The following is a 55445-nucleotide window of genomic DNA, read 5'->3' as shown; positions in this document are numbered from 1 at the left end:
ACAAGCAGTAAATGTGACAATACTCATTAAGAGTTCTAAAAGTTCATTTACAATGCCACTTCACCTATTGCATATATCAACATTGTTTTAAAACATAGCCTAGTTTTAAAATATTTCTTTTATGTAATTTAAAATATTAAATTAAGAAATCATGGGTAATAACTTAATTTTAAGAAAATTATCAGTTATTCTAATAAATTTAAAAAATAAATTTGAAGCATTAATTTAATTAATACTAGATTTTAATATTTTTGTAGCTTCATTTTCGCTTATATTTTTAATGACTCTTATTTCATCTATTAGGAATTTGCGTGCTGTGTTTAATATTTGTTTTTCTGTTGAGTTGAGAGCTTTCATCTTATTGATAAGAGTTAAATTATAAAATACATCTACGCTATCTTCCAATAAACCAGATTTTATTTTATTTAAATTTATCTCATATCTTTGTTTAGAAGGAAGATCTATTTCTTCCGGATTAGATGTGTCTTGAATATGATTTAGTATATCTTCTAGTGTATTAATATCATTAATCATACGTAATTTAGAATTAGGTATTCTATCAATAGGTATCATTATTTCTAAACTATTTTTTAACATTTGTATTATACAATATTTTTTTTTCTTACCACAGAAAAGTTTTTCTTCAATTCTTTGAACTATTCCTATTCCTTGCATGGGATAAACAACTTTATCACCAACGTTAAACAAAAAAACACCTCCTTTAATTTATGTGCTTATTTACATTATAACACATTTTATAAAATTTAATCCATTTTTGAAAATATATCGTTTGTATTGAATTACAAAGTAAATATAAAGATAATTACTTAATTTTATATTTTGTAATATATTAATATTTATTCTATATATATTAGTTAATAAAGATAAATCTGTCATTAAAAACAATTGATTAATAAATAAAAGATAGCCCCTTGATTATTTTTGAAAGTTAGTGTAAAATTAAGGTAAATAATTACAAAAATTTACATTTAAGTCATTAAGATTAAAGCCTGAAATATTATAAAGAAAAGGTGGCTATTGGAATGAGAGTTAAATATAAAAAAAACTTTAGATTAGGTGAAAATATAAAAGTAAAAATATCTACAAATGGAAATATAACTATTATAACTAAATATAAGGATAACAATATATCATTAAATAAAAATAGACTAATAGTTTATGGACAAAATGGAGATATAAAAAGACAGAAGCAATTATGGATATTTAAAAAGAAAAAATTAAACTTAAAATCTTTTATTAAGGGAATACAAGAACGAAAAAATAAGTTAAAAAATAAGAGAATAATAGTTAATGAAATAATTAATGAGGATGAGAATTTAATTAAGGGCATAAGAAAATATAAGACTTCAAGATTATTTTTTTGGTGTTTTCTAATTTTGACGTTTATTTTAAGAAGAAATTCAATAGTTCTAATTTCATGTATTATAATATCAATTTATTGCAGTATACAAGCCTTTAATAATATAAAATATAAAAAGGCATACTTGATAGTAAATAATATAAGTAAAGATATATCATTTATGAATTTATATAATGAAGAAAAAGTAAATGAACTATTAGGAGAATTTAGTAAGCGCTATGGTAGTGAAGTTGAAGTATGCATTCAACTAAAAAATGCAGTTAATTGTTTTAAAGAATGTGGTATAAAATTAGCTAATGACTTGAGTAATTTAGAGATAGAGGATGTATCATATTACTTAAAGAATATTAATTTAAGAAAAGAGGAACTCAAAAAAAATAAATACAATAAAAATAACAATAATAATTTAAAAAATAAATTTAATACAAGTAGTAGCAACAATAGAACAATAAATTATGTATCATCATTTGATAATAATTTTAGTAATAAATTAGCGGTTTTGTATAGAAAAGAAGTAGAAAATAGTTTAGATATAAAATCAATTAATAGAGCAATAGAATTTTTTGAAGATGATGAAAATACAAATGAAAAAGGTAGAGAAAAAGCAGTAGTATCTAAGGATGATAATAAATTAACTGTATATTTCTATAAAAAATCTTCTGTATTTTAAAATACTTGTTCAAAATTACTAATAAAAATTATATCAGCATAGCTATTTTATTCCTTATTTTTTAAAACAAACAATTTAATATAGATAAATAATAATAGCTATGCTATTATTATATAGGAAAAAAATATATAAATTTATAAGAATATTTTATATTAAATATAAATTAAACATAATCGATATGGAGGAAATTATATTATGCAAGATATAATGATAATAGGGATAGCCGGAGGAACAGGATCAGGAAAAACTACTTTATCATTGAATATTAAAGAAGAATTTGGTGATGATGTAGTTATACTTTCTCATGATTATTATTATAGATCAAATGATAATATATCATTAGAGGAACGTAAGAAATTAAATTACGATCATCCTAATTCTTTTGAAACTGATCTTCTGATAAAACATCTTAAGATGTTAAGAAATGGAGAAACTATTAATCATCCAGTATATTCATTTGTTGAACATACTAGAACAAGTGAAACAATTATGATCAAGCCTGCAAAAGTAATAATAGTTGAGGGAATATTAATTTTTGAAAATCAAGAATTATGTGACTTGATGGATATTAAAGTATTTGTAGATACAGATGCTGATGTTAGAATCATTAGAAGACTATTAAGAGATGTACAAGAAAGAGGAAGAGATCTTGATTCTGTTATTAATCAATATCTTACTACTGTAAAACCTATGCATGAAGAATTTGTGGACCCTAGTAAAAAAAGAGCTGATATTATAATTCCAGAAGGTGGATGTAATACAGTTGCGCTTAGTATGTTATTAGAAAGAATACGTAGCTTTATTTAAAAAATATTAATAGATAATTTACAATACATAGAATAAAGATCAGATGTTAAAGTTTTATTATTTAACATCTGATCTTTAATTATTCATAACAAAGCCTAATAATTTATATTTTATTTTATAAAAAGTATTATTAAAGATTGAATTATTCCAATAAAACCACCTAAAATAAAGCCTAGTATTTCAATGTGTTTAAGTTCTTTTTTAGCAACAGATATTATTATGCTTTCCAACTTATTCAAATCAAGAAGATTGATTTTTTCTTCAACAATTTTTTCAATATCTATTTTTTCTTTAGCTTTTGCCATAATTGTATTATGTATATCGTTGATAATAGGATTTAATTCAGTATTAATAATTTCATCAATATAGCTTTTAATCATTACATTAAATGGAGCAGGAATGAAATTGATTTTTTCTGATATTACATTTACTATTTTATTTTTTATATATTCATTAAAGTTTTCTTTATCTTCTTCTTTTATTATTTCATTAAATAAATCATCTACTGATAATAATTCATTTGCAATAACTTGCCCAATATTTTTAGCAATTTCTTTTTGTCTTTTTGGTATAAGACCTACAATTTCTATATTAAATATAGGTATTTTTATAGGTTTTATTGGTCTAAATAATAACTTTATAGCTAAAATATTAGTAATCCAACCTATAAGTCCACCAATTAAAGTTAAAAATAATATTGTTATTAAAATGTGTATCATAGTTAAATAACTCCCCCCTATTATTTAATAGTAAAAATACTTAAATAGTATATCATATTAATGTAAAAACTAAAAGTACATAAAAACATGTGTTTTAATTTTAAATATCAGTAATTATGTTTAGAAAAAATATACTCTTTAAAAGTATATTTTAAAGAGTATAGAACAATTTGAAAGTTTATATATTTCCAGAAAGGCAAATATGAAAAAAACGACTGATTTACAGTCGCTTTTTCTTCTTTAGGAAATTATAAAAATATTAAAGTACTCTTTCGGCAATATTAGTAGAGTGATCACCAATCCTTTCAAGATTACTAATCAAATCTAAAAATATTGTACTAGAGTTAGCTGAACATTTTTTTTGATTTAATCTTTTTATATTGCTTTCTCTAAGTGTTTTTTCACAAGTATCTATTTTCAATTCAATTTCTTTTACATGCTTAGCGTTAGTATAATCACTGTTTTCATAACACTTTAAAGCTAAAGTTAAAGCATTAAGAGTCTGCTCATACATACTCATAAGTTCTTCAATAGCATCTTGTGGAATTCTAATATGATCATCAATTTTTTCAGTAGCCAATTCTACTATATTTTTTGCATGATCACCAATTCTTTCTATGTCATTAATTATATGAAAGCTTGTACTTAAAATTTTACTATCAGTATCTGGTAATTCATAATTTGATAATAGAACTAAATAATCTGTTATCTCTTTTTCTAAAGTATTTATTATTTTCTCATTACTATATACTTGTTTTATGTATTCTTCATTTTCAATCAAAAAAGCCTTCATGGCTAATTCTATATTTTTTTGTGCAATTTTACCCATTCTAATTGTTTCATTAACAACTTGTCCAGTTGCTACAATAGGAGTATCTAATAAATTTTTATCCAAATAAATTGATCCATCTGTTTCTAAAGAATCTTTACCAGGTAAGATTTTATTTGCTAATAAAACAAGATATTTTGACAAAGGCAGTAAAACTATTGTACTTGTAATATTAAAAATAGTATGAGCATTTGCAACTTGTCTAGAAACATCTGTAGGGTTAATATATTTTATAAATGAAATTAGTGGATTTATAAATGGAGTAAATATTAATACACCTATAATATTAAAAAAGAGATGTATTAAGCCAGCCTTCCTAGCAGTTTTGTTTCCACCAGCAGAGGCTAAAAGTGCTGTAACACAAGTTCCAATATTGCATCCAAATATAATAGGCAATGCAATATTCATATCAATAGCTCCAGTTGTAGCAAGGGCTATTAAGATACCAGTTGTGGCAGAAGAACTTTGAACTATTGCAGTCATTAAAAGTCCACATAAAACTCCTAAGAGTTTATTATTGCCAACGAGAACTAAAATTTGCGAAAAAATTGATGATTCAGCTAACGGTTTCATAGCATTAGACATAAAATTCATTCCAAGGAATAGTATACCAAATCCTAATATTATGGAAGATATATCTCTATGCTTTTTCTTACTTGTAACTAAGAGTGATATTGAACCGATACCTACAAATAAAGGTGCAATATTATCTAATTTACAAGAAATTAATTGTGCTGTTATAGTTGTTCCGACATTTGCGCCCATGATAATGCCAGTAGCTTGCATAAGATTTATAAGACCAGCATTTACGAAGCTAACAACCATTACTGTTGTAGCACTAGAACTTTGAATTATAGCAGTTACAAGAGCTCCAATAAAAACTCCCATGTATTTATTATTTGTTACTTTTTCTAAAATACCTTTTAATCTTTCACCTGCAACGTTTTCAAGCCCGTCTCCCATGAGCTTCATACCAAAGAGAAATAGCCCCAAGCCCCCAATTAATTCAATAAGCATATTTATACCATTCACACATATCTCTCCTTCGAAATAAAAAAAGTAATTAAGTTTTTATATTTACATATTATAACTTTTAATAAAGGAAAAGTAAAACTAAAAATTGTAAAGTATTTCTCAATCTATAAACTTTAGGTTTTTAATTAAACCATCATGAGCAACATTGGAATTTTCAAAAACCTCTTTTGCATTATATATATAACTTTCAGGATTAGATAATGCAGGACTAAAATGAGTTAAAATTAATTCTTTACATTCTCCATTTTGAGCTAAGGTTGCACTTTCTCTAAATGTCATATGTTTATTTTTTATAGCTTTTTCTATATCTTCATCGCTACCATAAGTACCTTCACAAATAAACAAGTCACTATATTTGATAAAATCAGGAATAGCATTAGTTGGTCTTGTATCAGTTACATATGATATTTTAATGCCTTTACGCTGATTATCAAGAACTAAATCAGGGGTATATATCCTATTATTATAATTTATAGTTTCTTGACTTTGTAGTTTGTTCCATAAAGTTTTAGGTACATTATTTTTAATAGCTTTATCTACAGAAAATCTAGGGAATCTTTTGATATAAAAATTATAACTTAGGCATTTAGCAGAATGTTCAACTTCTAATGAAGATAATATAAGATTACACTTATCATCATTTTCACATAAAGAAGTACCATTTGTATTTATTAAAAATTTTAACTCATTATTTTCTAATTCAATAATTTCTAGTTCGTAAGGAAGATATGGGTTTATAACATTTAAACCATTAACAATTTCTTTAATTCCTTTTGGTCCAACTATTGTAATTTTTTCACTTCTACCACAATTACCTATTGTAGAAAGTAATCCAGGTAATCCTATTGTATGATCGCCGTGAGAGTGAGTTATACAAATTAAATCTAAAGATTTAAACCCCCAACCTATTTTTCTCATGGCAACTTGTGTACCTTCACCACAATCAATTAAAATTTTTCTACCATTTATGTTTATCAAAGTAGAAGATAAAAATTTATCAACCATAGGCATTCCACCTATTGTTCCTAAAGTGCATAGATCAATCATAAAAAACCTCTCCTATCTTTATATAGTAAAAAATTGTCTATATATTATAATAACAAAAAAAATATAAATAATTCTAGTTTTATTTTGTACTATTATTAAAATTTTAATATAATATTCTAGAAAGAATATTAATTTGGAGGGATGACTTTGAATAAAGAATATGATTATATTTTTATGGACTTAGATGGAACAATAACTGACCCTATGATTGGAATAACAAAATCAATACAATATTCATTAAAACATTTTGGAATTAATGTTGAAGATATAAATACACTAACTAAATTTATAGGTCCACCATTAAAAGATACTTTTAATTTGTATTATGGATTTAATGAAGAAAAAACAGTAGAGGCTATAGAGAAGTTTAGAGAAAGATTTGCAAGTGTGGGTCTTTTTGAAAATGATGTATATGAAGGAATGGAGAAAGTTCTAAAATCATTAAAAGACAGAGGAAAAACTCTTATGGTTGCAACATCAAAACCTAAGTTTTTTGCAGAAAAAATACTTGACCATTTTGGTTTATCAAAATACTTTACTTTTATTGGTGGTAGTAATATGGATGAAACTCGTTCTAAAAAGAGTGAAGTCATAGAATACGTTTTATCAGAAAATAATATCACTGATTTATCGAATGTTGTTATGATAGGGGATAGAGAACACGATATTATTGGAGCAAAAGAATTTAACATTGATAGTATTGGGGTACTATATGGATATGGAAATTATGATGAATTAAAAGAAGCAGGTGCAACTTATATAGTTAAAGATTTAGATGAATTACTAAAGATAATTGTATAGATCAATTTAAGTTATTAATTTATATCTTGAATTTTGTATTATATTTTGTATATAGTTCATAATTATAATTAAGTTAATGAGAATTTTGTTGAAAGCTATATGTAAAAAATCTATAATGATTACATAGTAGTATTATTTAAATAACTACTACAAAAGAGAGGGAAAAATGAAAATTAATTGGAATGAAAAATATAACACAATATCAATATATTCTTTTATAGTTGTAAGTGCAATTATTATATTTTACTTATCTATATCTGAATTTGGATCATTATTAGGAAAAATAAGTGGAATAATAGTTATATTACAACCATTTATAATAGGATTTTCAATGGCGTATATATTAAATTTTATATTAAAATTTTATGAAAGAAAAATAAGTGAATATAATAAATTAAAATCTCTTAGTTTTAAAGGAAAGAGAGGATTAAGTTTATTTATTACATATATAACAGCTATGTTATTGATTGCTCTTTTTATACACTTTGTATTGCCACAATTGATACAAAGTATAATAGGATTAGTGAATGATGTTCCTAAATTTATTAATGAATCAACAAAATTTATTAATGAATTAATGCTAGATTTAAATATTTCAGAAGAATATCTTCCTTTAATAAATAATAATTTTAATGAATTTATTAATTACATAATAAAGATTGCAACTAATTTATTGCCTGTTTTAGGAAGCTTTGTTACTAAAATAGCATCTAGTATTTGGAATATTGTTCTAGGCGTAATAATATCAATATATTTACTAATTGATAAAGAAAAATTCTGTGCAATGAGTAAAAAAGTAACATATGCTGTTTTTTACAGAAAGGCTGCAGAAAAAATTATAGAAATAACTCACAGAAGTAATGATACATTTGGAAAGTTTTTAATGGGAAAAATATTAGATTCTTTTATTATAGGAGTATTAACTTTTATAATATTAACTATATGTAGTATGCCATATGCTATATTAATATCAGTAATAGTGGGTATAACTAATATTATTCCATTCTTTGGACCATTTATTGGTGCTATTCCATCAGTTATAATAATTTTATTTGTATCTCCAGTAAAAGCATTATGGTTCTTAGTAATAATATTAATAATTCAACAAATTGATGGAAATATTATTGGACCTAAAATATTGGGAGATTCAATAGGAATATCTGCTTTTTGGATATTATTCTCAATATTATTTGCAGGAAAATTCTTGGGATTAATAGGAATGATTATAGGTGTACCTTTATTTGCAGTAGTATATTCTATTATAAAAGAAATAGTAGAAGCAAATTTAAAGAAAAAAGGTTTAAAAATAAATACAAAAGATTATATGTGACTTTAAAAATATAAAACTTTAAGTCATATAGAGTTTAAAGATATGAAATATATTTTTAAACTCTATATGACTTTTTATTTTGTATAAAAGTAAAAAATTTACATGAACATATTGTATTGAACAGTGAATAATGATAATATAATTTTGTTCAATAAATGAACAAGGGGGGAGTATTATGGGAAAAATAAATACTGCGGTTATTTTAGTTGCAGGAATGGGAAAAAGATTATATGAAATAACAAATGATGAAATACCCAAAGGCTTTATATGCATAAATGAAAAAACATTAATTGAAAGATCAATATCTAAATTAAGGCAAGCAGGAATAAAGAAAATATATTTAGTTACAGGACATTTAGGAAATTTTTATGATAAGTTATGTGAAAAAGAGGTAGATTTATATGTCAAAAGAAATGATAAATATATAACTACTGGTAGTATGGCTTCATTGGCTACATTAAAAAATTTAATTGTTGATGATTTTTTATTATTAGAGGGTGATCTTATTTATGAAATTAAAGCATTAAAAGATGCAATTGAATATGCTTCTGATGATTGTGTAATTATTAGCAATTTAACTAATAGTGGCGATGAATGCTACATTGAGATTAAAAATAATAACTTATATAAAATTTCTAAAATTAAAGAAGAAATAAAAAATATATATGGAGAATTAGTTGGGATATCTAAAATATCATTAAATTTATATAGGGAAATGATAAAGCAATTTAATAAATCCAAAATGCAGAAATGTGACTATGAATATATATTATTTGATGTTGCAAAGATGAGAAAGATTGGGTATTTAAAAATTGAAAATTTAATATGGTCAGAAATTGATAATAAAGAACATTTAAAAAGAGTTAAGGAATATATAATTCCTAGATTGTATGTTAATGGTGAAGAATAGAAGGGATGAGTTTATGAAAACAGTTTATATAGCAATGAGTGGAGATATAATACATCATGGTCATTTAAATATAATTAATGAAGGAAGAAATTTAGGAAAAGTAATAATAGGACTTCATACTGATGATGTTATTGCAGGATATTGGAGAAAACCAATAATGAGTTATGAAGAAAGAAAAATGGTGATTGAAAATATAAAAGGTGTTTCAAAGGTAATTCCTCAAGACACATTAGATCAAGTAGCAAATATTAAGATATTAAAACCCGATTATATTTTGCATGGTGACGATTGGAAAAGTGGATTTCAAAATAAATTTAGAAAAAGAGTTATAGATGTCATTAAGGAATGGGATGGAAAGTTAGTAGAAATAAAGTACACTAAGGGAATATCAATTACTAAATTAGAAGAAAAGTTAAGTGGAATAGGGACAACCCCTCAAATGAGAATGAAAAAACTTAAAGAGTTAATGTATTCAAAAAAGATAGTTAGAATACTTGAAGCACATAATGGACTTACTGGTTTAATAGTTGAGAAAACAAAAGTAGAAAAGGAAGGAAAGATAAAAGAATTTGATGGTATGTGGGTAAGTTCACTTTGTGATTCAACATCAAAGGGAAAACCTGACATAGAAGTTGTTGATTTGACATCAAGACTAAATACAATTAATGATATTTTAGAAGTAACTACAAAACCTATAATACTTGATGGAGATACTGGTGGAAAAGTAGAGCATTTTGTTTATACAGTTAAAACATTAGAAAGATTAGGAGTATCAGCCATTATAATAGAAGATAAAATTGGACTTAAAAAAAATTCTTTGTTTGGAACGGATGTAGAGCAAAAGCAAGATACTGTAGAAAATTTTTGCAGCAAAATTAGAGCAGGAAGAAATGCAAGAGTAACAAATGATTTTATGATTATAGCTAGAATTGAAAGTTTAATTACTAAAGCTGGACTTGGTGATGCTTTATTTAGAGCAAAAGCTTATATAGAATCTGGTGCTGATGGAATAATGATTCATAGTAAAGAAAGTGATGGAAAAGAAATAATAGAATTTTGTAAACAGTATAGTGATTTTGAAAATAAGGTTCCACTTATAGTAGTTCCAACTTCATATAATTTTATTACAGAAGAAGAATTGTCACATTTAGGAGTTAATGTTGTTATATATGCAAATCATTTAATAAGAAGTGCTTATCCAGCTATGATGAGTACAGCAAAAAGTATTTTAGAAAATGAACGTTCTAAAGAAGCTTCAGAAAATTGTATGGCAATAAAAGAAATATTAACTTTAATACCTGGAGGGAAATAAGGATGTTAGATGTGTCAGAATTTTATAAAGAGTTAATAGATAATGATATAAAATTTTTTACAGGGGTGCCAGATTCATTATTAAAATCTTTTTGTGCATATGTTAATGATAATACAATCAGTAAAAACAATATTATAGCAGCTAATGAAGGGAATGCAGTTGGATTAGTTTCAGGCTACCATTTAGCAACAGGAAAAATAGGACTTGTTTACATGCAAAATTCAGGACTTGGTAATACAATTAATCCAATTACATCTTTAAGTGATAAATTAGTTTATAGTATTCCTATGTTATTAGTAATAGGATGGAGAGGGGAACCTGGTAAGAAGGATGAACCACAACATAAAAAACAAGGATTAATAACTACTAAATTATTAGAAACTTTAAATATAAAATATAAAATTTTAAGTGATGATACAAGTAAAGATGAAATGAAGAGTTTTTTAAGAGATGTTAATGATTATATGAAAAAAGAAAAAGAACCTTATGCACTAGTGATAAAAAAAGGAACTTTTAATGAATATAAACTTAAAAATAATAAATTGTATGACTTTGAAATGACTAGGGAAGAAGCATTGGAAGTTATTCTATCACATATTAATGAAAAGTCCATAATAGTATCTACAACGGGAATGTTATCAAGAGAACTTTTTGAATTAAGAGAAAAAAGAAAGGAAAAACATGATAGAGATTTTTTAACAGTTGGCTCCATGGGACATGCTTCTCAAATAGCATTAGGAATAGCATTAAATAAGAAAAATTTAAATGTTTATTGCTTAGACGGAGATGGAGCTTTATTAATGCATCTAGGTGGAATAACAACAATAGGTCATGAAAATGTAGAAAATTTCAAACATATAGTAATGAACAATGGTGCACATGATTCTGTAGGCGGTCAAGAAACAGTAGCGCTAGATATAGATATATTAGCTTTAGCAAAGGGTGCAAGATATAGTGAAGCATATAGTTGTAGTAAAAAAGAAGATTTAATAATATGCTTAGAAAAATTAAAAAATAGTAAGGGTCCTACATTATTAGAAATTAAGGTAAAAAAGGGTGCGAGAAAAAATCTTGGTAGACCAACCCAAATACCAATTGAAAATAAAGAAGGTTTTATGAAGAATTTAGAGGTGAATTAGTAAGATGACAATTAAAAGAAATATATTGCTTAATCCAGGTCCAGCTACAACAACTGATACTGTTAAATTAGCGCAAGTTGTACCAGATATATGTCCACGGGAAAAAGAATTCGGAAGTGTTATGGAATATATATCAAATGAATTAACTAACATAGTTGGATCTAATTCTGAATATTCTACAATATTATTTGGAGGATCAGGTACAGCAGCAGTTGAATCTATAATAAGTTCTGTTATGAGTGATGAAGACATTATTTTAATAATTAACAATGGTGCTTATGGAAAAAGAATGTGTGAAATTGCACAAGTATATAATTTAAATTATATAGGATTTTGTAGTTCGCCTATAAATACTATAGACTTTATTAGGCTAGAAGAGGTAATTAAATATAGCAAAAAGAAAATAACTCATTTAGCAGTAGTGCATCATGAAACTACTACTGGATTATTAAATGATATAAAAGAAATAGGATCAATTTGTAAAAAATATAACATAGAAATGATAGTTGATGCAATGAGTTCATTTGCAGGAATCCCTATTAATATGAAAGAAATGAATATAAAGTATTTAGCATCTAGTTCTAATAAATGTATACAAGGGATGGCCGGAATAAGTTTTGTAATTGCTAATTTAAAATCATTGGATAGTATTAAAAATAAAAAAATACGAAACTTATATCTAAATTTATATAAGCAATATGAGAACTTTAAAGATAATTTTCAAATGAGATTTACACCACCTGTACAAGTACTTTATGCATTGAAGCAAGCTATAATAGAAATAAAAGAAGAAAGCATCGAAAAGAGAAATTTACGATATAAAGAGTGTTGTAAAATACTTTGGAATTGCCTAGATAAACTAAATTTAAAACGTTTAATAGATGATGAAAATTCCTCTATGCTATTAACATCAATTATTGAACCTGGGATAGAGAAATACGATTTTAAAGAACTTCATGATTATTTATATGAAAGGGGTTTTACAATTTATCCAGGAAAAATAGCATCAAAAAATACATTTAGAGTAGCTAATATTGGTGAGGTATATCCAGAAGACATGAATAAGTTTGCTAAGATATTAGAGGAATATATGATGTAAAAAAAATATATAATTTAAAAATATAGGATATATTTAATGTATTCTATATTTTTTTTTAACAGATAAGGTATAATATTGCATATAATATTATATTTTGGAGGAAAATGTGGAGATTTATATATATAAAACACTTAATGAATGGTATAAAGATAAACCAATAGAAGTTCTAGAAGGAGAAGTAACTAATTTATATAATGAACTTATAGCGGTTGATACAATAATAGAAAATAAAAATTATAGGCAACTATTTTCTACTAAAAATAATTTTGCAATACTTTATAAGTTGGGCTATGGATTTTTAGCATGTGCTGTAGAAATAAATTTTTATTTTGATGTTGATTCGTGGAAAAGGTCAAAGCCTGATATTAGTTTTAATGGACAAGTATGTGAAGATGAGTGCGGAACAAATAATTTCGTATTTATAAATGAAGATGGACATAAGCATTATATATCTCTTGATGGGATATATTCAGTAACTTATGAAAGGTAAAAATATGAATTTAAAAGAAGTTGATTTAAGAAATATCTATAGAATTTGGAGAAGTAATTTAGGAGAATTTAGGTGTTTTTTTAGAAGTACGCCATTTGTTTCTCTACAAACTTATGAAGATTTTGTTTTGGACGATTATAAAAGTAAGACTAAAAAAGAAGTAGTAAGAAAAATACTAGATGAATATAACGAAGAATGCTTTATTATTATTGATTTACCTTTGGATGAAATTTTAGATTTATCTTTAGAATTAAATAATAATTATTTTATAAAGCCTATATTAAATATTAATTTGTTATTTCATCCATTTGGAATTGTAGGAAGTAGAAACAATATAAGTAAGCTTATAAATACTGGCATAAAATTAAACGAGGTAAAAAGTAAAAAATATATTATGCTTATTCCATATGATAGATATAATGAAGAGTTAGATGTGAAAAAAATATATGATAAGTTAAATAATCAATATGCAGTTGGTGAGGAAGATCTTCCAAACTCTAACATTTTAAAAAGATTAGGATATAATAGGATAGTAGTTTTTACAAAAGATAATGTAAAAGAGGATTTAATGAATTACATAGACTATTTTAAGAATGAAATCAATGTAAAGATAGTAAGGATGGAAAAATAATGGACAGTTTTAAGGAAATATTTAAGAAAAATAAAAAACGAGCTTTATCAATAGCAATAGCTTCTACATTTATGGTTACAGCCCCTAATATACTATTAGGATGTAATAATGTAAATCAAAAAGATGAAGATGATGAAGAGGAAAATGGAACAACTACATCAACTCATAATTCACATGTTTGGCATTCTTTTCGTAGTGGAGAATCATCTAACAGTAAAAAAAGTAGTGTGACTAAGTCATCTACATCTAAATCTTCAGGATATTCTGGTGTAAAAGGTGGAAGTTCTTCAAGCTAAAAAATAGGGTGGTAAAAAATATGAAAAATCAATTAAAATATACTGAGGATATTTTATTTAATAATTATATGGTTAGTTCTTTAGGAGAGGAATATATTCATTCACAAATACCATTTTTTATTGATAAGAATATATGTGAAGATATGATTTTTTACAGTGAGAAAATTAATCATATGGCATTAGATATATTAGAAAATATAAATGGAAAGCATAAAAAACTTTTAGAGTATTTTGATGATTTTCCTTTAAGGGATAAGATATTTAATTTAAAGTGTCCTATATCTCCCATGTATTGGAGTAGATATGACACATTTATAGATATTAATAACCATGTTTATTTTGCAGAATTTAATTATGATAAGCCTTGTGGACAAAAAGAGATTCATTTAGCGGAGAGATGTAATTTTAATGGAAATTTAAATGAAGGGTTTATTAAAAAGTTAGTTAATACATTACTTAAAATAAGTGATGTATATTGTGATGGAAATGAAAAAGTTAATATAGGATTTTTAATTGATCCTTGTCATTATGAAGAATTGCATCATAGTTATTATTTTAAGGAGATTTTAAAGAATACAAATATAAATATAGTACAAGTTGGAAATAATAATTTGAGTGTTAAAGACGGATATGTATATGGATACTCTAAAATAAAATTACAAATTATTTTAAGATTGTTTCCAACAGAATTTTTTTGTGAAATCAATAATATAGAAGATATATTAGATTCATTTAATGAAGGTAAAGTTTTGATAATAAATGATCCTAGAATAATTGCAATTCAGGCAAAAGGATTTTTTGCTTACTTATGGGATTTAATTAAAAATAATTCTAATCTTATTTGTGAAGATGACAAAAATATAATAAGAAAAAGTATACCATATACAGAAATACTGAAATCTAAAAATTTAATAAACACTATAGATAATAAAGATAGTTATGTAGTAAAGTCTTCTCTTGGAAGGTATAGTCAAGAAGTTTATATCGGCAAGTCTTATGAAGATAATGCATGGACAGAAGAAATAAATAATATTTTAAAAAAAGATAAGATTCATATAGTCCAAAAGTTAATTAATATAAGACAAGAATATACGTATGCTCCAGATTTTAAAAATACGAATATACCCATATTAGCATATGGAAATTTTGGTGTTTATATAATGGATAAAAAGGTTGAAGGATTTCTTGTTAGATGGAGTAAAGAATTCTTAACAGATGATAATTATACATGGATGTCACCTTTGGGAACAAACGATTATCCACTAAAAATAGAAAAAAATAGTTTTACTAGTGAAAAAAGTAGAGCTAAAATATATGAAGAACTAAATGAGGAACTTTCATTTAAGTATAATTTTACTGGAGCATATTCTAATATTAATGAGTATGTTTCTTTAGATATAATGACATTGAAAAATGAGTTATATGATGAAATAAAAATAACAAGTAGTAATTTTTGTGAAATATTAAAAAAAATATATCCATATATTCAAAAAAATATTAAACTTTTTGGACCGATTTTGGGTATACCTGAAGAGCTGTATAAAATGGTATCTCAATCTTATACATCTACTCTTTGTGCATTAGGTAGAATTGATTTTGCATTAGATAACTATGGGAATTTAAAGATATTAGAATTTAATTCAGAAACACCAGCAGGAATTGTAGAATCTATAGGCATAAATTCAATAATGCAAAGAAGATTTAATTTGAAATATATTAATCCAAATGAGAATTTAAGGAGTGATGTAAAAAATACATTAATTTATATTATAGAGGAAATAAAACAACTAAAAGAAGTTAAAAATATTGCAGTTGTAACTTCGTGGTATTATGAAGATATATATACAACAAATATAATATGTGAAATTTTAAAAGAATTAGATAACTATAATATTATATTTGGAAACATATATGATTTAGATGTTAAAAATCATAAGATATATCTTTATGGAGCAGAAATTCATGCTATATATAGATATTATCCATTAGATTGGTTTTATTATGATGAAGAAATGAAAAAATTAATAGAACCTTTAAGTGATGAAGTTTATTTAATTAATTCAGGTCATACTCTTATAGTTCAATCAAAAGCATTTTTTGCAGTTTTACATGAAATTATTAATAAAGGAATTATATCAAAAGAGGAAGAAGATTTTATAGTGAAATATATTCCATATACGTCTTTAGAAAAAGATAAAAAGCTTTCATGTGATTATTTAATTAAACCATATTTGTCACGAGAAGGGGATGGAATAAACTTAGATTATGAGTGTACATATAATCAAAATGATGATGTGATATTTCAAGATAGAGTGAATATAAAACCAGTTAAGATAGATTTACATTCTGTTATTACTAAGGAAAATAAATACCAATTTCCTATTTTAGGAGCTTATATAACAAATGATAAGTTTTCAGGAATATATACAAGAATGGGAGATATTATAACAGACAAAAATGCTAGATACATTTCAACGTATATAAAATAAATGATTAATTAACAATAAAGCTAGATTATATAAAATTTTGCTAAAGCAAAGCTGAATTTTAAGATAATCTAACTTTATTTTGTTTAAGTTAGTCTAATTTTAATGAAACATTAAATCTGCAAGGATTATAATATCCATCAGTGATTTTCCAATCTTTAAAATTATCTTTCTTGTATAGTAAGTGCTGTTCTCTATGGGAAGTTATAGGCAAGTCTCCTATAAATATAGCTTTTTTAGCAATTCTTTTCATTTCATCAATTGCTTTTTGTGCATAGTCTTGATTTGGAAAGTAATGAAATGCACCAAAGCAAAAAACTTTATCAAATGTATTATTTTTAAATATTAGGTTACTTGCTTCCCCATGTAATACAGAATTATTAAGTAATTCAATATGTTTTTTTACAAGAGAAGTTGAATAATCAACTCCAACATATGATTTACAATTAATATATTGTGCTAGACCACCAGCACCACATGCAACTTCTAAAACAGTGTCAGTTTCTTTAATATCTAATTCTTTAATAATATTTTTTGCTATTTTTGCTACATTTGCAGTAGTACTTTCATAGCCATCTAATACTTCTAATTTCCTTGTAGTATCTCTTCCTTTTCTTTCCCAAACTTCTTTCCAATAACTCATATCTTCCATTTGATTTCATCCTCTCATTTATAAATAATTATTAAATCCTCATTACGTTCAATTTATGAACAATATAAGATTACCATTGTTCATTGTTCACTTCAACAAGTTCATTATAAATTTTTACAAAATATATAAAAATGAATGTAATTATTTGAAAAATAGTAAATTATAATAATTTTGTTACCATTGGGTTTAAAGAAATTTCTACTTTAAATCAAAGAATTACTTTATGAATATAAAAATATGTTAAAATAATGTTAGAACATACTAGTAATAAATAATGTTAATGCTATATTTAAAAGGAATTATATATTAGAGATTTAAAACTCAGAGTATAATTTAGATGTCTTATTATATTAAAATTAATTAGGAGAATATTATGAAAATAGATATATTTGAAATAAGTGAAATAATAGCAATTGTTATGGATTTAGTTGATAAATTAGAAGCTTATGAGCTATATGGATTTGAAGACACAAGTGAATTACATATTCCAAAACCAATAAATGATAAATTAGAAAATTTAGTTTCTAATAATTATGATGATTTTTTATGTAAGTGTTCTGAAATTGCAGAAGAGATACTTTTTATAAAAACAGGAGAGTTAAATGAATTGAATCATTGTCATCAAGAAATAAGTTTTTTAGCAGAGGATAAACTTAAAGAGTATATAAAAAGGAATTAGATTTTCTAACTTGATTTATTATATTTTTAATTAGTCCTAGTACTATATTCTACTATAGAAAAAGTACATATAATTAAATAAGCTTTTTAAAATTTAAGGCACAAGTAAGTATTTTATAATAAAAATTTACTTATGCCTTAATTTAAATGATATTTAATAAAAGTATTAACTTAAATTAAAAAATATTTATTGATAAATATTCTTAGGCTTTAAAACATTAGGATCATATCCTTTATCTTTTAATGCTTTTATTATTGAATCTTTATGTTCAGGACCAAAAGTTTCCATGGTTATTTCAAGTTCAACAGCACTATTTCTATTAATACTAACAAATTGATTATGATCAAGTCTTATTATATTTCCTTGAGCTTCAGCAATTACTTTAGATACATTTGTTAATTCACCAGGTTTATCAGGAAGCAAAACAGATAAAGTACATATACGTTCTCTTTCTATTAAACCATGTTGCACTAATGAGGCAAAAGTTATTACATCCATGTTTCCACCACTTATAATTGATACAATCTTTTTACCTTTTATATTTAAGTGTTTTAAGGCAGCAACAGTTAATAAACCAGAATTTTCTGCTAGCATTTTATGATTTTCTAACATGTCTAAGAATGCAACTATTAATTCCGAATCTTTAATTGTAATAATTTGATCAATATTTTCTTGTATATATGGGAAAATATTAGATCCTGGAGTTTTTACAGCAGTACCATCTGCGATAGTATCAACTTTTGGAAGGGTTACAACATGTCCAGCTTTTAGTGAAGTTTCCATGCAATTAGCCCCATAAGGTTCAACCCCTATAACCTTAATATTAGGATTAAGAAGTTTAGCTAATGTAGAAACACCAGTTGCGAGTCCGCCACCGCCGATTGGAACTAAAATTATATCAACAGTAGGTAATTCTTTAAATATTTCCATAGCGATAGACCCTTGACCAGTTGCAACATCTAAATCGTCAAAAGGATGAATAAATGTATAGCTTTTTTCTTTTGCAAGTTCTAAAGCATAATTACAAGCTTCATCATAAACATCACCATATAATATTACTTCAGCACCATATGCTTTTGTACGATTTACTTTTATAAGTGGGGTAGTAGTAGGCATAACAATTATAGATTTTACATTATATAATTGAGCAGCATATGCAACCCCCTGAGCGTGATTACCAGCAGATGCTGTTATTAAGCCTTTATTTCTTTCTTCATCGGTAAGAGTGCTAATTTTATAATAAGCACCTCTAATTTTATATGCCCCAGTTTTTTGTAAATTTTCAGGTTTCAAGTATACTTTATTTCCAGTACGATCAGAATAATAATCACTATAAACTAGTTTTGTTTGTAATATTACTTTTTGTACTGTCTCATATGCTTGTTCAAATTTCTCTAATGTCATCATATTTCATATAACCCCCTTTTTAATGTATTTTTAATAAAATATGGCATTTGATATTTTTATAATAACACTTGAAAAATTAATGTCAAGTAAGAAAAAAATGCTATTATTTTTAATATAATAATAAAAAAAACGAGATATATTTAAATTTGGATAATTTAAAATATATATAAATAAAACTATTATAATTTAAATGATTACTTATATAATAAAAAAATACTTTGTGATATAATACTCTCAGCAGTTGGTTTATACTAAAATATATATTATTTATCAGCTTAAAATGGGCATAATAAAATGTATAAATAATTTTTACATGAGGGTATAAAAATGGATTTAAATAAATTACTTCAAGTATCTACATTTGCAGGAAAAATAATGCTAGAAAGTGGAGCAGAAACTTATAGAGTTGAAGAAACTGTTTGTAAGATTTGCACTTCTTTTGGGGCAGAGCAAGCAGATAGCTTTGTTATACCGACAGGAATTATGGTATCTATTTCACATGAAAATGAAGTTGCCTCATTACTTAAAAGAGTTACATCTCGAGGGGTAGATTTAAATAAGATAGATAAAATCAATGATCTTGCAAGAAAAACACAAATTGAATCTTTAAGCATTGATGATTTTAATAAACAACTTATAGAAATATCCAAAGGAGATAGGTATTCTAATCTTTATACTTTTTTTTGGTCAGCTATTTCTGCAGGCTCATTTGCTGTGCTTTTTGGAGGAAATAGTAAAGATTTCATAGTAGCCACTTTAGTTGGATTAATAATAAAAATAGTAATTAATACTTGTCAAAAGTTAAATATTAATGAATTTTTTATAAATTCATTATGTGGTGCAATATGTGCATTTTTAGCGATAATATTTATTAAACTTAATATAGGATCTAATTTAGATAAAATAATTATTGGTGCTATAATGTTACTTGTACCAGGTTTAACTATCACTAATGCTATTAGAGATACAATTGCAGGAGATTTAGTATCTGGTATGACAAAAGCTCTTGAAGCATTTTTAGTAGCTGTTTCAATAGCTGTTGGTACAGGAGGTATTTTAAGTATCTTTATAAATGCATTGGGAGGAATGTAAATGATTAAAGAAACCTTAGTTTCATTTGTAGCTTCATTTGGCTTTGGGATTATGTTTAATATAAAAGGTAAGAAATTAGTTTTTGCCGCAATTGGTGGCGGTTTAAGTTGGTTTGTTTATTCTTTATTTTTAAAATTAAATGTAAGTAATGTTTTATCATTGTTTATCTCATCAGTTGTTTTTAGTATTTATTCTGAAATTTGTGCGAGAATATTAAAAACACCAGTTACAACAATAGTTATTTGTGCGTTAATCCCATTGGTTCCAGGTGCAGGAATGTATTATACAATGTACGAAACAATAACTGGCAACATTATGGGGTCACTAGAAGTTGGGATGAGTACTTTAGCTAGTGCAGGAATGTTAGCACTAGGTGTGATTTTTGTGTCAACTATAACTCGCCAAATTACTAATTTTAGAAGAATAAAAAAAATGCGTTTAGAAAATAAGCGTACTTGAGAATAAAATGAAGCAATAATTAATGATATTATTATGTATAATACTATTACTTATTGCTGTTTTTTTGTCTCTTTAATTTCTATATTACATTTAGCGCATTTTAGTTTATAAATTTTATTTGTAAAAGTGTTTCATAAGCGTTTTAAACAAATTTTCAAGTAACTATCATCATGGCATTGATTATCAATTGATAAATATTTTCTAAAATTATTTGTTTAAATAGTTAACATTTACTTAAACTTTAGCGTACTATATATTAATTCGAATAAATAAGACATTTATTTTATTTTCAATTGAAAATAAGTGGAGGATATTTAAATGAAAGAATTAAATAGTAATGAACGTTTAAAGATTGGATACAGGGTAAGTATAGTGACTATAATAGGAAATGTTTTATTATCTATTATAAAGATAGGAATTGGAATTATTGCGTCTAGTAAGGCAATGATTGCTGATGGTGTTCATTCTTTGTCTGATGTATTTAGTACTATAGGCGTTATAATAGGTTTAAAATTGTCAAGTAAAAAAGCTGACAAAGAACATCCTTATGGTCATGAAAAATTTGAAAGCTTAACTTCTGTTTTTTTAGGAATTATGCTTTTGTTAGTTTCATTAGGAATTGGATTTTCAGGAATAAAAAATTTAGTATATGGTAATTATTCAATTCCGGGAAGTTTAGCTATATTTGCTGCAGTAATATCTATTATATCAAAAGAAGCAATGTACTGGTATACATTAAAATATGCAAAAAAGATAAATAGTACATCATTAAAAGCAGATGCTTGGCACCATAGAAGTGATTCATTTTCTTCAATTGGAGCTTTGATAGGAATAATTGGTGCTAGAATGGGATTTCCTATGTTAGACCCTGCAATAGCACTAGTAATAAGTATTATAATAATAAAAGTAAGTTATGATATTTTAAAACAAAGTATAAATCAGTTAATGGATACATCTGTTGGTGATGATGCAATAAAAAAAATGAATGCAGCAATACATTCAATTGATGGAGTTAAAAATATAGATAATTTAAAAACTAGACTTCATGCTAGTAAAATTTATGTAGATGTTGAAATTTCTGTAGAATCAGATATTTCAGTTGAGGAAGGACATAAGATTGCTATGAATGTTCATAACATAATTGAAGAAAATAAAGATGTAAAACACTGTATGGTTCATGTTAATCCATTTATAGAAAAGGAAATTTTATAAAAATATTTAGGTTTTAATATTGTGTTGATATATGCATAAGTAAAGTGGACTGAGTAATTAAACTTAGGAATNNNATATAAAATTGAGACAAGCAGTAAATGTGACTATACTCATTGAGAATTCTCAAAGTCCAATTACAATGCCACTTTACCTATTGCATATATCAACAAATATTTGAAACATAGTTGATAAAAAATAAAGTCCATGATTCTAACATAACATTTAGAAAACATGAACTTTTTATTTTAATTTCTTATTATTATGTAAGCCATATAACTTATGTATAATCCTACTAATAAAAATCCTTCAACTCTTGTTAATTTTTTTTCTTTTGCTTTGTTAAAGAAAACTAATCCTACCAGTAATAAGTTAATAATTATTAAGTAAATAAAATCTGTTATTAAAACTTGTGAAACATGAATAGGGCTTATTAATGATGATAAACCTAGTATAAGCAATATATTAAATATATTTGAACCTAATACATTACCCAGTGCTATATCATTTTCACCTTTTAATGCTGCTACAATAGATGTTACAAGTTCAGGAAGTGATGTACCAGCAGCTACTATAGTTAATCCAACTAACTTTTCACTCATTCCAAGCGAATACGCTATATTGGTAGCTGAATCTACAACTAGATTTCCTCCGATAACTATACCAGCAACACCTATTATCATAAATATTACTTTATGTAAAATATTAACATTAACATTGGAATCTACTAAAGAGTTTTTCAATTCATTAGCATTTTCTTTTAGATCTTCATTAGGCATTTTTTTTGATTTCTTTATTAAAACTACAACATAAAATATGCATATTAAAATTAAGATAAATCCATCTAATCTAGATATTATATTAGTGTCAGACATAAACAAACTATCAAATGTAAATAAAAATAGTAATATAGTCACTAAAGTGTTTACTAAAAAGTCATTTTTTACTGTTGCTTTCTTAATTATAAGGGGTAAAACTATAGCAGTAGTCCCTAGTACCATAAGCGTATTAAAAATGTTAGATCCAATAACATTTCCAATTGCAATTTCATTACTGCCATTAAGACTTGAAATTAAGCTTACGGCAAGCTCTGGAGCACTTGTCCCTATAGATACAATAGTAAGTCCTACTATAACTGCTGGTATTCCTAATTTTTTAGCTATTATTGAAGCGCCATCTACAAAAATATCGGCGCCTTTTATTAATAAAACAAAGCCAAGTAACAATATAATATAATTCATTCTTTTGTTCCTCTCTCTTTATATAAATAGTTATATTGTAATACATGTATCATTGATATATCAACATTTAATTTTTTATAGTTTTTAAATACATAAAAAAGTTGTTCAAATATCACTGTTTTTAGTTATATAAAAAGTTATATTTATATAATAAATATAATTTCCTTTGACATAGAGGGTTTGTATCACTTAAACTATTTAAAGATGTTAATTTGGATAACTAAAATAAAACGCAAGTTACAGCGTTAAGTATAAATTGAATACTTAATAAATAAGGAAGGAGAAAGTTACTGAAAAGCAGGTAACATTATAAAAGAACAAATGAAAATAAAGGTCATGTTTTAATTTAACTCTACATAATTTTACATACCAATACATATTTAAAACATAGGCAAAAGCTTTTATAAGTTTTCAGTAATTAAAGATAAATGAGCGTACTTATTGTAAAAGAAATGAATCATGGCTTTGGAGATAGAGCTATATTTGAAGATGTATCATTTAGATTATTAAAAGGAGAACACGTTGGACTTATTGGTGCTAATGGTGAAGGTAAATCAACTTTCATGAATATAGTAACAGGAAAACTTCAACCAGATGAAGGTAAAGTAAGTTGGTCAAATAATGTTAGAGTTGGATATATGGATCAACATGCAGCATTAACTAAAGGTCAAAGTATAAGAGATGCATTAAGAGATGCATTTAAATATCTTTTTGATTTAGAAACAGAAATGAACTCATTATATGAAAAAATGGGTGATTGTACTGAAGATGAATTAAATAAAATGCTTGAAAGAACTGCTGTAATTCAAGATATGCTTGATCATAATGGATTCTATGTTATTGATCCAAAAGTAGAGGAAGTTGCAAAAGGTCTAGGTCTTTTAGATTTAGGTCTTGATAGAGATGTAGATGATTTATCAGGAGGACAAAGAACTAAGATACTTTTAGGTAAATTGTTATTAGAAACACCAGATATATTACTTTTAGATGAGCCTACTAACTATCTTGATGAGGAACATATAGAATGGCTTAAAAGATATCTGTTAAATTATGAAAATGCTTTTATATTAATTTCACATGATATTCCATTCTTAAATTCTGTAGTTAATTTAATTTATCATGTAGAGGATAGAAAATTAACTAGATATGTTGGAGATTATGATGAATTCCAAAGACTTTATGAAGAAAATAAGAGAAAGTTAGAAGCAGCATATGAAAAACAACAAAAGGAAATAGCTAGATTAGAAGATTTCGTTGCTAGAAATAAAGCTAATGTTGCTACAGCCAACATGGCTAAATCTAGACAAAAGAAATTAGATAAAATGGATGTAATTGAATTATCAAAAGAAAAACCAAAGCCAGAATTTAACTTTAAAGCTGCTAGAGCTTCAGGTAAAGTTATTTTTGAAACTAAAGATTTAGTTATAGGGTATGATTCACCTCTTACAAAACCATTAAACTTATATATGGAAAGAGGACAAAAAATTGCACTAGTTGGAGCTAATGGACTTGGTAAATCAACACTTTTAAAAAGTTTACTTGGACTTGTAAAACCATTAAGTGGAGAAGCTAACTTAGGTGATTACCAATATATAGGGTACTTTGAACAAGAAGATAGAACTGATAATAGAAATACATGTATAGACGAAGTTTGGCAAGAATTCCCTGGATTTACTCAATATCAAATAAGAGCAGCACTTGCTAAATGTGGACTTACAACAAAACAATTAGAATCTCAAATAAGAGTTTTATCAGGTGGAGAAGCTGCAAAGGTTAGATTATGCAAAATATTAAATAATGAAACAAATATATTAATTTTAGACGAACCTACAAATCACTTAGATGTGGAAGCTAAAGAAGAATTAAAAAGAGCATTAAAAGAATATAAAGGCTCAATATTATTAGTATCCCATGAACCAGAATTCTATAGAGATGTTATTACTGAAGTTTGGAATTGTGAAGATTGGACTACTAAAATAGTATAATAATTTGACAATTTAAAGAATTAATACCTATAGTTGACAAAGCCTTATTAGCTATATATAATACAAGATGATATAATGTAAATGTGAATTATTAAGAAGCTTTTTATGATGACTAATATAAGCTTAACTTGTTATGTAAATTAATTCGTTATAAGCCACATAGATTGATGCTATGTGGTTTTTTTATTCTTTAGGAATTTATATTACTAAAGAATTTGTGGATAACTTTAAGGCGGCTGTATTTTAAAAGTATGATGAGTACCCCTAAAGAATAAAAAATAATCATATGCCGCACCATTATTCCTGCACTGTGTTTGGAAAGGGTGTATGGCTAAAAAAATCGACGGCTCTAAAGTCGCCTTGGCGATTTTGTTCTATATAAAAGTGGAAGAGGGATGTTTATGAGAAAAAATACAGATATTATTATTATTGGTTTTGCAATATTTTCAATGTTTTTTGGAGCAGGAAATTTAATATTTCCACCATATATAGGAATGGCCTCGGGGAATGGATGGATGATAAGTTTCTTAGGATTTATCATTTCAGATGTTGGTATGATATTATTATCAATTAATGCAATTGCAAAGGCGGGTTCTTATCAAGCAATTTTAGGGAGAGCAGGCAAGAAATTTGGGTTTTGGTTAGAATTTATTATAATGCTTTGTCTAGGTCCAATTCTTATTATTCCGAGAACTGGTGCAACAACTTTAGAAATAAGTATTAATCCAGTATTTAATTCTGTTAATCCTATTATATTTTCAATTTTATTTTTTGGCTTGACACTTATTTTAACAGTAAAGCCAACTAAGGTTGTAGATGTTATAGGAAAATTTTTAACGCCTATGCTTTTAATTGCTTTAGCCATATTAATAATAAAAGGAGTAGTTTCACCTTTAGGTAAACTAAGTAATACTATTGACTTAGAAGTGTTATTTTCAAATGGACTTGCTCAAGGATATCAAACTATGGATGCGCTTGGGGCAGGAGGAATTGCTGCATTTATTATGGCAACATTTTTAGCAAAAGGATATAAAGACAAAAATGAAATTGCAAAGCTTACTGCAAAAGCCTCTGTAGTTGCAGGGAGTGGACTTATAATAGTGTATGGTGGTTTAACATACTTAGGAGCTACTGTATCTAATGTGTATGATGCGAATATATCTCAAACTACATTATTAATTAGTATAACAAAACAATTATTAGGAGACAAAGGTGCAATTATATTAAGTTTAGTTGTTGCTTTTGCTTGTCTTACTACGTCAATAGGCTTAACATCTGTCACTGCTAAGTATTTTGAAGATGTTACTAATAAAAAAATTAAATATGAAAATATAGTGGTATTTATTTGCATGTTTAGTGCTATTATTTCTAATTTAGGTGTTAATAGAATAATATCTATAGCTGCGCCTATATTAACTGTACTTTATCCAGTAACTCTTGTATTAGTTTTAATGGCATCTTTTAAAAATAGATTTATTAAGAATTCTACTTATAAGGGTGCAGCATATGCAACTTTAGTTATAAGTATTATTACTGTTATTGATGGTTTAGGGGTTAAAATAAGTTTTATACATAGCCTTCCTTTTGCTAGTTTAGGATTCAATTGGATTATACCTGCAATAATAGGAGGTATTATTAGTAATATAATTAGTAGTTTCAATGAAAAAATCTTTAATAAAGTAGGATATGAGAAATTGAACATCAACAAAGATTAAAATAAGTATTTCACTTGCACTCTTCTTAGGGAGAGCAAGTGTTTTTTAGTCTTATATTATTTAAAACTAATTAAGAACATTTAATCCTAAATCTAATAGATTAGCAAATAATGATAATGTATTATTTGTTGGAATAACATTATTCTTAATGTCTAATAATTTCCCAAGACCATATTTAGTATATATACTAACAGTTGGGAAGTTATTTTCATCACCTAAATCACAAATTATATCAGTTTCATTCAAAATCACTGTATTACTATTATCACTAGGATTTACAAAGTTATAAAGCCTAGTTTTATAGTCATGTCTAAGAACTTTCACTCTATCATTTATTTCTATTTTATTATTTTTATTATTTATATCATATTTTGAAATAGATGAAGTTATATTATTAATTACAAAATAATTAACATTTCTTTTGTAATTAACTTTATCTTTAAATTCCAATAATCTTTCTAAATTTAATTTAAGATCTACTAATATCTCTTCCTTTTTTAAATTATTAAAGCCTTCTTTTATGTAAGTTAAATTTTCATTATCACTTAATTCTTTATTTAATATATCCATACAATTTACATAAACATCTTCAAAATAATTAAATGGTAGGGCATATTTAATATTGTTTAAAATAACATAAACTTTAAATTTAGCAGAAGAAGCATCACTTCTAAATGAGTAATTAACATCAACTAATAACATTTCATGTAAATCTTCTGTATAAAATGTTATTTTTTCAATGCCTTTATTATATTCTGAAGTGTAATTATTATTTTTAGATAAAGATTGAGTAGTTTGATTTATTATATAAGTGCCTTTAAAGCCAAGTCCATTAGCTGAAGCTACTCGTAGTGAGGTTTTTACTGATAACTTTTTTAAATTAATATAAGGTCTGTTTTCACATAAGTTATTTTCTGATATTATTCGCATAGTTTTCTCCTTGAATTAGTACTAATAAATTATTCTTTGTATTATGAATTATAGCATATTTTAAGTGTAAAGTTGTGCTTATAATTTAGAGACTTATTCTTAATGTGCAAAGATTGAATATTTAAAATCGTACTAGTTTTTTGTTTATTAAAATATTTTAAGGAGAATAATATAAATAAGTAATATTTAGTATGCTATAATTATCAATATAATATGTAAGATTGTCAGGAGGAAGCTATGCTAGAGATATATCATGGAAGTAATGCTGAAATAGAATTACCAAAGTTACTTTTAGATACTAAGTTTAATAAAGACTTTGGAGAGGGTTTTTATTGCACAAATATAAAGAAACAAGCTATAAGATGGGCAATTAGAAAAGGCAGAGGAAGCGGTTTTGTTAGCAAATATGAATATAATTATTTAAAAACAATTGATTTAAATACCCTTAGGTTTAATGTTATGACAGAAGAATGGTTAGATTTTATAATAGCTTGTAGAGTTGGGAAAAAACACTCATATGATATAGTTGAAGGTCCAATGGCTGATGATGAGATATATAACTATATAAATGATTATATGGATGGTATCATATCAAGAACTGCTTTTTGGGAACTAGCAAAGTTTAAACATCCAACACATCAGTTATGCTTTTGTACTAAAAAATCATTAGAATGTTTAGACTATGAAGGAAGTGAATTACATGAAAAATAAGAACTTTGATAATAATTTATTTTTTACGTGTTCTATAATAGAGTATGTTTCAAGAATTACAAAAAATAAAAGAAGTTATGTTGTAAATATGCTTGGTGAAAAAGGAATAGGCTTTATTTATGAGTTTGCAGATGTGCTACATTCTGAAAATATAGATGCTGTTGCAGACGAACTTATAAATGATTATAAAATAAAAAATGGAAACTTTGATAATGTTAAAGAATGTGAAGACAAAGAATATAGGATTCCTTCTTTTTGGGATATAGGAAAAGTATATATGAGGTTAATTATAAAACTTGGTGGAATGAGTGCAACTAGGGTTATAGATGTATATAATTCGTATATAGCAGAGTGTATAAATGATTATACAATAGGGTTCTATTTTTCTAATCCACAGTGTATATATGAAAGTTACAAGAGTGGTACAATGTTAGATTAATAAAAAAACAAACTCTTATAATAACTATAAGAGTTTATTTTTTATGGTTGCGGGAGCAGGACTTGAACCTACGACCTTCGGGTTATGAGCCCGACGAGCTACCAGCTGCTCCATCCCGCGATATTATATTTTGTAAGTCGCCTTAGCTAACTTATGTACTTAGTATACCTTTATTAATATGTGATGTCAAAGCAGAATAATGTCATATTTTGACTTGAAAGTTAATGAGGTCTCTTAAGGTGGTAGATTACATCAAATACTATGATATGCTCCAGATATAAAAATATGATTTTTAATTTTATATTAAATATAATTATATAGTAGTATTTAAATAATAAGTATTGTTTGGGGGAAGAATTATGAGTAATGAACATAGTAGCATAAATAAAATGTGGAAAGAATATTTGAACTTAATTGGAGAAGATGAGATTACTACAAAATTAGAATATAATTCATGGAGTTTTGGAGATAACGAATCTTTAGCAAATGAATTAGTAGATTTAGTTTTAAAAGAAGAAAAAACAGCCACTACATCACTTTATTATTTGTATGAAGTGGAAAATGAACAGTTACCTAGAGTAGGACAATTGGGAATTGTTACAGATTTTTATGGTAATGCAAAATGTATAATAGAAACTAAATATGTTAATGTATTACCATTTTGTAATGTTAAAGCTGAATTTGCTTTTAAAGAAGGTGAAGGAGACAAATCTTTAGAATATTGGAGAAATGGACATATTGATTTTTTTAATAGGGAATTAAAAGATTTTAATAAGGAATTTGCAGAAGATATGTTGGTAGTTTGTGAAGAATTTGAAGTAATTTATAATTAAAAGAAAAAAATAGTTGATAAATTTGGTCGGAGAACTTATAATTTAATATAATAATAATTTAACATACTAAAATATGCTAAATTATAAGAAAACTTTGTAAAAAAATATTGGGGTGATAAAATGAATTTTGAACACATAAGCAGAGAAGATAATGAAATTTATGCTTTAATTGAAAAGGAATTAGAAAGACAACAAAATGGAATTGAGTTAATAGCTTCAGAAAATGTCGCAAGTGAAGCTGTAATGGAGGCTATGGGTTCCTATTTAACAAATAAATATGCTGAAGGATATCCAGGTAAGAGATACTATGGTGGATGTTATGTAGTAGATGGTGTTGAAGAAATAGCACGTGAAAGAGCTAAGGAGTTATTTGGAGCAGAACATGCAAATGTTCAACCGCATTCTGGTTCACAAGCTAATATGGCGGTTTATTTTACAATTTTAGAACATGGGGATACTGTATTAGGTATGGATTTAAGCCATGGAGGTCATTTAACTCATGGTTCACCAGTTAATTTTTCAGGAAAATTATTTAACTTTGTATCATATGGAGTAGATAAGGATACTGAAGAAATAAATTATGATGTAGTAAGAGAATTGGCTATAAAGCACAAACCTAAGCTAATAGTTGCAGGTGCAAGTGCATATTCAAGAATAATAGATTTTAAAAAGTTTAGAGAAATTTGTGATGAAATTGGAGCATACTTAATGGTTGATATGGCTCATATTGCTGGACTTGTAGCAGCAGGATTACATCCATCACCAGTACCATATGCAGATTTCGTTACATCTACAACACATAAAACTTTAAGAGGTCCTAGAGGTGGATTAATACTTTGTAAGGAAAAATATGCTAAGGACTTAGATAAAAATATATTCCCAGGAATGCAAGGTGGTCCATTAATGCATATTATAGCAGCGAAAGCAGTATGCTTTAAGGAAGCTTTAGATCCAAGTTTTAAAGAATATATGGCAAGCGTTGTAGAAAACTGCAAAGAACTAGGTGAACAATTAGTAAAAAGAGGGTTTAAGTTAGTATCTAATGGAACAGACAATCATTTAATTCTTGTAGATTTAAATAACAAAGATATTACAGGAAAAGATGCTGAAAAATTATTAGATGAAGTAGGAATTACTCTTAATAAAAATACAGTACCAAATGAAACTAGAAGTCCTTTTGTAACTTCAGGAGTTAGAATAGGTACAGCTGCTATTACAACTAGAGGATTTGAAAGAAAAGACATGGAAGAAATAGCAGATATAATTAATGAAACAATCATTAATAGAGATAAAGACTTAGAGCAATATAAGCAAAGAGTAAAAGCTTTATGTGAAAAGTATCCTCTATATAAATAATAATAGAATTTAATTATTTAAGATAAGCTGTCTCAAAATAGAAATGTAATTTCTGTTTTGAACAGCTTTTTTTCATATAAGGCTGTGTTTTAGTAGAGTGTTGATATATTACATGCCACTTTACCTATTATATATATCAACACATATTTAAAACAGAACCTTTTATAATTAACCAGAGTTTTAATTTGTGCATATAATAGATAGAATTAATTTAAAATAGGGTTTTATAATGAATAGTAAATTTATTAAGAGAATATCAAACGATAGTCCGGTATTAGAATTTGATAAAAAGTCTAAAATAGTTCTTATAAGTGATATGCATAGAGGTGATGGTGGAAATGCGGATTCATTAAGGCCTAATAAAAATATATACAAAGCAGCTCTTGGATATTATTTAAAGGATGACTTTAACTTAATTGAAATAGGTGATGGGGATGAATTATGGAAAAATAAGAATTGTATAGATATAGCTTACAATTATGATGATATATTTAAAATATTAAATAAATTTAATGCTAAAAAAAGATTATACTTACTTTATGGTAATCATGATATGGTAAAAGCTAAACCTAATTTTATACCTAAACAAGAAAAATTACTTGCTCAAATAGGATATAATTTTGGTAAAGAGTTAGTTAAACTTTATAATAATATACAATTTCATGAAGGTCTTGTTTTGAGATATACTCCAATGAACAAAGACATATTAGTTTTTCATGGTCATCAAGTAGATTTTATGAATTGTGAGTTATGGAAAATAAGTAGATTTTTAGTTAGATATGTTTGGAGAATATTAGAAGGCTTTGCAGGATTTAAGGCACCAGTGAGTCCGGCTAACAATTATGGAAAAGGAAGTAAAATTGATGAAATTTTAGAGAAAACAGCAAGAAAAGAAAAAAGAATGCTTATTTGTGGACATACCCATCATGATGTTTTTCCAGAAGCAGGAAAGGGTCTTTATTTTAATGATGGATGTTGTGTATTTCCGTCAACAATAACTACAATTGAAATAGTAGAGGGTCAAATATATTTGATAAAATGGAGTGTAGAAGTTGATGAAAAAAATAGTTTATATATAAAGAGAAGCATAATAGGGGGACCAGAGAAAATTGAAAAATATTTAGATTATGCAAAAAGACTATAAGTAAGAGGAAGTCTTTTTGTAGTTTAAATGATTTGGAGGAAAAATAATGAATTTTATTGATTTACATTGTGATACTGCAAGTAAAATATACTATGATAAATTAAACATAAAAAATGATGTTTGTAAGGTTACTTTAGATAAATTAAAAAAAGGAGAGGCTTTAGCACAAGTATTTGCTTTTTTTATAGATCAAGACATTACTAAAACCCCTTTTGAAGAGTTTTTAAAGCTTTATAATAACTTTAAACTTGAATTAGATAACAATTCAAATAAAATAGAAATTGTAACTAATATAAAAGAGTTAGATGAATGTAATAGAAAAAATAAAATAGGAGCATTTTTATCTATAGAAGAAGGGGAAGTAATAGAAGGTGATGTTGAAAAGTTAAGAGAAGTTTATAGAATGGGAATTAGAATAATTACAATCACTTGGAATTATGAAAATAAGCTTGGATACCCAAATGCAAACTATATTTTTAAAGAAAATGGATTAACATCTTTAGGTAAAGATATATTACAAGAGATGGAGATTTTAGGTATTATACCAGATGTATCGCATTTATCTGATGGTGGATTTTATGATTTGGTTAAATTATGTAAGAAACCTTTTATAGCATCACACTCTAATTCACGTGCAATAACTTACCATCCTAGAAATCTTACTGATGAAATGATAAAATTATTGTCAGATAAAGGCGGAGTAATGGGAATAAATTTTTGTTCTAGTTTTTTAGGTAATGAAGAAATATCATCTATAAAAGAAATGATAGCACATATAAAACATATAAGAAATATTGGTGGAATCGATGTTATAGCTCTTGGTAGTGATTTTGATGGAATAGATAATGAGGTTGAAATACAAAATTGCTCAGAGTTTTATAAGCTATATGATGTGCTTAAGAAAAATGGATTCACAGAAAATGATGTAGAAAAAATCTTCTACAAAAATGTTAAAAGAGTTTTTAATGATGTGTTAAAATAGACTTTATATTAGAAGATGTTTTGGGAAGGTGTCAATAGATGTATAAGTAAAATTGAGTAGATTATAGTAATTAAATCTAAGAATATTAAAATTGCAAAACTATTTTACTTACTGATTATATTACACATATTAAAAATATAGGGCTATAATTAAAACACGATTGAATAAATTGATAATTTTAAAAATAATATACTGAGTATTAAAATAGATAAGATGAGGAGAAAAAACGTGGGAAAATTAGTTGGGAAAATAGCGATTGTGACTGGTTCTTCAAGAGGGATTGGAAGGGGAATTGCTGTAGAATTGGCAAAAGAAGGCGCAAGCGTTATTATAAATTATTCTAAAGATGATGATGGTGCAAATGAAACACTGCAAGAAATAAAAGATGTTGGTGGATATGGTGCTCTGTATAAGTGTGATATATCGTCTTATGAAGAAAGTGAGAAGTTAGTACAACATACTATAGAGAAGTTTGGAAAGATAGATATATTAATTAATAATGCAGGAAAAAGTAATATAGGATTATTTATGGATTTAACTAAAGAAGATATTGATAATTTATTAAATACAAATTTAATAGGTGCTATGTATTTAACAAAGCATGTTATTAAAGATATGATATCAAGACAATATGGATCAATCGTGAATATTTCATCTATGTGGGGCGAAGTGGGAGCTTCTTGCGAAGTGGTTTATTCTACTACAAAAGGTGGAATAAATCTATTTACAAAATCTTTAGCAAAAGAAGTAGCAGCATCTAATATAAGAGTAAATTGTGTTGCGCCAGGAGTTATAGATACACAAATGAATGCTTTTTTACAAGGTGATGATAAAAAAGCATTAGAGGAAGAAATTCCAATGATGAGATTTGGAAATCCAAATGAAATTGGAAAAATAGTTTCTTTTTTATGTAGTGATGATTCTTCTTATGTAACAGGTCAAATTATAAGAGCTGATGGTGGATATATTTAAACTTAAATCTCAATTTATATTTTGAATATATAAATAAATTTTGGAATTATTATCCATAACTTAAAAATCTGAATCTTAAATCAATGTAAACATTAGTTATTAATGCTATTAATTTCAATAGTTTTATTGATTAGAGATTCAGATAAACTATTTTTTAGTATGACAAAATTACACAAATCAAATTCTACACATTTTCTTTATTATATTTTTTTGTAACCTTTTTTATATGCACACTTTTCACATAATGTCTGCAACCAACTATTGTTTTCATATATACTTCCTGTTTCTCCACATTCTTCACAAATTGTATCAGCTTTATATTCGTATTCCAAGATTACATCATACACTTCTTTTATACTTGATGATGCATCAAAATTTAATTCTCCATACTTTTCGTTAATTCGGTGAATTTTGAATTCGGATATGTCTGAATTATTTTTTTTATAAATTTCCTCTATTTTTTCAATGAGTTCAATTATAAGGTCATGCCAGCCAGTTCCATACTCATTACATGTATTAACCAACTCATTCCATATATGATCATTTAGATTAATATGAGGATATTTTTCTGTTAATGTTTGTCTAATAAACTTAAAATTCATTTTTAATACTACCTTTCTAATAAATTTGATTTTAATAAAATAACTTTTTTATTTGTTCATAGTACATTTATTATTCATAGTTTTTAAGTCCAGCGTAAAGTTGTTCTTTTACCCCATTAACAACTTCAGGTGGATGGATTACCTTACAATCACGGCAGTATTGAGTAGCCCATAATATTACACCTTGTACTGATGATTTAATAGTTACTTTAATCCAATTTTCATCAATAGGTAATATTTTTATTTCAAAGCCAAAACAATCATATAATGTATTAATCATCCAATTAGTATTTCTACACATAATCTCAATTGTTTTTATATCACCTGAATACATAATAACATGAGTAGCACGATATTTTCCTGGAATAATAGAACTCTTGGTATTATTTGTAAATAAATTATCTGGATCGTATATTGGATCCGCTTTAAAATTAACTAAGTCATCTGATATTGGAGTAACCTTTAATATTCTATCGACTCTAAAGTTTACTAAATTTATGTAAGATGGATTTTTAGCAATTAAATAGTAATAACCATTCGACCACATTAATAAGTAAGGAGTAATTTTTTTGGGATAACCTTTTTTTGCTACAAGTTGATGATTAGTATATTCTCCATAAATAATTTCAGCCTTAATTTTTTTATTGATAATATTACGGAGAATGCCTATGTTTTTTAATATATCTATATTAACATTTTTTAGATTATCTAATTTTTGAGATGCAATCCAATTTTTTAATCCATTATTAAAAAATTTTTGTTTACTTTTAGGTAATAGTTTGTTTAGCTTATCAATAAGTTTTTTTGTATCATCAAAAGATATATAACTATATACTTCAATAGCATCAGAAAGGAGATTAATTTCATTTTCCGATAAATCTGGCTCAATATAATAATATTGAACAGATTTATTTGAATAATTATCTGATTCATATTTCAGAGTAGTGTTTGTTGAAGCATTCGGATCTATTAAAGCATTATATATGTAAGTATTATTTTTTTTATAACATTGACGTACTTTAAAATCAAATCCTGTATAACAATTACAAGAAGCTATAATATTTTCAGTATTAGTGCGTTTACATGAACAATAACTTTTTTGAATTTCAATTATTTTAGCAAGGAATCTTCCAATAGTACTTTTATCTATCTTAATATAATAATTATTACAAAGTTTTTTAAAAATATCTGACGAGGAAATAGGTTCATCAACTGAACTATATTTTTTTAAAATATCCAGTATTAAGTAAATATTAAATCTATGTGTTTCTAATGGATTGTTATTTTCAATTGATTTATTTTTCATATACTAAATCCTTCTTTCTTTTATATTAATTATAAATGTATTACAAAATAATGTAAATATGCATAACATTATATGATAAAATTCTTTTATTAAAATATATAAATCAGAGAATGTTGAGGTGAATTATCATAAATAAGTTAAAGAAATTTAAAAGTAAATGTCTTGAATATATTAATTCAAAAACTATGAAGGAGTATCTTAATAATAATGATGATATACAATTTTCATTAAATGAATTAATGTCTATTGTACACAATAGTAAAAGACCATTGAGGAAAAAAATTAAATTTTACAAGGAAATTAAACAAACTTTCAAATTAAATGATGAAGAAAAAGAAAATATAGAAAGACTTATTTCTACATATGAAAAAACTTTTAAGTATATTAATAAATCTCATGAAAAAATAGTATATATTTTAAAACAAAATGAAGAATATCAAGGTGTATTTGATAATTATAAATATGTAAAAAAATACCATAATACAAACTATAAGGAGGAAAATGAAGAATACTCAAATGTATATTTAGACGATTATATTAAGGAAATAACATACTATACATTGGAAGAGGTAAATACTATTACAAATGATATTTTGGCTATATATAATTTTGATTCTGAATTAAATTGGATTTCTTATGAGTTTTATAATTATAGAATTCACAAAAGTATTCCTGATGTTAAGTATTCGTTTAATGGAACAGAATTTGTTTACAATAAAAATTATAATAAATATCCAGAAAATTTATATGTGTATATAAAAAGCCCATTTAAAATAGGAGATATTGTAGAAGATATACAAAATAAATGTAAGTATATAGTTATTAATCCAGAACTTCCAACAGGATCTGTAGTGGAGATTAGTGATAATTTTGATATGTGCATAACTGTTGTACCAATAAAATATAAAAATTTAGTAATAGAAAAATATTTTAATAAAAGAAAATTAAAGAATGAAAACTTGATTAATAAAAATAATCTTATTAATAGCATAGAAAATTTAGATGAATTATCTTTATATCATGAACACTTAAATATTTTAAATTTAGAATTGATTGAAGATATTAAGAAGATTAAATAAAAATTAATATACTTAATGCATATATGCATTAAGACAGATGATAGTATAGTTTTATAAAATAAATATATTTTTGGGAGGAATTAAAATGTTAGGATTAAAATTACAATTAAAATTAATAACTATGCTTTACTTAAAAAATAGCCAAGATGGAGTTATGATATTAGAAAGTATAATTTGTAAAATAAGTGACAGAGCAATTCTTAAAGAAATAGACATAAAAAAAGAAATGTATATATTTGAAGAGGTATTAAAGGAATTAGAGGAAGAGAGATATATTCATTGTTATGAAAACTTAATATATAAAGGAATTGAATTTACCATTGGGTTAGATCAAATAGCTGTAGAGAATTTTGAAAATTTTGAAGGAAGATTTTTGAATAGAGTAGGAATAAGTAGTTTAGAATATGTAGAAAACAATTTAGAATATTGTAGTTTATTAACAGAAAAAGAAGTGGAGCAAATAGCTAATATAGTAATTGAACTTGGATTAGCAGAAAAATATGTAGTGTATGATGGCATGGATTATAATGAATAAAGAGTTATTAAGTTTTATAATAATATAAAGATACTTATAATACCATCGATTGGTGATGGTACTAATTATGGGAGGATAAACTATGAGTCTTAATACTATAGCAAAGATGTTGAATATTGATACGTCTAGTAAATATTATGAATTACTTGAAGCAATTAATCTAAACAATAAAAAGAAAATAGAAATATTAATTAATAATAGTGAAATAATACCATATAAAGCTATTGCTAAAGCAAATACAGAAATATCTAAATGGTTTATAGAAACATATCCTGAAATAGTAAATAATATGTCCATTGAATTAATATTTGATGAACAAAATCCCATATTTTTAGAGAATTATTTAATAAATAATAAAATCAACGGAGATTTGAGAAGAAAAATTTTTAAGAAATACTTTATTAATATACATTATTCACAAAAAATTTACTATAATGAAGATGAAATTAATAGATTAGTAGAATGTAGTAAAATAATATTAAGGAATGAACCAAGCCTTATAAATAAACAACAAACTATAGAAAGTTTATATAATATAATAATGTTATGTGAATTAAATTCAAAAAGAAATCATATGTCACTAAATAAAAGTTGTGTAGAACTTAAAACATATTGTGAAAATACAAAAAAAGAATGGATCGATTGTACTAAATTTTTACAATTAAGCTTAATAGATCAAGAAAAAAATTTAAAGCAAATAAAGATCATAGAAAATATTTTAAAACAATATTTAAAAAATACAATACTTAAATGTGAGCCGGATAGATGTCTTTTATTTATATATACAATAAAAGATCTTAAGTTACCGTTAAAATATGTAGTTTGTATTAATAAAGATGAAGAATAAATTTTATAGAGTATTGTTTAAAACGGTACTCTATTTATTAAGTGTGCAAATTTTTATAGATGCATATTTTATAAGTTTAAATTTATAAATAGTATATATGATATAATGATATTAACATATTTTTATAAAAAAGGGTAAATAAGTAATGAAAGAAGTGGATAAAAATATAATAGCAGATATTATATATGATTATATTGTAGTGGGAATGTTACAAAGTGAAATAGGAAATAAATATAAACTAGAACAAAGAAGTTGCATTTCTCCTTTGATTAAGAAATATAATTTTAATAAAAAAGCAATTAATAATTATAAAAGTGGACAATCTAGAGGGAAATATAAAATATATAGATTTAGAGATAGAATTCATCAATTAAAAGTTGAAAAATATATTATTCAGGAATTTATAAGAAAATTTGATGGGAAAATGACTTTTGAAGATTTTTTAGAACAGCATTATTATAATAAGGCTAAAGATATAATATGTAATGATAGATTATATAAAAATAGTGGCTGTAATTTAAGAGACAATAATGAGAATAAGATATGTGGAAATAATAAATCATTTAATAGTGTAAATAATATGAGTAAAAAAACTTCTAATAATGATGGAATGTTAGGTTGTGCAAGTATTGTAGGAATTGGCATAGTAGTGTTATTTTTTATAAAAATTATTAAAAATAATACTACTGGAATTGTTAGTTTTATGAAATTTGGTTTTGCTATTGGATTTATATTATTTTTAGGTAGTGGATTTATATCTAATAAAAAAAATAATAATTCAGGAGTTTCTAGTGCAAAAAAATGTGGGCTTATTGGTATTGGGCTTATGTTTGCGATGTTCGCATTAAGTGCTTTTAGCTGTGGAGAAGCACCTGCAGGTGTAATTCTAGGATTAATTGCATTTGCAGCAATAAAAAGTGCATTATAAGTAAATACATTTAATTTATATATAGCAGGTTTATTACAATATTTAATAAAATATTTATTGTTTAAAATAATTATTATGAGGTGATGTTAAAATGAAGGCAAATGATACATTAGAAAAGTTTAAAGTGGAATTTGAACAAGATGAGAATTTACAAGATATAATACGTGAATTAAGAGAAAATAATAATAATAGAAATCGCTATACATCAACAGTAGATGCAACAATGTTTATTTTATTAGGATTTGAATTTAAAGATAAAGAAGAAGATAAAAAATCGTATATTCCTAATTTTATAAACAAAGATACATGTAGAAGAAATGTTGCTTCAATATTATCTACGAAGGAAAGTGATACAAGTAAAAATTTAAAATTGTTAACTAGTGATATCAAAGAAGATATTTTCAATATCGATAGGAGCAAAGTTTCATTTAATGATTTACAAAAAAAATTAGAAGAAATGGCTAGCAAAAATGAAAATATTAATAAAAAAAATATACCAGATATATTAAAATGTGTGGAACAAATCATAGGATTAAATTTGTACAAATTTACTGATAATGATGGATATATTAATGGAGAAAATAATGATATGAATTTCGAAGAACAAATAAAAAATTTAATTAATAATGGTGTAAATCAAATAATACTTACAGGTGCTCCAGGTACTGGTAAAACTTTTATAGCTAAGAAAATAGCAAATTCTATAGGAAAAGAATTAAATTGGAAAAAAGATAAAGATGACACTTTAATGAAATATGAATTTGTACAATTTCATCCATCATATGATTATACAGATTTCGTTGAGGGGTTAAGACCGGTTGAAATTAATGGAAATGTTACATTTAAAAAAGTAGATGGTATTTTCAAAGCGTTCTGTAGAAGAGTAATTGAAAATAAGAATAATGGACAAGAAGATAGAGAATATTACTTTTTTATAATTGATGAAATTAATAGGGCAGATTTGTCAAAGGTATTAGGAGAATTGATGTATGGTTTAGAAAAAGATAAAAGAGGACAAGAAAATAAAATAAATACACAGTACCAAAACTTACCAACTTTTGATATAGATACAAAAGAAAATATTGATAATAGTGAATTAGGTGATGTATTTAAAGAGGGTTTTTATATTCCAGAAAATATAATTATTATAGGCACAATGAATGACATAGACCGTTCTGTAGAAAGTATGGATTTTGCTTTAAGAAGAAGGTTTGAATGGAAAGAATTTATAGTTGAAAAAGATATGTTGAAAAATAGCTTTGAGCAACAAAACGAAGATGAAACTTATGCATTTGGAGAAGTAATCTATAAAAATGCCGACAAGCTTGCAGATAGAATAATGTGTTTAAATGGAATAATTAAAAAAGATGGTGCTAGTTTTTCATTAAATCGTCAATATTTTATTAGTCAAGGATACTTTGCTAATCTACCACAAAAGGTTGATCAATATAATTTTGAAGAAATTGATGACATTATTAAATATGTATGGAAATATCGTTTAGAAACTCTTATTAGAGAATATGTAAGAGGTGAAAATACATTGGAAGTAGAGAAGTTTATTGAACAATGCCGAAATTCAATGTATGGAAATATAGAAAATAAACCTAATGAGAATAAGAACGCAAGTGATGGAGAGGCAAATAGCTAATAAAGAGTGGTGAATATTATGAAAAATGAACCTTTATTTATAACTGATTACACAGCTATAAAAGGTGAAGAGAACATTGAATTGTGTGAAAAAATTCAAAAATCAATTTATCAAGGGAACAGTTCTATTATTACAATAGATGGAGACGAAGAATGTAAAACTCCTAAAGTATTTAATTGGTTTAATAATGAATATAGAACCCAAGAATATATTGGTTTATTAGAATTTGAAGGGCAAATGGTTACAATTGGATCACGTTTTGATAAGGGTGATAATCAATTTTTTCTAAATTATATTTTTTGTAAATCTTTTGATGTAAGTGGAAAGATTTTTAGTGATATGAAAGGAAATGGTAGTTCCGAATCTAACTGGGACATATTGCTAGCAATTACTTATATTAATCAACTTGAAGAAGCGTTAAAAAAAGGTTTATATAGACAGTACAGGCAATTTAATTATAATGATTCAAAAGTAAAAGGTAAAATTGATATATCCAGACACATTAAAGAAAATATTTTGTTTAATGGTAATATAGCATATTCTACTAGAGAATATACTATTAACAATCCAATTAATCAGTTAATATTATTAGCCTATACATATTTAGAGAAAAAATATCCTCATTTATTAAAAAATATAATTTCAAAAAAGTCTTTTATAAAAAAAGAAATTATTCAATTAAAGAAAGAAATTAATAATTTAGAAGAATTAAAAGTTCAGAAATTACTTAATGAAACTAAAAAGAATATTACTAACTCAGTATATAAAAATTATGAACCATTAAGGAAAACTTCAATTATGATAATTCGAAGAATGGGAATCAATATTTATAACAATAGTGGGAAAAATGTATGTGGTATGTTAATTAATATCAATAAATTATGGGAAAAATTTCTATATAATACTCTTTTAAAAAAGTTATTTAATTGTGTAGGAGATTATAACCAAGATGGTTATGAGATTATCAATAATCATAGAACTATAAAACCAGATTTTTATTTCAAAGATAATAAAATAGTAATAGATGCAAAATATAGAGAGGCATGGGGAAAAACATTAAATACAAAGGATGATAGATGGGGTGAAGATGTAAGAATTGATGTATTTCAAGTTTTATCATATATGTTAGCATTAAAATGTCCATTTGGAGGTGTTATATTTCCGGTCCAAGATAAAGATATTAGTGCATGTTACAAAAAGGAGAGTATTAGTGATTTATGTAATGACTATTACTTTTTTAGAGCACCATATTTAATTCCACATTCTGATAAATATAAATCATATGTTGAATTTGAAAATGCAATGACAAAAAATGAAGAGGAATTAAAAAAGAAGTTTGATGAATTAAAATAAGTATCTGATGTTAAATCTCTATCGTCAAAATTAAATTTTCTAATAAACTACCCATATGAGATTATCCTTTGTTAAGTGTTTGCACAAATTAACCATAACAAAGGAGAATCTCTTTTTCTATACTTTTTTATCACTTTTTAAGTGAAACTTGAAAAGTAGATTAAGTTAGGTATCGAGCCATATAAAGCATGGTATCTATTTTTTTATTCTCTAGGAAATTATAATCAAGTCAAATCTGTGGATAACTTTTGAAAGTATCAGAAATACACAGTCTGCGAAGCAGATTTTTTTATTAATAATTCAGGTTTATTTAAAATTAAAGGTGTTATTTCCTTGATTTTTTCTAAAATTTGAGTAGAAGTTGCTCCTAAATTAATAATTTTATCTATAAAATGATTCGTATGGATCTAAATTATTATTTTAGCATTAATGGCAAGATGCATTTAATTAAGGGGGTACTTCCTTTTTGTGCTATTAAGATGTAGTGATTTGGGGAATATAAATAAAGTTTAAATTTTATGGCATTTATTGTAATTATAGGAATAGTAATATTACATCCATAAGAAAAAATCGATAACTATTAAGAGTGTCATTTGTTGCACTCATACACCATAAGAATTTTAGTCAAATAAAACAATAGAATATATATTTATTTACAGAACAATTTAAAAGACGAGTAGACAAAATGAGGTATTTACAATCAGATAGAGGAAATTTATAATAACGTAAATAAGATCACTGATATAAGAGAAAATAAAGAAATTGAGGGGATTGATATAATAAATGAATCATGTAATAAATTTATATGTAGATGATATTAGAAAATGTCCAGATGGCTTTGTTATTGCAAGGAATTATGATGAAGCTATTGAACTTTTAAGGAGTAATACAATTGATACCTTATCATTAGACCACGATTTAGGTTTGAATGAAAATGGAATAGAGAAAAATGGATATGATATTGTAAAGTACATGTGTGAACATGGAATTAGTCCAAGGCAAATATATATTCATACCGATAATGTGGTGGGAAGAGATAACATGTATTATACCTTGATAGGATCAAGAGTTAGGGGATTTATTGAGAGTGGTACAGAGATTTATAAGTATGGATATACGAAAAATAGAATATGATTAATATAGTAGTTTGAGCAAGACGCATTCACTTTACAAATAAAAATTAAGAAAGGCAAATATTGTACTATGAATAATTGTACCTTTACTAATAATGAGTGTAAAGGAGAAACTACGTCCACTTGGCTAATTTTAGTAATGCAATTTGGACTAAAAGCTAATATTTTTAAGTATTTTAATGTTTTTTAATAAAAAATTATATTTTGTGCATATATGCATAAGAAGATTTGATATTATATTTTCATAGATTAATCATTGATTAAATGCTAGATTTATAAATAAAAAATAATTTTTATTATAAATCTATTTTAAAGTTTTAGAGAGGAGATATTTATAAAATATTATATTTAAGGAGATGACATAGTTTAGTTATGAACAATAATTTGAAAAATAAAAATATTGCAATAGCAGAGGATACTTTAAATATTTTAAGCAATGGATATTATTTATATAAGAGTAGAGATAAAAAGAATTTTAAGGATAATCTTGATTATTCAATAAATAATACTAAAGTGATAAAAAATTATAAATTATCATCTTATTGTAATTCAACTGTAGAAGCAGATATAGTATTTGAACAAAAAACTACAGTACAATCTATAATTGAAAGTTCAGGTAATTATGGGAATATAATAGTTCTTAATTTTGCAAGTGCCAAACATCCAGGCGGTGGATTTCTTAATGGAAGCAGTGCGCAAGAAGAAAGTCTAGCACGAGTTAGTGGTTTATATCTTTCATTAAAATCAAAACAAAGTGAATATTATGATAATAATATAAAGAATACCAATAATGGTATTTATAATGATAGTATGATATATTCCCCTTTTGTTCCATTTATAAAAAATGATATTGGAGATTTATTAGAGAATATTATTTTTTGTAGTGTAATAACATCTCCAGCAGTTAATAGAGGGGTAGCAATTAGTAGAGGGGTATCTGAAACACAGGTTAAAATTTGTATGGAGAAAAGAATAGGATTGATACTTGATTTAGCTATAAGTTTAGATGAAAGTAAAAATGCATTGTTAATTTTAGGCGCTTTTGGATGTGGAGTTTTTAAAAATAATCCTAAAGATATTGCACGAATATTTAAAAATCAAATCAATAAAAGAAATATTAAGTTAAAGGAAAAGAATATGAGAATATTATTTTCAATTCCGGATAAATTTAACTTAGATATTTTTATAGAACAGTTTAAAAATAAACAATAATAAATTAAACATTAATTATTACTAAAATATATCAGAAAAAGAAGTAGAAAAGTAAATCTTCTTTCTGAAAATAATAATTCATTAAGGAGATTATAAATTTATGAGTTATTGGATTAGTGATGCAAATTCTTCAAAGGAAAATTTTCGAAATAATGAAATATTTATTACTGGAGACATACATGGAAATGGATTTACAAGACTTAGAAATGCTGAAAAATTAGGCTGTAAAATATTGATTGTATGTGGTGACTTCGGATATATTTGGAATGATTTAAAAAGAAATAAATACAATTTGAGCATTATAAGTAAAATAGGAATTACAATATTATTTTTAGATGGGAATCATGAAAATTTTGATATTTTAGAGCAATATTCAATTAGTAAAATGTTTGGAGGAGACGTACAAATAATAAGTCAAAATATTATTCATTTACTTAGAGGACAAGTTTATACGATAGGAAATAAAAAAATATTTGTTATGGGTGGAGCTAATTCTACTGATAAAGAGTATATGATAGAAAATAATAGTTGGTGGAATCAGGAAGTACCAAATAAAAAGGAAAGAGAAAAAGGTATATTAAATTTAAAAGAAGAAGGTAATAAAATTAATATAATTCTTACTCATACGGCCCCCAGCAACATATTAAAAATAATGAAAAATGCAGGTCATAGAATTGATGAGTATACAGATTTTTTAGAAACTATAAATAATAAAATACAATTTGAACAGTGGTATTTTGGACATATGCATAAGGATATTAGTGTTGATGATAAGCATACTTGTGTCCATTATAAGTTTTATGATATTAATGGTAAAGAAAAGATTTAGAGAATGTATAGGAGCATATCTGAAATAAGTATAGAGTATTTTTAAAGTGTATTAAAAAATTAATAATTTTAAATATAAAGGGGTAATAAAAATGATAAAAAAATTAGCTTCAAGTCTATTGATAGTAGCATCTGTAATGGCAATGACTCAATTAGGTGTTTCAGCAGCGTGGAAAAGTGATAGCACAGGATGGTGGTATACAGAAGCTAATTCCTATTCAACTGGCTGGAAACAAATTGATGGGTTTTGGTATTATTTTGACGATAATGGTTACATGAAGACAGGTTGGCTACAAAATGGTGGTAAATGGTATTATTTAGTGCCAAGTGGAATAATGAAAATAGGCTGGTTAAAAGACGGCTCAAAATGGTATTATTTAGATGATAGTGGAGCTATGCTTACAGGTAAAGTAAGCGTAGGTGGTACAATATATGAATTTTCTAATGCTGGTAACTGGATCAATACTTCTGAAAATAAAACTAAAGACAATGTATCTAAAAATAATGTTGTTAGTAGAAAACCTTCGGAAGAAAAATTAAAAGTTACTTCAGATTGTAGTTGGTTTGAGGAGAATGGTAATAAGTACTTTAAATTAACAGGAAATGAGTATGCTAAAGAAGAATGGAATATAGATGATAATATATATTATTTTAATGAAGATGGTATAATGCAAACTGGTGAAATTATTATAGATGATGGTGTGAAATTTCATTTCGGAAGTGATGGAAAATATGAAAAATGTATTAATAAAGAAAATTGGAGATTATATGCTAATAATGGAGCGACTACAGGAGATTTATCAAATAAATGGCAAACTAAATGTATATCAAAAGATCCAAAAGTAAAGTTTGATTTAGATAAGTACCCATTAAGCATGTATAAGGTTTATTCTTCTGATCCAGAAAAAACCAAAACACATATAGTTGGAAAAGGAATGCAAGCAAGAACTGTATATGATGGTGCAGAAGTAAATGGAAGTACATTAAATTGTCGTACTAATGAAACAATTGCAATGTCAGTTTTAGAAATTAGTAATGTGAAGAACTGGAGTACAACTCCTAAATTATTAATAAAAGCTAGTTCCAGTGATAAGGATATAGCAACTTGTAGTTTTGACTTAAGTTATGCTGATGGTTATGTACGCTTGTTACATCCTTATGTAATTACTCATAAGCCGGGAAAAACAACTATTACTATAGATGCTAATGGAACAACAACTTCATTTGATGTAGTTGTAACGGAATAAAACTATATAAATATTATGATTGTTTTAATATATGTATAATTTATATAGAAAATTGAATATCATTTAGAGTATATATATTGAAATAACCTAATAGTTACATTTTAAACCTCAAAAAATGAAATGTTTCACTATAAAATGGGTGCCCAAAATGGCTTTTAGGTAAAATGTTGAGTATTTTGTTTTAAAATATTTACATGCATTATAAATTAAATTTTCATCATAAGCCCAAGTAGATTATGTTAAATGTTGTATAGATAATAATTATTAATGAATTTCTAAAATAAATATGCTAAGATGACCAATGAAAATAGATTTATTATAATACAAAAATAAAAACCATGCATAAACAGGAAAATAAATTTCTGCATATGTATGGTTTTTGTTTATAAAAATTTGTTTCTAGAAGAGCTACATTTTAATTAAAAATCTATTTAACTTCGTATATCCATCCTTCAGGAGCTTCTACATCACCTGTTTGGATTCCAGAAAGTATTTCATATAATTTCTTTATTGTAGGTCCAACTTCAGTTTCGCTATGGAACACAAATCTCTTTCCGTTATAATCTATAGCCCCAATTGGAGTTATTACAGCAGCAGTACCACAAGCACCAGCTTCTGCAAATTCATCTAATTGATCAACAAAAACCTCTCTTTCATATACTGGCATATTTAAATAATGTTCAGCTATATAAAGTAAAGAATATTTTGTTATACTAGGTAATATTGATGAAGATTTAGGTGTTACAAATTCATTATTTTTAGTTATTCCTATAAAGTTTGCAGCCCCAACTTCATCGATTTTTGTGTGGGTAGTAGGATCTAAATAAATACAATCTGCATATCCAGCATCGGTAGCTTTTTTATGAGCTTCAAGAGAGGCTGCATAATTACCACCAACTTTTTGTTTTCCAGTACCGTGTGGAGCGGCTCTATCAAATTCATCTTGAACGATAAAGTTACAAGGTTTTAATCCACCAGAGAAGTAAGGTCCTACTGGCATACAAAATACTGTAAAAATATATTCAGATGCTGGCTTTACGCCGATATTATCTCCAACTCCCATTATAACAGGTCTAATATATAAAGTTGCACCAGTGCCGTATGGTGGAACAAAATGTTCGTTAGCTTTAACAACTTGCATACATGCGTCTATAAATTTTTCTTCAGGAATATTTGGCATAAGAAGTTTATCACAACTTTCATTCATACGAGCAGCATTTCTATTAGGTCTGAATAATTGTATTTTTCCTTCTTTTGTTGTATAAGCTTTTAATCCTTCAAAAGAGCTTTGACCATAATGAAGAACAGTAGAAGCTTCACTCATTTTAAGCATATTATCTTCTACAAGCTTACCATCATCCCATTTACCATCTTTCCAAGTTGAAATATAACGATAGTCTGTTTTTATGTAACTAAATCCTAGTTTACCCCAATCCATATCAACTTTTTTCCCCATTGTACATTCCTCCATATCTATAGGCTTATTGCCTTTATTTAATACATTTTATTCTAACACTACTAAAACAAAATTTCTATAGTTAAGCATAAAAAGTCTTTATTTATTACTAGATTAATAACATAATTATAAAAATATTGATTAATTTATAATTATTTCCAAGGTTCTGCATCTGAAGGCATTCTCCAATCTCCTCTAGGACTTAAAGAGATACTTCCCACCTTTGGACCATCTGGTAAAGCGCTTCTTTTAAATTGTTGAGTGAAAAATCTCCACATAAATTTATTAAGCCATTTTTCAATTTCTTCATCACTATAATCATCTTTAAATGCTTCTTTAGCCAAAAATAAAATTCTATCTTTTGATGATCCGTGTTTTATAAAGTGATATAGGAAGAAATCATGAAGTTCGTAAGGTCCTACTATATCTTCAGTCTTTTGCGAAATTTCTCCATTTGCATCTTTAGGAAGTAATTCTGGACTTACAGGAGTATCTAAGATATCAATAAGTGTTTTACTAACTTCTGAATTAGATTCCTTTTCAGCAACATATCTAACCAAATATCTAACTAATGTTTTTGGTATAGATGGATTTACTGAATACATTGACATGTGATCACCGTTATAAGTACACCATCCAAGGGCTAGCTCGGATAAATCACCAGTTCCTATTAAAAGACCTTGTTCTTTATTAGCTAAATCCATTAAAATTTGAGTTCTTTCTCTTGCTTGAACATTTTCATAAGTAACGTCATGAATATTTTTATCATGTCCTATGTCTTTAAAATGTTGAAGAGAAGCATCTACTATATTTATTTCCCTTAAATCACAATTTAATTCTTTACATAAAGTTAATGCATTGTTATAAGTTCTATCTGTTGTTCCAAAACCAGGCATTGTTATAGTAACTATATTACTTTTATCTAAGTTAAGTAGTTCGAATGTTTTAACTATAACAAGAAGTGCAAGGGTAGAGTCTAATCCTCCAGATATTCCAATTACAGCTTTTTTAGAACTTGTATGTTCAAATCTTTTAGCTAAAGCAGCACTTTGGATATTAAATATTTCCTTACATCTTTCTTCACGCTCTATTTTAGATGATGGTACAAATGGATGTTTATCTATAAATCTGTCAAAGTGACTAATATTAGTACAGCCAAATTTAAAGTTTATTATATGAGGTTTTTTTCCTGTGAATTTAGTAGCATCTCTAAAGCTAAGGTTTTTTAGTCTTTCAGATTTAAGTTTAAAAATATCTACACAAGAGTAAATAACTTCATTTTCTCTTTGGAATCTTTCATTTTCTTTTAAAATAGAACCATTTTCACTTATCATTAAATGTCCACTGAATAATAAATCTGTAGAGGATTCATGCACTCCGGCAGAAGAATATACATAACTACAAAGACATCTAGCACTTTGATTTGAAACAAGACTTTTTCTATAATCTTTTTTGCTTACTAATTCATTTGAAGCAGATAAATTTCCTATTATATGTGCACCTAATAAAGAGAGGTATGAACTAGGAGGTATAGTTACCCATAAGTCTTCACATATTTCAACTCCGAAATTAGCTATTTGAGAAGAAAAGATGAGATTTGTTCCGAAAGGTACATTTTTTTGAATAGGTAAATCTATTTCTTGCGTTTCTAAAGAAAGTCCTTCTGTAAACCATCTTTTTTCATAAAATTCACTATAGTTGGGTATATATGATTTAGGAACTATACCTAATATTTTACCTTTGAAAAGCAAATAGGCACAATTATAAAGCACACTATTTATAAGTAGTGGTGCTCCAAGCGCAATTAACATATCACAATTTTCTGTAGCATTTAATATTTGATTTATTCCAGTTATTGATTTGTTTAATAAGGTATCATTTAAGAATAAATCTCCACATGTATATGAAGTTACACAAAGTTCTGGAAAAACTATAAATTTACTATTATTACTTTTAGCATCATCTATACATTTCAAAATATTAGATATATTATAATTGATATCTCCAACTTTAGTTTTTGGACATGCGGATGCAATTTTTATAAAATCCATATTAGATCAACTCCAATTTTTTTAGTATATGCCTTTAGTATAACCAAATAGCATTTGTATATATAATCATAATATGCTGAAAATTATATAAAATCAATTGGAATATGTTCGATAATAGTATATATGGTATTTTAAAGAAAAGTAAGAGATGGTAAATAATTGTTTAAAAGATAAGAAATATGTTGTAATAAAGTAATTAATACTGTATAATAGAGTTATCTTAAATAATTAATTGTTGCATATTAATTAATGGTATACTAATATTAAGAAATTTAGGAAATAAAAGAAAAGGGGTGAAGGTAATGGGAAGTATAATTTTCTGGATTGTGATTGCGGTTGCAGCATTTGTGATTGATGTTTTTACCAGCAGTTTTTTATTTGTATGGTTTTCCATAGGAGCACTTACAGCAATTTTTGCAGCTGGATTGAAAGCTACTTTTTTGTTGCAAGTAATAATATTTTTAATAGTAGGAATAATATCAATATCAATAGGATATCCATGGATAAGAAAGAAATATAAAAACTCAGAACATAGAATACCGCTTATGGAAGAGACATATATAGGCAAAGTTATAACAGCAGAAGAAAATATAGAGCAAAAAGCAACCTTAAAAATCAATGGAATATATTGGACTGTAGTTAATGAAGGGCAGAATATTCAGGCAGGCGAAAGGTTCATTATTACAAGCATTGATGGAGCAAAATTTAGAATTAAAAAGTTAGAGGAGGAAAACAAAAATGTTTAGACTTATAGGAACACCACTAATATTAATATTTATAATATTTACAATATTTTCGTCAATAAAAGTAGTAAATACAGGGTATTTATGTATTGTAGAAAGATTTGGACAATTCAGTAGAGTATTGGAACCAGGATGGCATTTCTTAATACCTTTTGTTGATTTTGTTAGAAGAAAAGTTTCAACAAAACAACAAATTTTAGATGTACCACCACAATCAGTTATTACTAAAGACAATGTAAAAATTTCAGTTGATAACGTAATATTCTTTAAAATGTTAAATGCTAAAGATGCAGTATACAACATAGAGGATTATAAATCAGGTATAGTTTATTCAGCAACAACAAATATAAGAAATATTCTAGGTAATATGAGTTTGGATGAAATACTAAGTGGTAGAGATTCAATAAACCAAAACCTTTTAAGTATAATAGATGAAGTTACTGATGCATATGGTATAAAGATTTTAAGTGTTGAAATAAAGAATATTATACCACCTGCTGAAATTCAACAAGCTATGGAAAAGCAAATGAGAGCTGAAAGAGACAAGAGAGCTATGATACTTCAAGCAGAAGGTCTTAGACAATCTCAAATAGAAAAGGCAGAAGGAGAAAAGCAATCTCAAATACTTAAAGCTGAAGCAGAAAAAGAAGCTAATATTAGAAGAGCAGAAGGATTAAAGGAATCTCAATTACTTGAAGCAGAAGGTAAAGCTAAAGCTATTGAACAAATAGCTATTGCGGAATCAGAAGCTATAAGAAAAGTTAATACTGCGATTATTGATTCTGGTACTAATGAAACAGTTATTGCCTTAAAGCAAGTTGAAGCGCTTAAAGAAATGGCGTTAAATCCAGCAAATAAGCTTATATTACCAAATGAAACTTTATCATCACTTGGAAGTATAGCTGCAATTGCAGATACATTAAAAGATTTCTCAAAAAAGAAGAATGATTAAAAATTTATAGAATTAATTTTAGGCATATTAGGTTTGTAACCTAATATGCCTTTTTGGTTACATAAAATTTGAGCAAATATAAGTTCGGAGAGCTTTAATTTTAAATTAAAGAGGAAAGTGGGGCGTTGAAGAAAAAGATATAAGTTTTCAGATATAGAATATATACTTTAGATTTAATGTGAATTATTTTATATAATAAAATTCAATTGTGTCAAAAGTATGTAAAATGAATAAGTGAATTGTAGTTTATTCATAAAATTGCAAAAAATATTATATACTATTAAAAAATTAATATGATATAAGTAGATAAACTCACAAATATATGGACAATCTTTGAACTGTAGAATATAATATAAATATAACAAATGCAAGAAAATAATTTTATAATTCATTTTCAAATGATTGGGGGGACTTTATGAAAAATAAATTAGGTTTGACTACAAAGGTATTTATTGCGTTAATACTTGGAGCAATCTGTGGTATAATTTTATATAACTTTGTTCCAAAAGGAACGATTAGAGATGTTATCTTGATTGATGGGGTATTTAAGATATTAGGAAAAGGATTCTTAAGGGCAATGCAAATGCTTGTAGTACCGTTGGTGTTTTGTTCATTAGTATGTGGTAGTTTAGCAATAGGTGATACTAAGAAGCTTGGAAAAGTTGGTATAAAGACAATGTCATTTTATATAGCTACTACAGCAATTGCTGTAACTATAGCTATTAGTGTTGGAAAACTTATAAATCCTGGAATAGGTCTTGATATGTCTAGTATTCAAATAACTGAACCAACTATAGCTGAAAGTAAAGCATTTTCTGATGTGATTTTAGATATAATTCCAATAAATCCAATAAATGCATTAGCAGAAGGAAATATGCTTCAAATAATATTTTTTGCGATGATGGTAGGAATTATTTTAGCTACTTTAGGGAAAAAAACAGAAATAGTAGCTGATTTCTTTAAGGCAAGTAATGAAATAATGATGAAAATGACAATGATAGTTATGGAGGTTGCACCTATAGGAGTTTTTTGCTTGATAGCAACTACATTTGCAACTATTGGATGGGATGCATTCACGCCTATGTTAAAGTATATGAGTGCTGTTTTCTTAGCTTTAGCATTACAATGTTTAGGAACATATATGATAATGCTAAAAGGATTTTCTAATCTTAGCCCTATAAAGTTTCTTAAGAAATTTGCACCAGTAATGAGTTTCGCATTTTCTACGGCAACATCAAATGCCACTATTCCTTTATCAATAGATACACTGAGTAAAAAGATGGGTGTATCTAAGAAAATTTCATCTTTTACTATACCGTTAGGAGCAACTATAAATATGGATGGAACAGCAATAATGCAAGGAGTTGCTGTTGTATTTGTAGCACAAGCATTTGGAATAAATCTTGGTATAAATGACTATATAACAGTAATACTTACTGCAACATTAGCATCTATAGGAACAGCAGGAGTGCCGGGTGTTGGACTTATTACATTATCAATGGTATTTAATTCAGTAAATTTACCTGTAGAAGGTATAGCTTTAATCATGGGCATAGATAGAATATTAGATATGACTAGAACTGCTGTTAATATTACAGGTGATGCTATTTGTACAACCATAGTAGCAAAACAAGAAGGTGAATTTAATGAAGAGATATTTGAAAATGAAGAGGAAGTTATAGATGAAAATATTATAGAAGCTTTATAAATATATGTTAAAATAAAGTATCTCTAAATGATTATGAAATCATTTTGAGGTGCTTGTTTTTATTTTTTTTAGTACTGATTAGTCTAAAAACATTGAATAAAAGATACAAAAGTATTAAAATATGATACATAAGTAAAATACATATGAAAATTATAAGTTTTTGTTTGAGGTGAATAAATGAAAAAAAGAAATTTAATAATATCTATGGGTTTAATTTTTATTTTGGGATTTAGTCTAATAGGGTGTAATTTACAGGATGATTATGTTTTGACTGTAAAACAATCAGAAGATGAAACACCATCTTCAGAAAAGGTTGATGATATATTTGATTCAGATGACATTCAAGAATTAAAAGACAAATTAAGAGATACTCCATCTGAAATAGCAGATAAAATGGACGAGTTTGATGAAGACAAAGAAAGAATGATGAAAGAATTCGCAGATAAAGCTGATGAATTAACAGATAAATTAAATCAAGCCGATCTAGAAGGTAAAAGTGAAGACTTAAAGGATAAATTCGATGAAATAACAGACAAATTAGACGAACTTAAAGATAATGTTGATGAAGCTAAAGATAAAATTGAAGATAAAAAAGATGAGGACATTATTGATAAAACAGAGGTGACAGATTTAAAAGATCAATTTGAATTACAAATTGAAAATTTACAAAATGCACTTGATAGATTTGGAAAGAAATAAAAACATAAATGTTATGTTTTGGTAGTACATTTATATAAAACAGAGCTAATAATGAAAAACAGGGTATAAGAAAGTATATTTTATTTTCTTATACCCTTGTTTTTATAAGTATTTTAAAAAGTTAACAAGTAAATAGTACTAACTATAAGAGACTAAATTTTTATTATATATAAATAAGGATTAATTTTATTATGCCCCTATTTTATTTAATTCATACTTATTTTTGTGATTAATATTTTCTAAAACATTTAAATTTTTCTGAAAACCAACAATGAAAAAATTAAAATTAGGATATGTTTTAAATGCGTGTTGATATATGCAATAGGTAAA

51 protein-coding genes and 1 tRNA gene are annotated in these 55445 nt (G+C 25.9%); 39 read left to right on the top strand and 13 right to left on the bottom strand.

The window, feature by feature from the left end; translation table 11 throughout:
- Positions 1 to 225: 225 nt before the first annotated feature.
- A complete protein-coding gene (locus tag NG904_RS04300; RefSeq protein WP_252230077.1) occupies positions 226 to 708 on the bottom strand; it encodes a CarD family transcriptional regulator in 483 nt (160 codons plus the stop codon).
- A gap of 335 nt (positions 709 to 1043) precedes the next feature.
- Here NG904_RS04300 and NG904_RS04295 point away from each other — a divergent pair, with 335 nt between their 5' ends.
- Both NG904_RS04295 and udk read left to right on the top strand, forming a co-directional pair.
- Complete coding sequence (locus NG904_RS04295) at positions 1044 to 2051, top strand: hypothetical protein (protein WP_252230075.1); 1008 nt, start codon at positions 1044 to 1046, stop codon at positions 2049 to 2051.
- 195 nt (positions 2052 to 2246) lie between these two features.
- A complete protein-coding gene (gene udk, locus NG904_RS04290; protein ID WP_252230073.1) occupies positions 2247 to 2858 on the top strand; it encodes a uridine kinase in 612 nt (203 codons plus the stop codon).
- Positions 2859 to 2968: 110 nt separating this feature from the next.
- Here the strand turns inward: udk and NG904_RS04285 are convergent, their stop codons facing one another.
- The 3 genes from NG904_RS04285 to NG904_RS04275 all read right to left on the bottom strand — a co-directional run bounded on the left by NG904_RS04285 (position 2969) and on the right by NG904_RS04275 (position 6488).
- Positions 2969 to 3577: a DUF445 domain-containing protein gene (locus tag NG904_RS04285; protein WP_252230071.1), complete on the bottom strand. Its 609-nt coding sequence runs from the start codon at positions 3575 to 3577 to the stop codon at positions 2969 to 2971.
- A 259-nt stretch (positions 3578 to 3836) separates the two neighbouring features.
- Positions 3837 to 5438 carry a Na/Pi cotransporter family protein gene (locus NG904_RS04280; protein WP_252230069.1) on the bottom strand — a complete coding sequence of 534 codons (1602 nt, stop codon included), beginning with the start codon at positions 5436 to 5438 and terminating at the stop codon, positions 3837 to 3839.
- A gap of 102 nt (positions 5439 to 5540) precedes the next feature.
- Positions 5541 to 6488, bottom strand: a complete 948-nt coding sequence (locus NG904_RS04275; RefSeq protein WP_252230067.1) for a ribonuclease Z — start codon at positions 6486 to 6488, stop codon at positions 5541 to 5543.
- Positions 6489 to 6635: 147 nt separating this feature from the next.
- On the opposite strand from NG904_RS04275, the gene NG904_RS04270 reads away from it, so the two are divergent.
- From NG904_RS04270 to NG904_RS04225, 10 genes are all read left to right on the top strand, one after another.
- Positions 6636 to 7289, top strand: a complete 654-nt coding sequence (locus NG904_RS04270; RefSeq protein WP_252230065.1) for an HAD family hydrolase — start codon at positions 6636 to 6638, stop codon at positions 7287 to 7289.
- A gap of 166 nt (positions 7290 to 7455) precedes the next feature.
- A complete protein-coding gene (locus NG904_RS04265; RefSeq protein ID WP_252230063.1) occupies positions 7456 to 8619 on the top strand; it encodes an AI-2E family transporter in 1164 nt (387 codons plus the stop codon).
- Between the two features lie 175 nt (positions 8620 to 8794).
- Complete coding sequence (locus NG904_RS04260; protein WP_252212460.1) at positions 8795 to 9529, top strand: phosphocholine cytidylyltransferase family protein; 735 nt, start codon at positions 8795 to 8797, stop codon at positions 9527 to 9529.
- Between the two features lie 13 nt (positions 9530 to 9542).
- Positions 9543 to 10841, top strand: coding sequence for a phosphoenolpyruvate mutase (aepX, locus tag NG904_RS04255; protein ID WP_252230061.1), 1299 nt, complete (start codon positions 9543 to 9545; stop codon positions 10839 to 10841).
- 2 nt (positions 10842 to 10843) lie between these two features.
- The gene (gene aepY, locus NG904_RS04250; RefSeq protein WP_252212458.1) at positions 10844 to 11980 is read left to right on the top strand and encodes a phosphonopyruvate decarboxylase; all 1137 of its coding nucleotides are present in this window, start codon (positions 10844 to 10846) and stop codon (positions 11978 to 11980) included.
- Positions 11981 to 11984: 4 nt separating this feature from the next.
- On the top strand, positions 11985 to 13079 hold the full coding sequence (locus NG904_RS04245; protein ID WP_252230059.1) for a 2-aminoethylphosphonate aminotransferase: 1095 nt from the start codon (positions 11985 to 11987) through the stop codon (positions 13077 to 13079).
- Positions 13080 to 13185: 106 nt separating this feature from the next.
- A complete protein-coding gene (locus NG904_RS04240) occupies positions 13186 to 13569 on the top strand; it encodes a hypothetical protein (RefSeq protein ID WP_252230057.1) in 384 nt (127 codons plus the stop codon).
- Between the two features lie 4 nt (positions 13570 to 13573).
- The gene (locus NG904_RS04235; RefSeq protein WP_252230055.1) at positions 13574 to 14200 is read left to right on the top strand and encodes a normocyte-binding protein; all 627 of its coding nucleotides are present in this window, start codon (positions 13574 to 13576) and stop codon (positions 14198 to 14200) included.
- The gene (locus tag NG904_RS04230; protein WP_252230053.1) at positions 14200 to 14496 is read left to right on the top strand and encodes a hypothetical protein; all 297 of its coding nucleotides are present in this window, start codon (positions 14200 to 14202) and stop codon (positions 14494 to 14496) included. The genes NG904_RS04235 and NG904_RS04230 overlap by 1 nt, the downstream gene beginning before the upstream one ends.
- Before the next feature lie 20 nt (positions 14497 to 14516).
- Positions 14517 to 16985, top strand: a complete 2469-nt coding sequence (locus NG904_RS04225) for a glutathionylspermidine synthase family protein (protein ID WP_252230050.1) — start codon at positions 14517 to 14519, stop codon at positions 16983 to 16985.
- 88 nt (positions 16986 to 17073) lie between these two features.
- On the opposite strand, the gene NG904_RS04220 is transcribed toward NG904_RS04225, so the two are convergent.
- Positions 17074 to 17634: a class I SAM-dependent methyltransferase gene (locus NG904_RS04220; protein ID WP_252230048.1), complete on the bottom strand. Its 561-nt coding sequence runs from the start codon at positions 17632 to 17634 to the stop codon at positions 17074 to 17076.
- 373 nt (positions 17635 to 18007) lie between these two features.
- Here NG904_RS04220 and NG904_RS04215 point away from each other — a divergent pair, with 373 nt between their 5' ends.
- The gene (locus tag NG904_RS04215; protein WP_252230046.1) at positions 18008 to 18313 is read left to right on the top strand and encodes a hypothetical protein; all 306 of its coding nucleotides are present in this window, start codon (positions 18008 to 18010) and stop codon (positions 18311 to 18313) included.
- Positions 18314 to 18499: 186 nt separating this feature from the next.
- Here the strand turns inward: NG904_RS04215 and ilvA are convergent, their stop codons facing one another.
- Complete coding sequence (ilvA, locus tag NG904_RS04210; protein WP_252230044.1) at positions 18500 to 19720, bottom strand: threonine ammonia-lyase; 1221 nt, start codon at positions 19718 to 19720, stop codon at positions 18500 to 18502.
- Between the two features lie 327 nt (positions 19721 to 20047).
- On the opposite strand from ilvA, the gene NG904_RS04205 reads away from it, so the two are divergent.
- From NG904_RS04205 to NG904_RS04195, 3 genes are all read left to right on the top strand, one after another.
- On the top strand, positions 20048 to 20812 hold the full coding sequence (locus tag NG904_RS04205) for a threonine/serine exporter family protein (RefSeq protein WP_252212449.1): 765 nt from the start codon (positions 20048 to 20050) through the stop codon (positions 20810 to 20812).
- The gene (locus NG904_RS04200) at positions 20813 to 21271 is read left to right on the top strand and encodes a threonine/serine exporter family protein (protein WP_252212448.1); all 459 of its coding nucleotides are present in this window, start codon (positions 20813 to 20815) and stop codon (positions 21269 to 21271) included.
- Between the two features lie 318 nt (positions 21272 to 21589).
- Positions 21590 to 22483: a cation diffusion facilitator family transporter gene (locus NG904_RS04195; protein WP_252230005.1), complete on the top strand. Its 894-nt coding sequence runs from the start codon at positions 21590 to 21592 to the stop codon at positions 22481 to 22483.
- Positions 22484 to 22728: 245 nt separating this feature from the next.
- Here NG904_RS04195 and NG904_RS04190 read toward each other — a convergent pair whose 3' ends face one another.
- On the bottom strand, positions 22729 to 23721 hold the full coding sequence (locus NG904_RS04190) for a calcium/sodium antiporter (RefSeq protein WP_252230003.1): 993 nt from the start codon (positions 23719 to 23721) through the stop codon (positions 22729 to 22731).
- A 428-nt stretch (positions 23722 to 24149) separates the two neighbouring features.
- On the opposite strand from NG904_RS04190, the gene NG904_RS04185 reads away from it, so the two are divergent.
- The gene (locus NG904_RS04185; protein WP_105176249.1) at positions 24150 to 25706 is read left to right on the top strand and encodes an ABC-F family ATP-binding cassette domain-containing protein; all 1557 of its coding nucleotides are present in this window, start codon (positions 24150 to 24152) and stop codon (positions 25704 to 25706) included.
- A gap of 401 nt (positions 25707 to 26107) precedes the next feature.
- On the top strand, positions 26108 to 27421 hold the full coding sequence (brnQ, locus tag NG904_RS04180) for a branched-chain amino acid transport system II carrier protein (RefSeq protein ID WP_252230002.1): 1314 nt from the start codon (positions 26108 to 26110) through the stop codon (positions 27419 to 27421).
- A gap of 66 nt (positions 27422 to 27487) precedes the next feature.
- Here the strand turns inward: brnQ and NG904_RS04175 are convergent, their stop codons facing one another.
- A complete protein-coding gene (locus tag NG904_RS04175) occupies positions 27488 to 28351 on the bottom strand; it encodes a hypothetical protein (protein ID WP_252230000.1) in 864 nt (287 codons plus the stop codon).
- A gap of 237 nt (positions 28352 to 28588) precedes the next feature.
- Here NG904_RS04175 and NG904_RS04170 point away from each other — a divergent pair, with 237 nt between their 5' ends.
- On the top strand, positions 28589 to 29062 hold the full coding sequence (locus tag NG904_RS04170) for a DUF3990 domain-containing protein (RefSeq protein ID WP_252229998.1): 474 nt from the start codon (positions 28589 to 28591) through the stop codon (positions 29060 to 29062).
- Complete coding sequence (locus tag NG904_RS04165; RefSeq protein ID WP_252229996.1) at positions 29052 to 29501, top strand: hypothetical protein; 450 nt, start codon at positions 29052 to 29054, stop codon at positions 29499 to 29501. The genes NG904_RS04170 and NG904_RS04165 overlap by 11 nt, the downstream gene beginning before the upstream one ends.
- A 44-nt stretch (positions 29502 to 29545) precedes the next feature.
- On the opposite strand, the gene NG904_RS04160 is transcribed toward NG904_RS04165, so the two are convergent.
- Positions 29546 to 29621, bottom strand: a tRNA-Met gene (locus NG904_RS04160).
- Positions 29622 to 29860: 239 nt separating this feature from the next.
- Here NG904_RS04160 and NG904_RS04155 point away from each other — a divergent pair.
- The 5 genes from NG904_RS04155 (at position 29861) to ymfI (ending at position 34788) form a co-directional block, all read left to right on the top strand.
- Positions 29861 to 30334, top strand: coding sequence for an ASCH domain-containing protein (locus NG904_RS04155; RefSeq protein WP_252229994.1), 474 nt, complete (start codon positions 29861 to 29863; stop codon positions 30332 to 30334).
- A 120-nt stretch (positions 30335 to 30454) separates the two neighbouring features.
- Positions 30455 to 31690 (top strand): serine hydroxymethyltransferase, encoded by a 1236-nt coding sequence (gene glyA, locus NG904_RS04150; protein ID WP_252212441.1) that lies wholly within the window; start codon positions 30455 to 30457, stop codon positions 31688 to 31690.
- Positions 31691 to 31919: 229 nt separating this feature from the next.
- The gene (locus NG904_RS04145; RefSeq protein WP_252229992.1) at positions 31920 to 32834 is read left to right on the top strand and encodes a metallophosphoesterase; all 915 of its coding nucleotides are present in this window, start codon (positions 31920 to 31922) and stop codon (positions 32832 to 32834) included.
- Positions 32835 to 32880: 46 nt separating this feature from the next.
- Positions 32881 to 33816 carry a dipeptidase gene (locus tag NG904_RS04140; protein ID WP_252229990.1) on the top strand — a complete coding sequence of 312 codons (936 nt, stop codon included), beginning with the start codon at positions 32881 to 32883 and terminating at the stop codon, positions 33814 to 33816.
- A gap of 228 nt (positions 33817 to 34044) precedes the next feature.
- On the top strand, positions 34045 to 34788 hold the full coding sequence (gene ymfI, locus NG904_RS04135; RefSeq protein WP_252229988.1) for an elongation factor P 5-aminopentanone reductase: 744 nt from the start codon (positions 34045 to 34047) through the stop codon (positions 34786 to 34788).
- A 200-nt stretch (positions 34789 to 34988) separates the two neighbouring features.
- Here the strand turns inward: ymfI and NG904_RS04130 are convergent, their stop codons facing one another.
- Entirely contained in the window at positions 34989 to 35390 is a 402-nt protein-coding gene (locus tag NG904_RS04130) for a hypothetical protein (RefSeq protein ID WP_252229986.1), read from the bottom strand.
- A gap of 70 nt (positions 35391 to 35460) precedes the next feature.
- Positions 35461 to 36696 (bottom strand): helix-turn-helix transcriptional regulator, encoded by a 1236-nt coding sequence (locus NG904_RS04125; protein ID WP_252229984.1) that lies wholly within the window; start codon positions 36694 to 36696, stop codon positions 35461 to 35463.
- A 185-nt stretch (positions 36697 to 36881) separates the two neighbouring features.
- Here NG904_RS04125 and NG904_RS04120 point away from each other — a divergent pair, with 185 nt between their 5' ends.
- The 10 genes from NG904_RS04120 to NG904_RS04075 all read left to right on the top strand — a co-directional run bounded on the left by NG904_RS04120 (position 36882) and on the right by NG904_RS04075 (position 47506).
- Positions 36882 to 37775 (top strand): hypothetical protein, encoded by an 894-nt coding sequence (locus tag NG904_RS04120; protein WP_252229982.1) that lies wholly within the window; start codon positions 36882 to 36884, stop codon positions 37773 to 37775.
- A gap of 85 nt (positions 37776 to 37860) precedes the next feature.
- Positions 37861 to 38310, top strand: a complete 450-nt coding sequence (locus NG904_RS04115) for a hypothetical protein (RefSeq protein ID WP_252229980.1) — start codon at positions 37861 to 37863, stop codon at positions 38308 to 38310.
- An 82-nt stretch (positions 38311 to 38392) separates the two neighbouring features.
- The gene (locus NG904_RS04110; RefSeq protein ID WP_252229978.1) at positions 38393 to 39157 is read left to right on the top strand and encodes a hypothetical protein; all 765 of its coding nucleotides are present in this window, start codon (positions 38393 to 38395) and stop codon (positions 39155 to 39157) included.
- A 145-nt stretch (positions 39158 to 39302) separates the two neighbouring features.
- A complete protein-coding gene (locus tag NG904_RS04105; RefSeq protein WP_252229976.1) occupies positions 39303 to 40085 on the top strand; it encodes a hypothetical protein in 783 nt (260 codons plus the stop codon).
- A gap of 91 nt (positions 40086 to 40176) precedes the next feature.
- Positions 40177 to 41733, top strand: coding sequence for an McrB family protein (locus NG904_RS04100; protein WP_252229974.1), 1557 nt, complete (start codon positions 40177 to 40179; stop codon positions 41731 to 41733).
- An 18-nt stretch (positions 41734 to 41751) separates the two neighbouring features.
- Entirely contained in the window at positions 41752 to 43086 is a 1335-nt protein-coding gene (locus NG904_RS04095) for a 5-methylcytosine restriction system specificity protein McrC (protein WP_252229972.1), read from the top strand.
- A 783-nt stretch (positions 43087 to 43869) separates the two neighbouring features.
- Positions 43870 to 44220 carry a cyclic-phosphate processing receiver domain-containing protein gene (locus NG904_RS04090; RefSeq protein WP_252229970.1) on the top strand — a complete coding sequence of 117 codons (351 nt, stop codon included), beginning with the start codon at positions 43870 to 43872 and terminating at the stop codon, positions 44218 to 44220.
- Between the two features lie 371 nt (positions 44221 to 44591).
- Positions 44592 to 45431: a TIGR02452 family protein gene (locus NG904_RS04085; RefSeq protein ID WP_252229968.1), complete on the top strand. Its 840-nt coding sequence runs from the start codon at positions 44592 to 44594 to the stop codon at positions 45429 to 45431.
- A 100-nt stretch (positions 45432 to 45531) separates the two neighbouring features.
- Positions 45532 to 46260 carry a metallophosphoesterase family protein gene (locus NG904_RS04080; RefSeq protein WP_252229966.1) on the top strand — a complete coding sequence of 243 codons (729 nt, stop codon included), beginning with the start codon at positions 45532 to 45534 and terminating at the stop codon, positions 46258 to 46260.
- Positions 46261 to 46351: 91 nt separating this feature from the next.
- Positions 46352 to 47506 (top strand): N-acetylmuramoyl-L-alanine amidase family protein, encoded by a 1155-nt coding sequence (locus NG904_RS04075; RefSeq protein WP_252229964.1) that lies wholly within the window; start codon positions 46352 to 46354, stop codon positions 47504 to 47506.
- Between the two features lie 427 nt (positions 47507 to 47933).
- Here the strand turns inward: NG904_RS04075 and NG904_RS04070 are convergent, their stop codons facing one another.
- The gene (locus NG904_RS04070; protein ID WP_252229962.1) at positions 47934 to 48962 is read right to left on the bottom strand and encodes a branched-chain amino acid aminotransferase; all 1029 of its coding nucleotides are present in this window, start codon (positions 48960 to 48962) and stop codon (positions 47934 to 47936) included.
- Positions 48963 to 49114: 152 nt separating this feature from the next.
- Positions 49115 to 51013, bottom strand: a complete 1899-nt coding sequence (locus tag NG904_RS04065) for an NAD(+) synthase (protein ID WP_252229960.1) — start codon at positions 51011 to 51013, stop codon at positions 49115 to 49117.
- Positions 51014 to 51315: 302 nt separating this feature from the next.
- On the opposite strand from NG904_RS04065, the gene NG904_RS04060 reads away from it, so the two are divergent.
- The 4 genes from NG904_RS04060 to NG904_RS04045 all read left to right on the top strand — a co-directional run bounded on the left by NG904_RS04060 (position 51316) and on the right by NG904_RS04045 (position 55115).
- Positions 51316 to 51759: an NfeD family protein gene (locus NG904_RS04060; protein WP_252229958.1), complete on the top strand. Its 444-nt coding sequence runs from the start codon at positions 51316 to 51318 to the stop codon at positions 51757 to 51759.
- Positions 51752 to 52708, top strand: a complete 957-nt coding sequence (locus NG904_RS04055) for an SPFH domain-containing protein (protein WP_252229956.1) — start codon at positions 51752 to 51754, stop codon at positions 52706 to 52708. The genes NG904_RS04060 and NG904_RS04055 overlap by 8 nt, the downstream gene beginning before the upstream one ends.
- Positions 52709 to 53123: 415 nt before the next feature.
- The gene (locus tag NG904_RS04050; RefSeq protein WP_252229954.1) at positions 53124 to 54416 is read left to right on the top strand and encodes a dicarboxylate/amino acid:cation symporter; all 1293 of its coding nucleotides are present in this window, start codon (positions 53124 to 53126) and stop codon (positions 54414 to 54416) included.
- 177 nt (positions 54417 to 54593) lie between these two features.
- The gene (locus tag NG904_RS04045) at positions 54594 to 55115 is read left to right on the top strand and encodes a coiled-coil domain-containing protein (RefSeq protein WP_252226834.1); all 522 of its coding nucleotides are present in this window, start codon (positions 54594 to 54596) and stop codon (positions 55113 to 55115) included.
- Positions 55116 to 55445 lie beyond the last annotated feature (330 nt).

It is taken from the genome of Clostridium sp. ZBS15 (assembly GCF_023845705.1).
GTDB lineage: Bacteria > Bacillota > Clostridia > Clostridiales > Clostridiaceae > Clostridium > Clostridium aquiflavi.
Note: the sequence above shows the minus strand (reverse complement) of the source record. Positions and strands in the feature narration are given on the sequence as shown.

Bases quoted from the DNA above. Each gene is read 5' to 3' on its own strand.
- NG904_RS04295 (WP_252230075.1), top strand. From the start codon at position 1,044: ATGAGAGTTAAATATAAAAAAAACTTTAGATTAGGTGAAAATATAAAA.
- udk (WP_252230073.1), top strand. From the start codon at position 2,247: ATGCAAGATATAATGATAATAGGGATAGCCGGAGGAACAGGATCAGGA.
- NG904_RS04285 (WP_252230071.1), bottom strand. From the start codon at position 3,577: ATGATACACATTTTAATAACAATATTATTTTTAACTTTAATTGGTGGA.
- NG904_RS04275 (WP_252230067.1), bottom strand. From the start codon at position 6,488: ATGATTGATCTATGCACTTTAGGAACAATAGGTGGAATGCCTATGGTT.
- NG904_RS04265 (WP_252230063.1), top strand. From the start codon at position 7,456: ATGAAAATTAATTGGAATGAAAAATATAACACAATATCAATATATTCT.
- NG904_RS04260 (WP_252212460.1), top strand. From the start codon at position 8,795: ATGGGAAAAATAAATACTGCGGTTATTTTAGTTGCAGGAATGGGAAAA.
- aepX (WP_252230061.1), top strand. From the start codon at position 9,543: ATGAAAACAGTTTATATAGCAATGAGTGGAGATATAATACATCATGGT.
- aepY (WP_252212458.1), top strand. From the start codon at position 10,844: ATGTTAGATGTGTCAGAATTTTATAAAGAGTTAATAGATAATGATATA.
- NG904_RS04245 (WP_252230059.1), top strand. From the start codon at position 11,985: ATGACAATTAAAAGAAATATATTGCTTAATCCAGGTCCAGCTACAACA.
- NG904_RS04235 (WP_252230055.1), top strand. From the start codon at position 13,574: ATGAATTTAAAAGAAGTTGATTTAAGAAATATCTATAGAATTTGGAGA.
- NG904_RS04230 (WP_252230053.1), top strand. From the start codon at position 14,200: ATGGACAGTTTTAAGGAAATATTTAAGAAAAATAAAAAACGAGCTTTA.
- NG904_RS04225 (WP_252230050.1), top strand. From the start codon at position 14,517: ATGAAAAATCAATTAAAATATACTGAGGATATTTTATTTAATAATTAT.
- NG904_RS04220 (WP_252230048.1), bottom strand. From the start codon at position 17,634: ATGGAAGATATGAGTTATTGGAAAGAAGTTTGGGAAAGAAAAGGAAGA.
- NG904_RS04215 (WP_252230046.1), top strand. From the start codon at position 18,008: ATGAAAATAGATATATTTGAAATAAGTGAAATAATAGCAATTGTTATG.
- ilvA (WP_252230044.1), bottom strand. From the start codon at position 19,720: ATGATGACATTAGAGAAATTTGAACAAGCATATGAGACAGTACAAAAA.
- NG904_RS04205 (WP_252212449.1), top strand. From the start codon at position 20,048: ATGGATTTAAATAAATTACTTCAAGTATCTACATTTGCAGGAAAAATA.
- NG904_RS04200 (WP_252212448.1), top strand. From the start codon at position 20,813: ATGATTAAAGAAACCTTAGTTTCATTTGTAGCTTCATTTGGCTTTGGG.
- NG904_RS04195 (WP_252230005.1), top strand. From the start codon at position 21,590: ATGAAAGAATTAAATAGTAATGAACGTTTAAAGATTGGATACAGGGTA.
- NG904_RS04190 (WP_252230003.1), bottom strand. From the start codon at position 23,721: ATGAATTATATTATATTGTTACTTGGCTTTGTTTTATTAATAAAAGGC.
- NG904_RS04185 (WP_105176249.1), top strand. From the start codon at position 24,150: ATGAGCGTACTTATTGTAAAAGAAATGAATCATGGCTTTGGAGATAGA.
- brnQ (WP_252230002.1), top strand. From the start codon at position 26,108: ATGAGAAAAAATACAGATATTATTATTATTGGTTTTGCAATATTTTCA.
- NG904_RS04175 (WP_252230000.1), bottom strand. From the start codon at position 28,351: ATGCGAATAATATCAGAAAATAACTTATGTGAAAACAGACCTTATATT.
- NG904_RS04170 (WP_252229998.1), top strand. From the start codon at position 28,589: ATGCTAGAGATATATCATGGAAGTAATGCTGAAATAGAATTACCAAAG.
- NG904_RS04165 (WP_252229996.1), top strand. From the start codon at position 29,052: ATGAAAAATAAGAACTTTGATAATAATTTATTTTTTACGTGTTCTATA.
- NG904_RS04155 (WP_252229994.1), top strand. From the start codon at position 29,861: ATGAGTAATGAACATAGTAGCATAAATAAAATGTGGAAAGAATATTTG.
- glyA (WP_252212441.1), top strand. From the start codon at position 30,455: ATGAATTTTGAACACATAAGCAGAGAAGATAATGAAATTTATGCTTTA.
- NG904_RS04145 (WP_252229992.1), top strand. From the start codon at position 31,920: ATGAATAGTAAATTTATTAAGAGAATATCAAACGATAGTCCGGTATTA.
- NG904_RS04140 (WP_252229990.1), top strand. From the start codon at position 32,881: ATGAATTTTATTGATTTACATTGTGATACTGCAAGTAAAATATACTAT.
- NG904_RS04130 (WP_252229986.1), bottom strand. From the start codon at position 35,390: ATGAATTTTAAGTTTATTAGACAAACATTAACAGAAAAATATCCTCAT.
- NG904_RS04125 (WP_252229984.1), bottom strand. From the start codon at position 36,696: ATGAAAAATAAATCAATTGAAAATAACAATCCATTAGAAACACATAGA.
- NG904_RS04120 (WP_252229982.1), top strand. From the start codon at position 36,882: ATGAAGGAGTATCTTAATAATAATGATGATATACAATTTTCATTAAAT.
- NG904_RS04115 (WP_252229980.1), top strand. From the start codon at position 37,861: ATGTTAGGATTAAAATTACAATTAAAATTAATAACTATGCTTTACTTA.
- NG904_RS04110 (WP_252229978.1), top strand. From the start codon at position 38,393: ATGAGTCTTAATACTATAGCAAAGATGTTGAATATTGATACGTCTAGT.
- NG904_RS04105 (WP_252229976.1), top strand. From the start codon at position 39,303: ATGAAAGAAGTGGATAAAAATATAATAGCAGATATTATATATGATTAT.
- NG904_RS04100 (WP_252229974.1), top strand. From the start codon at position 40,177: ATGAAGGCAAATGATACATTAGAAAAGTTTAAAGTGGAATTTGAACAA.
- NG904_RS04095 (WP_252229972.1), top strand. From the start codon at position 41,752: ATGAAAAATGAACCTTTATTTATAACTGATTACACAGCTATAAAAGGT.
- NG904_RS04090 (WP_252229970.1), top strand. From the start codon at position 43,870: ATGAATCATGTAATAAATTTATATGTAGATGATATTAGAAAATGTCCA.
- NG904_RS04085 (WP_252229968.1), top strand. From the start codon at position 44,592: ATGAACAATAATTTGAAAAATAAAAATATTGCAATAGCAGAGGATACT.
- NG904_RS04080 (WP_252229966.1), top strand. From the start codon at position 45,532: ATGAGTTATTGGATTAGTGATGCAAATTCTTCAAAGGAAAATTTTCGA.
- NG904_RS04075 (WP_252229964.1), top strand. From the start codon at position 46,352: ATGATAAAAAAATTAGCTTCAAGTCTATTGATAGTAGCATCTGTAATG.
- NG904_RS04070 (WP_252229962.1), bottom strand. From the start codon at position 48,962: ATGGGGAAAAAAGTTGATATGGATTGGGGTAAACTAGGATTTAGTTAC.
- NG904_RS04065 (WP_252229960.1), bottom strand. From the start codon at position 51,013: ATGGATTTTATAAAAATTGCATCCGCATGTCCAAAAACTAAAGTTGGA.
- NG904_RS04060 (WP_252229958.1), top strand. From the start codon at position 51,316: ATGGGAAGTATAATTTTCTGGATTGTGATTGCGGTTGCAGCATTTGTG.
- NG904_RS04055 (WP_252229956.1), top strand. From the start codon at position 51,752: ATGTTTAGACTTATAGGAACACCACTAATATTAATATTTATAATATTT.
- NG904_RS04050 (WP_252229954.1), top strand. From the start codon at position 53,124: ATGAAAAATAAATTAGGTTTGACTACAAAGGTATTTATTGCGTTAATA.
- NG904_RS04045 (WP_252226834.1), top strand. From the start codon at position 54,594: ATGAAAAAAAGAAATTTAATAATATCTATGGGTTTAATTTTTATTTTG.